Annotated in this window: 43 protein-coding genes and 1 pseudogene (1 of these 44 only partly in view); 26 read left to right on the top strand and 18 right to left on the bottom strand. The window is 68.3% G+C overall.

Going from position 1 to position 57,671, the window contains the following annotated elements:
- Positions 1-478 carry the 3' portion of a nicotinamide riboside transporter PnuC gene (pnuC, locus tag H3H36_RS11265; protein ID WP_182217448.1) on the top strand. The gene continues 134 nt to the left of window position 1, outside the view, so the window shows 478 of its 612 coding nt (coding positions 135-612); its start codon lies beyond the left edge, outside the window; the stop codon is at positions 476-478.
- Between the two features lie 21 nt (positions 479-499).
- On the opposite strand, the gene H3H36_RS11260 is transcribed toward pnuC, so the two are convergent.
- The gene (locus tag H3H36_RS11260) at positions 500-1,501 is read right to left on the bottom strand and encodes a zinc-dependent alcohol dehydrogenase family protein (RefSeq protein WP_182217446.1); all 1,002 of its coding nucleotides are present in this window, start codon (positions 1,499-1,501) and stop codon (positions 500-502) included.
- Between the two features lie 158 nt (positions 1,502-1,659).
- Between H3H36_RS11260 and H3H36_RS11255 the strand changes: the two genes are divergently transcribed.
- Positions 1,660-2,547: a LysR family transcriptional regulator gene (locus tag H3H36_RS11255; RefSeq protein WP_182217444.1), complete on the top strand. Its 888-nt coding sequence runs from the start codon at positions 1,660-1,662 to the stop codon at positions 2,545-2,547.
- A 15-nt stretch (positions 2,548-2,562) separates the two neighbouring features.
- On the opposite strand, the gene H3H36_RS11250 is transcribed toward H3H36_RS11255, so the two are convergent.
- Positions 2,563-2,925: a translation initiation factor Sui1 gene (locus H3H36_RS11250; RefSeq protein ID WP_182217442.1), complete on the bottom strand. Its 363-nt coding sequence runs from the start codon at positions 2,923-2,925 to the stop codon at positions 2,563-2,565.
- Between the two features lie 101 nt (positions 2,926-3,026).
- A complete protein-coding gene (locus H3H36_RS11245) occupies positions 3,027-3,827 on the bottom strand; it encodes a response regulator transcription factor (RefSeq protein ID WP_182217440.1) in 801 nt (266 codons plus the stop codon).
- A 213-nt stretch (positions 3,828-4,040) separates the two neighbouring features.
- On the opposite strand from H3H36_RS11245, the gene H3H36_RS11240 reads away from it, so the two are divergent.
- The gene (locus tag H3H36_RS11240) at positions 4,041-4,532 is read left to right on the top strand and encodes a winged helix-turn-helix transcriptional regulator (RefSeq protein ID WP_182217438.1); all 492 of its coding nucleotides are present in this window, start codon (positions 4,041-4,043) and stop codon (positions 4,530-4,532) included.
- A gap of 107 nt (positions 4,533-4,639) precedes the next feature.
- Here H3H36_RS11240 and H3H36_RS11235 read toward each other — a convergent pair whose 3' ends face one another.
- Genes H3H36_RS11235 through H3H36_RS11225 form a run of 3 tightly spaced genes read right to left on the bottom strand, consistent with a single transcriptional unit; the run spans position 4,640 to position 6,441 of the window.
- Entirely contained in the window at positions 4,640-5,563 is a 924-nt protein-coding gene (locus H3H36_RS11235; RefSeq protein WP_182217436.1) for an anti-sigma factor family protein, read from the bottom strand.
- Complete coding sequence (locus H3H36_RS11230; RefSeq protein ID WP_182217434.1) at positions 5,560-6,066, bottom strand: RNA polymerase sigma factor; 507 nt, start codon at positions 6,064-6,066, stop codon at positions 5,560-5,562. The genes H3H36_RS11235 and H3H36_RS11230 overlap by 4 nt, the downstream gene beginning before the upstream one ends.
- Positions 6,067-6,072: 6 nt before the next feature.
- Complete coding sequence (locus H3H36_RS11225) at positions 6,073-6,441, bottom strand: COG4315 family predicted lipoprotein (RefSeq protein WP_182217432.1); 369 nt, start codon at positions 6,439-6,441, stop codon at positions 6,073-6,075.
- Between the two features lie 165 nt (positions 6,442-6,606).
- Between H3H36_RS11225 and H3H36_RS11220 the strand changes: the two genes are divergently transcribed.
- The 9 genes from H3H36_RS11220 to H3H36_RS11180 all read left to right on the top strand — a co-directional run bounded on the left by H3H36_RS11220 (position 6,607) and on the right by H3H36_RS11180 (position 18,601).
- Positions 6,607-7,563 carry an AEC family transporter gene (locus H3H36_RS11220; RefSeq protein WP_182217429.1) on the top strand — a complete coding sequence of 319 codons (957 nt, stop codon included), beginning with the start codon at positions 6,607-6,609 and terminating at the stop codon, positions 7,561-7,563.
- 214 nt (positions 7,564-7,777) lie between these two features.
- On the top strand, positions 7,778-10,615 hold the full coding sequence (locus tag H3H36_RS11215) for a sensor domain-containing diguanylate cyclase (RefSeq protein WP_182217427.1): 2,838 nt from the start codon (positions 7,778-7,780) through the stop codon (positions 10,613-10,615).
- A 240-nt stretch (positions 10,616-10,855) separates the two neighbouring features.
- A complete protein-coding gene (locus H3H36_RS11210; protein WP_182217425.1) occupies positions 10,856-11,719 on the top strand; it encodes an amino acid ABC transporter substrate-binding protein in 864 nt (287 codons plus the stop codon).
- Positions 11,720-11,837: 118 nt separating this feature from the next.
- Positions 11,838-13,283, top strand: coding sequence for a phytoene desaturase family protein (locus tag H3H36_RS11205; RefSeq protein WP_182217423.1), 1,446 nt, complete (start codon positions 11,838-11,840; stop codon positions 13,281-13,283).
- 91 nt (positions 13,284-13,374) lie between these two features.
- Complete coding sequence (locus H3H36_RS11200; protein WP_182217421.1) at positions 13,375-13,938, top strand: DNA-3-methyladenine glycosylase I; 564 nt, start codon at positions 13,375-13,377, stop codon at positions 13,936-13,938.
- Positions 13,939-13,988: 50 nt separating this feature from the next.
- Positions 13,989-15,620 (top strand): FAD-dependent 5-carboxymethylaminomethyl-2-thiouridine(34) oxidoreductase MnmC1, encoded by a 1,632-nt coding sequence (gene mnmC1, locus H3H36_RS11195; RefSeq protein ID WP_229219862.1) that lies wholly within the window; start codon positions 13,989-13,991, stop codon positions 15,618-15,620.
- A gap of 175 nt (positions 15,621-15,795) precedes the next feature.
- Complete coding sequence (locus tag H3H36_RS11190; protein ID WP_182217662.1) at positions 15,796-16,536, top strand: sensor histidine kinase; 741 nt, start codon at positions 15,796-15,798, stop codon at positions 16,534-16,536.
- Positions 16,537-16,550: 14 nt separating this feature from the next.
- Positions 16,551-18,245, top strand: a complete 1,695-nt coding sequence (locus H3H36_RS11185) for a response regulator (RefSeq protein ID WP_182217416.1) — start codon at positions 16,551-16,553, stop codon at positions 18,243-18,245.
- A 140-nt stretch (positions 18,246-18,385) separates the two neighbouring features.
- Positions 18,386-18,601 carry a hypothetical protein gene (locus H3H36_RS11180; RefSeq protein WP_182217414.1) on the top strand — a complete coding sequence of 72 codons (216 nt, stop codon included), beginning with the start codon at positions 18,386-18,388 and terminating at the stop codon, positions 18,599-18,601.
- A 33-nt stretch (positions 18,602-18,634) separates the two neighbouring features.
- Here the strand turns inward: H3H36_RS11180 and H3H36_RS11175 are convergent, their stop codons facing one another.
- Positions 18,635-19,459: a PhaM family polyhydroxyalkanoate granule multifunctional regulatory protein gene (locus H3H36_RS11175; RefSeq protein ID WP_182217412.1), complete on the bottom strand. Its 825-nt coding sequence runs from the start codon at positions 19,457-19,459 to the stop codon at positions 18,635-18,637.
- 180 nt (positions 19,460-19,639) lie between these two features.
- Here H3H36_RS11175 and H3H36_RS11170 point away from each other — a divergent pair, with 180 nt between their 5' ends.
- From H3H36_RS11170 to H3H36_RS11150, 5 genes and pseudogenes are all read left to right on the top strand, one after another.
- Entirely contained in the window at positions 19,640-20,839 is a 1,200-nt protein-coding gene (locus H3H36_RS11170) for a DUF3108 domain-containing protein (RefSeq protein ID WP_182217410.1), read from the top strand.
- Positions 20,840-20,841: 2 nt separating this feature from the next.
- Positions 20,842-21,657: a DUF3108 domain-containing protein gene (locus H3H36_RS11165; protein WP_182217408.1), complete on the top strand. Its 816-nt coding sequence runs from the start codon at positions 20,842-20,844 to the stop codon at positions 21,655-21,657.
- Positions 21,658-21,766: 109 nt separating this feature from the next.
- Entirely contained in the window at positions 21,767-23,131 is a 1,365-nt protein-coding gene (locus H3H36_RS11160) for a hypothetical protein (RefSeq protein WP_182217406.1), read from the top strand.
- Positions 23,124-23,852 (top strand): annotated as a pseudogene (locus tag H3H36_RS11155) (hypothetical protein); the annotation flags it as partial. The gene H3H36_RS11160 and the pseudogene H3H36_RS11155, both read left to right, overlap by 8 nt.
- Positions 23,853-23,990: 138 nt before the next feature.
- Positions 23,991-26,819 (top strand): ATP-binding protein, encoded by a 2,829-nt coding sequence (locus tag H3H36_RS11150; RefSeq protein ID WP_182217404.1) that lies wholly within the window; start codon positions 23,991-23,993, stop codon positions 26,817-26,819.
- 77 nt (positions 26,820-26,896) lie between these two features.
- Here the strand turns inward: H3H36_RS11150 and H3H36_RS11145 are convergent, their stop codons facing one another.
- Entirely contained in the window at positions 26,897-27,493 is a 597-nt protein-coding gene (locus H3H36_RS11145; RefSeq protein WP_182217402.1) for a hypothetical protein, read from the bottom strand.
- A gap of 136 nt (positions 27,494-27,629) precedes the next feature.
- Entirely contained in the window at positions 27,630-28,163 is a 534-nt protein-coding gene (locus H3H36_RS11140) for a CcdC protein domain-containing protein (protein ID WP_182217400.1), read from the bottom strand.
- A gap of 134 nt (positions 28,164-28,297) precedes the next feature.
- Here H3H36_RS11140 and H3H36_RS11135 point away from each other — a divergent pair, with 134 nt between their 5' ends.
- Positions 28,298-30,745, top strand: coding sequence for a S9 family peptidase (locus tag H3H36_RS11135; RefSeq protein ID WP_182217397.1), 2,448 nt, complete (start codon positions 28,298-28,300; stop codon positions 30,743-30,745).
- Positions 30,746-30,861: 116 nt separating this feature from the next.
- Positions 30,862-31,014: a hypothetical protein gene (locus H3H36_RS11130; RefSeq protein WP_182217395.1), complete on the top strand. Its 153-nt coding sequence runs from the start codon at positions 30,862-30,864 to the stop codon at positions 31,012-31,014.
- A 33-nt stretch (positions 31,015-31,047) separates the two neighbouring features.
- Here the strand turns inward: H3H36_RS11130 and H3H36_RS11125 are convergent, their stop codons facing one another.
- Together H3H36_RS11125 and H3H36_RS11120 are read right to left on the bottom strand one after the other, a co-directional pair.
- Positions 31,048-35,577 carry a translocation/assembly module TamB domain-containing protein gene (locus H3H36_RS11125; protein ID WP_182217393.1) on the bottom strand — a complete coding sequence of 1,510 codons (4,530 nt, stop codon included), beginning with the start codon at positions 35,575-35,577 and terminating at the stop codon, positions 31,048-31,050.
- Positions 35,577-37,463, bottom strand: a complete 1,887-nt coding sequence (locus tag H3H36_RS11120; RefSeq protein WP_375539587.1) for an autotransporter assembly complex protein TamA — start codon at positions 37,461-37,463, stop codon at positions 35,577-35,579. The genes H3H36_RS11125 and H3H36_RS11120 overlap by 1 nt, the downstream gene beginning before the upstream one ends.
- Positions 37,464-37,614: 151 nt before the next feature.
- Between H3H36_RS11120 and queC the strand changes: the two genes are divergently transcribed.
- Both queC and H3H36_RS27530 read left to right on the top strand, forming a co-directional pair.
- Entirely contained in the window at positions 37,615-38,331 is a 717-nt protein-coding gene (gene queC / locus H3H36_RS11115; protein WP_182217391.1) for a 7-cyano-7-deazaguanine synthase QueC, read from the top strand.
- Positions 38,332-38,507: 176 nt separating this feature from the next.
- Positions 38,508-41,504: a CHASE domain-containing protein gene (locus tag H3H36_RS27530; RefSeq protein WP_182217388.1), complete on the top strand. Its 2,997-nt coding sequence runs from the start codon at positions 38,508-38,510 to the stop codon at positions 41,502-41,504.
- Between the two features lie 135 nt (positions 41,505-41,639).
- Here H3H36_RS27530 and H3H36_RS11105 read toward each other — a convergent pair whose 3' ends face one another.
- Positions 41,640-42,032 carry a hypothetical protein gene (locus H3H36_RS11105; RefSeq protein WP_182217386.1) on the bottom strand — a complete coding sequence of 131 codons (393 nt, stop codon included), beginning with the start codon at positions 42,030-42,032 and terminating at the stop codon, positions 41,640-41,642.
- A 705-nt stretch (positions 42,033-42,737) separates the two neighbouring features.
- On the opposite strand from H3H36_RS11105, the gene H3H36_RS11100 reads away from it, so the two are divergent.
- From H3H36_RS11100 to H3H36_RS11090, 3 genes are all read left to right on the top strand, one after another.
- A complete protein-coding gene (locus tag H3H36_RS11100; protein ID WP_182217384.1) occupies positions 42,738-43,232 on the top strand; it encodes a hypothetical protein in 495 nt (164 codons plus the stop codon).
- Positions 43,233-43,352: 120 nt separating this feature from the next.
- Positions 43,353-45,338, top strand: a complete 1,986-nt coding sequence (locus tag H3H36_RS11095) for a GAF domain-containing sensor histidine kinase (RefSeq protein ID WP_182217381.1) — start codon at positions 43,353-43,355, stop codon at positions 45,336-45,338.
- 261 nt (positions 45,339-45,599) lie between these two features.
- Complete coding sequence (locus H3H36_RS11090; RefSeq protein WP_182217378.1) at positions 45,600-46,175, top strand: nitrogen fixation protein NifQ; 576 nt, start codon at positions 45,600-45,602, stop codon at positions 46,173-46,175.
- A gap of 9 nt (positions 46,176-46,184) precedes the next feature.
- On the opposite strand, the gene H3H36_RS11085 is transcribed toward H3H36_RS11090, so the two are convergent.
- Together H3H36_RS11085 and H3H36_RS11080 are read right to left on the bottom strand one after the other, a co-directional pair.
- Positions 46,185-47,690, bottom strand: coding sequence for a DUF3369 domain-containing protein (locus H3H36_RS11085; RefSeq protein ID WP_182217375.1), 1,506 nt, complete (start codon positions 47,688-47,690; stop codon positions 46,185-46,187).
- Between the two features lie 409 nt (positions 47,691-48,099).
- Positions 48,100-50,064, bottom strand: a complete 1,965-nt coding sequence (locus H3H36_RS11080) for a PhoX family protein (RefSeq protein ID WP_182217373.1) — start codon at positions 50,062-50,064, stop codon at positions 48,100-48,102.
- A 239-nt stretch (positions 50,065-50,303) separates the two neighbouring features.
- On the opposite strand from H3H36_RS11080, the gene H3H36_RS11075 reads away from it, so the two are divergent.
- Positions 50,304-50,795, top strand: a complete 492-nt coding sequence (locus H3H36_RS11075) for a DUF3016 domain-containing protein (protein WP_182217372.1) — start codon at positions 50,304-50,306, stop codon at positions 50,793-50,795.
- Positions 50,796-50,816: 21 nt separating this feature from the next.
- Here the strand turns inward: H3H36_RS11075 and H3H36_RS11070 are convergent, their stop codons facing one another.
- From H3H36_RS11070 to H3H36_RS11055, 4 genes are all read right to left on the bottom strand, one after another.
- A complete protein-coding gene (locus tag H3H36_RS11070) occupies positions 50,817-51,260 on the bottom strand; it encodes a thioesterase family protein (RefSeq protein WP_182217369.1) in 444 nt (147 codons plus the stop codon).
- A gap of 23 nt (positions 51,261-51,283) precedes the next feature.
- Complete coding sequence (locus H3H36_RS11065; protein WP_182217367.1) at positions 51,284-51,982, bottom strand: dienelactone hydrolase family protein; 699 nt, start codon at positions 51,980-51,982, stop codon at positions 51,284-51,286.
- 54 nt (positions 51,983-52,036) lie between these two features.
- A complete protein-coding gene (locus H3H36_RS11060) occupies positions 52,037-54,904 on the bottom strand; it encodes a polymer-forming cytoskeletal protein (protein ID WP_182217365.1) in 2,868 nt (955 codons plus the stop codon).
- A 122-nt stretch (positions 54,905-55,026) separates the two neighbouring features.
- Entirely contained in the window at positions 55,027-56,658 is a 1,632-nt protein-coding gene (locus H3H36_RS11055; RefSeq protein ID WP_182217363.1) for a M28 family peptidase, read from the bottom strand.
- Between the two features lie 109 nt (positions 56,659-56,767).
- On the opposite strand from H3H36_RS11055, the gene H3H36_RS11050 reads away from it, so the two are divergent.
- Complete coding sequence (locus tag H3H36_RS11050) at positions 56,768-57,577, top strand: SDR family oxidoreductase (RefSeq protein ID WP_182217361.1); 810 nt, start codon at positions 56,768-56,770, stop codon at positions 57,575-57,577.
- The last annotated feature ends 94 nt before the right edge of the window (positions 57,578-57,671 follow it).

Below are 57,671 nucleotides of genomic sequence, written 5' to 3'. Positions count from 1 at the left end.
CAACCTGTACGCGGACGTGGCCTTGCAAGGGTTCTTCATCCTCACCTGCCTGGTCGGCTGGCTGCAGTGGCTGCGCGGCGGCGCGGGCGGCGCGCTGCCCATCACGCGCGTGCGCGCCGGCGCGCTGGGCGCCATGCTGCTGGCGGGCGTGGCGGCCACGGCCGGCTACGGCCTGCTGCTGCAGGCCTACACCAATGCCTACGCCCCGTTCATCGATTCGTCCGTGCTGGTGTTCAGCATCGTCGCCCAGCTGCTGCTGATGGGGCGGCGGCTGGAGAGCTGGCCGTTCTGGCTGCTGGTCAATACCATCTCCGTGCCCCTGTACGCCAGCCGCGGCCTGTACCTGACGGCCGTGCTGTATGCGGCCTACTGGATCAACGCGGTGGCCTCGTGGCTGTTCTGGCAGCGCCAGATGCGCCAGCACGCGGCGCTGGCGTTGGCCAGGCCCGCACCGGCGGCGCGGGCGGCCGGCTCCTGAGCGGCGCCCGCCCCATCGCGCCTACGCGATCTCCACCACCAGCTTGCCCCGTGCCGTGCCGTTCGCTGCCGCACGGTGGGCCTCGTTGACCGTCTCCAGCGTGTAGCGGGCCGGGTCCAGATGGACGGTGAGCTTGCCGGCCTCGATCAGTGCGGCTGCCTCGCGCAGGATGGCGCCGTGGTGGGCCCGCCCCTGGCCCGACAACAGCGGCAGCAAGGTGAATACGCCCGAATACGTCGCGGCGCGGAACGACAGTGGCGCCAGCGCATGGGTGCCCCAGCCCAGGCAGCTGACCACGTGGCCGTGGTACTGGCGCGCGGCGGCGAACGAGGCGTCCAGCGTGGCGCCGCCCACCGTGTCGTAGATGATGTCGAAGCCCGCGTCGTCGGTCAGCCGGGCCACGTATTGCGCCACCGTCTCGGCGCGATAGTCGATGGCGGTCGCGCCGTAGCTTTCGATGGCCTGACGCTGCTGCGCGCTGCCGGTGGCGACCACCCGCGCGCCCAGCGCGTGCGCGATTTGCACCGCGATATGGCCCACGCCGCCGGCGCCGCCATGCACCAGCACCGTCTGGCCGGCGCGGACCCGGGCCCGATCGACCAGCCCCTCCCACGCCGTGATGAAGACCAGCGGCAGGGCGGCCGCCTCGCGCATGGTGAGATTGCGGGGCTTGATGGCCAGCAGGCTGGCATCGACGGCCGCGTATTCGGCCAGCGAACCCTGGATGCCGCCCACGCCGCCCGTCATGCCAAACACTTCATCGCCGACGTTGAAGCCGTTGACGTTGGCGCCCACTGCCGCCACCACGCCGGCCAGGTCGATACCCAGCACGGCCGGTGGCGCCATGCGCGCATGGGCCGCCTGGCCGGCGGCGATCTTGAGGTCGAGCGGGTTGACGCCGCTGGCCTTGACTTGCACCAGCACCTGGCCGGGGCCGGCCTGCGGGCGCGCGATGTGTGTCAGCGTGAGTGGCTGGCCGTAGGTGTGCAGCACGGCCGCTTGCATCAGGGGGGAGGTGGACATGATGGGTTTCCTTTCCGGTGGTGGGATCGCCGGTTGGCTGATCGATAGGGCCAGTGTAGGCAAGCCCGGTTGCCGGAAAAACGGGGCGCGCCGCGTGACTGTATTGCGAAACCGTGGATAATCGTCGCCACGATCAGCGATCATGCGGAGGAGCAGGGATGGACAGGCTGGAGGCGCTCAGGGTGTTTTGCGCGGTGGTGGAGACGGGGGCGTTCGCGCGCGCCGCGCAGCGGCTGGGCGTGTCGACGTCCTCCGTCACCAACCAGGTGGCGGCGCTGGAAGCCCATTTCCAGGTGCGGCTGCTGAACCGCACCACGCGCAGCATGTCGCTCACGGACGAAGGGCGGCGCTGCTACGAGCATGCGTTGCGGCTGGTGGGCGACATGGGCGAGCTCGAAAGCAGCCTGCGCGAATCGGCGCAGACGCCCAGCGGCACGCTGCGCGTTGATATGGCGGGCATCCTGGCGCGCCTGTACCTGGCGCCGGCGTTGCCGCGTTTCCTGGCCGCGTATCCCGATCTGACGCTCAAGCTGACGGCGTCCGACCGCATGATCGACATGACCGAGGAAGGTGTCGATGTGCTGGTCAGGATAGGCACGCCGCAGGACACCGGCCTGGTGGCGAAAACAGTGGGCCGGACCGACTACGTGACCTGCGCCGCGCCGGAGTTCCTGCGCCGCCACGGCACGCCGTCCACGCCCGATGCACTGGCGGACTACGATTGCCTCAACTTCCTCTATCCGAAGTCGCGCCAGGTCCGTCCCTGGCTGTTCCAGCGCGAGGGCGCCGTGTTTCCCGCCACGCCATCGGGGCGGGTGGCGATGGACCACGTGGATACCCTGGTCGAGGCCGCGATGGCCGGCGCTGGCATCATCCAGCAGCTGTCCGTGTCGCTGCGCGAGCCGCTGCGCAGCGGTGCGCTGGTGCCGGTGCTGGCGCCATGGCAGGCGCCGGGGCCGGACATTTGCGTCATCTTCCCGCCGCGCCATTTGCGGGCCGCCAAGGTCAACGCGTTCGTGGCATTCGCGGCCCAGCTGTTCGGCTGACCGGCGCCGGTATTGCTAGCCGCCGGCGCGCTTGGGCTGGTGGCCGAGCTGGTGCAGCTTGGCCATGACCAGTTCGCAATGGTCGCCCTGGATTTCGATCACCCCATCCTTGACGGTGCCGCCGCTGCCGCAGGCCGTGCGCAATTGCTTGCCCAGCGCGGCGAGGGCGGCGGCGTCCAGCGCCACGCCCTTGACCAGGGTGACGCATTTGCCGCCGCGGCCCTTGGTCTGGCGCGACACGCGCACCACGCCGTCGCCCTGCGGCGCGGCGTGGGCGCTGGCCTGGCAGGTGCAGGCGGCCAGCGGTTGGCGGCAAGCGGGGCACATGCGGCCGCCGTCGGTGGAGTAGACCAGGCCACCGTTGGAACGTGATTTCATGGTGAGGACGCTTCGAATGGGTTGCGCAGGCCGGCAGGAAACCAGTCCTTCCGGCGCAGCGGAGTGGAGTGGAGTGGAATAAGGCAGACAGTATAGGCGCTTCAGGCGTCCGGCGCTTTTTTCTGCTGCATGGCCTGGCGATAGGCGCTGGGCGTGACGCCGTTGTGTTCGCGGAAGGCGGTGGCGAAATTGCCGGCGCTGTTGAAGCCAATTAACAACGCGATGTCCTGGACATCCATGTCGGACTCGCTCAACAGTTGCTGGCCGCGGCGCAAGCGTTGTTCGCGGATGTAGGCGAACACGGTCATGCCGGTCTGGGCGCGGAACGCTTGCGACAGTTTTTCACGGTAAGTGCCCACGGCGCGGGCGATCTCGGCCAGTGCCGGCACGTCGGCCAGGTTGTCGCCGATCAGGCGCTTGGCGGCCGCCACCAGCACGGCATCGGGATCGGACGGCGGCGCCGGCGCGGCGGTGGCCGGTTCGGGGGCGATCACCGGCGGATGGTTGCGCCGGGCCAGGTTCAGGTGGACCTGGATGCGCGCCGCCAGCTCGCCCGGCGAGAACGGCTTGGACACATAATCCACGCCGCCGATCGACAAGCCCATGATGCGTTCCTCGTCGGCGCCGGCGCCGCTGAGGAAGATGACGGGGATGTTGTGGGTGGCCGGATTGGCCTTGAGCAGGCGGCAGGCCGTGTAGCCATCCATATTGGGCATGCGCACGTCGAGCAGGATCAGGTCGGGCTGGTTGGCCAGCGCCAGTTGGTAGCCCTGCAAGCCGTTGAAGGCGACCGAGATCCGATAGGGCTGCTCGCTGAGCAAGTCCATCAGCATGCGCTGCTCGAACGCGGAATCATCCACGACGAGTATGTTGCGCATGGGCGGGGCGCTGGTCGGTTGCATGGGTGGTGGTCAGGTGCCTGTCGGGTGAGTAGCTAGCATGTGATGTTGCTTATTATGCCTATCTTTCTAAAAAATTTAATAGTTTTCTCCGCTTGCAAACGCGCAGTCGCTTGCAGCAAAAGCACGGTTTTTGTGAAAGGCCAATAATGGAATGGCGGCGCGGCACTGCGCCCTGTCATTCTCACCTGGACCGAAACTGCTACGGAGTCAATTATGAAACATACTGATTTTGGCCGCATGCCTTGCCCCATCGCCCGCAGCCTGGGCAAGGTCGGCGAGTGGTGGAGCATACTGATCCTGCGCGACGCGTTCTATGGCATGACGCGTTTCGATGAGTTCGAGAAGAGTCTGAAGATCGCCCCCAACATGCTCACGCGCCGCCTGGCCGGCCTGGTCGAAGGCGGCCTGATGGAGCGGCGCCAGTACAGCACCCGTCCCCCGCGCTACGAGTACGTGCTGACCAAGGCCGGGCGCGACTTCAAGCCCGTGCTGCTGGCCTTCATCGCCTGGGGCAACGACCACCTGGCGCCGGAAGGGGCCAGCCTGCTGGTGGTGAGCCGCGAAACGGGCAAGCCGGCCGACCAGGTGCTGGTGGACGCCAACAGCGGCCTGGCCATCAACGACGAGGACTACATGTTCGCGCCCGGCCCGGCCGCCAGCGAGGTGATGCGCTCGCGCCTGATCGAAGTGGGCAAGCACGCCTGACCCCGGCCTTGGGAAGCCGGTTCAACCTGACCATGGCGAGGCGTCACCACGAGGCCATGGGCTGATTGAAGCGACTTGCAGGGGGCAGCCCTTGTCGGGCCACTCCCTCAGCCGGGCGGCTCGAGCTGGGCGTAGACGGCGTCGGCCAGCCTGGCCAGCGCCGCCCGGTCCAGCGCGCCGGACAGGGCGTAGCCGTAGCGCCCGTCTATCCAGTAGAACACCCCGACCTGGCCTTCCTGCGCGAAGCGGAAGGCCGTGTCGCGGTTGTGGCGCTGTTCCGTTGACACATACAAGGTCAGGCGCCCGCCGCCAGCATTGTCATACATGAATTGCGCGACCGGGCCGCTCTGGCCCGGCAGCAAGCGTCCCCCCATCAATTCGTAGCCCAGCGCGCCCAGTTGCGGCGGATGCAGCGGTGCGCCCAGCCGCTTGGACAGCCACGTGACCAGGTGCTGCTGCTGGTCGGCGCCCACCTCCACCGGGTGGCGCAATTCGGGACTGTAGACGGCGTGCGCCACGGCCGCGCTGCGGGCCAGGGCCCGGCCTTCGGCCGTGGGCGGCACGTCCGCCGTCGCCAGCCGGGCGGCCGGGCTGGCGGCGACGCTGGCCGGACGGGCCGGCGCGGACGACGGCGCAGGTGCAGCGCGCCGCGCGCTGGCCAGCGCACTGGCGGGCGCCGCTCCCGGCGCGCCGCCCGGCGCCACGTCGTGCAGCCACCAGCCGGCCACGCCGCCGGCCAGGGTCAGGGCCAGCGTGGCCACGTGGCGCCAGGGGCCGTTGGCGGCCATGATGCCGCGCGCGGCGTGCCACAGCCGGCCATGCGGACGGGCCGCCAGCGCGGCCGGCACCGCTTCATCGAGCACCGGGTTGTAGCGCGCGCGCAGGGCCGCGTTGTGCTGGCGGTAGGCCTGCAGCCGGGCCGCCTCGTCCGGATGCAGGGCCAGGTAGGCGTCCACGGCCGCGCGGCGGGCGGGCGCCAGGCAGCCATCGACCCAGGCTTGCAGTTCGGCTTCGACGACGGGTGCGCTCATTTGATCACTTTCAGCGTGGCGGGCACGGGCTGGCCCTGCATTAACAGGCGCAGCCGTTCGCGCCCGCGCGACAGGCGCGACATCACCGTGCCCAGCGGGATGTCCAGCGTGGCCGCCGTTTCCTCGTAACTCAGTTCCTCCACCGCCACCAGGAGCAGCACGGCCCGCTGTTCGGGCGGCAGTTGTTGCAGGGCGGCGTCCAGGTCGCGCACGGCCAGGCGGTCGGAGGGCTGGGCCGGATCGGCCGGCTGCGGCACGTCCGGGTCCAGCGGCACGGTGGCCAGGCCGGGCTGGCGCAGGCGGTCCACATGCAGGTTGTGCATGATGGAAAACAGCCAGGCCCGCATGTCGCTGCCGCGGCGCCACGTGGCGAGCCGGTCCCAGCCGCGCGTGACCGTGTCCTGCACCAGGTCGTCGGCCGCGTCGCGCTCGCCCAGCAGCGCCCGCGCGTAGCGGCGCAGGCGCGGGATGCAGGCCACCAGGCGGGCGCCGTCGTCGTGCATGGGGGCTTAGTCCTTCACCACGTGCCAGATGGTCTTGAAGTTGTCGCCGTTGCGCTGGCCCGGCGCGTCCTTGCCGTACACGTACAACGGCTTGCCCTTATAGGCCAGCTGTTTGGCGCCGTCGTCGCGGGTGACGACGGAATACGGGGCGCTGACGCTGGCCGGCGCCGACACGGCCGGCCACAGCTCGGCGCAGGGGCCGTTGCAGACGCTCTTGCCGCTGTTGGCCACGTCCTTGTCGAAAGTGTAGACGGTCATGCCGGTGGCGGTGACGAGTACGCCATCCTTTTTCATCAGGACGTCGTCGGCCAGGGCGGCGCCCGACAGCAGCAGGGCGGCCACGGCGGCCAGGGTGGTGCGGGTGGTGGTGTGCATGATGGCTTCCTTGTTGTTGGTGAAGTGTGAGCGGACTTGCACTGACGTATACGAAGCGGCCCTGGCCTTTATTCCGGTCCATGGCAAATATATTGTAGCCGCCGTATCGCGCCTTGCCGGTTCCGTTTGCGTGGACGGGCCCGGCTGCGGCTACAATGGCGGGCCATGCTCGCCATCCTGTCCGTCACCTTTCCCTTTTTCGCGCTGGTGCTGTGCGGCTACCTGGCCGCCCGCCGCACGTTGCTGCCGCTGGCCGCCATTCCCGGCCTGAACGCCTTCGTGCTGTATTTCGCGCTGCCGTGCCTGCTGTTCCGCTTTGGCGCCGGCACCCCCATCGCCCGCCTGCTCGATGGCGGCGTGGCCGGCGTCTACCTGCTGGGGGCGCTGTTGATGGTGGGGCTGACCGTGGCCGTCACCCTGAGCCACCGCATCAGCTGGAACGACGCCGCCTTCGGCGCCCTGGTGGCGGCGTTTCCCAACACGGGCTTCATGGGCGTGCCGCTGCTGCTGGCGCTGCTGGGGCCGGCCTCGTCGGGGCCGGTGATCGTCACCATCGCCATCGACATGGTGATCACCAGTTCGCTGTGCATCGCCCTGTCGCGCGTGGGCAGCGGTCACGGCCGCGCTGCGTTGCGCAATGCGCTGCACGGCATGGTGCGCAACCCGCTGCCGTGGGCCATCGCGCTGGGGGCGCTGGCTTCGGCCGCCGGGCTGACCTTGCCGGGGCCGCTGATGCGCACCGTGGGCTTGCTGGCCGACGCGGCCTCGCCCGTGGCCCTGTTTACCATGGGCGCCGTGCTGGCCCGCTCCCAGATGAGCAGCGCGGCCGCCACCGACTGGCGCGACTACGTGCCGGTGGCGTTCAAGAAGCTGCTGCTGCATCCGCTGCTGATGCTGGGGCTGGGCCTGGGGGCGCGGGCGCTCGGCGTGCCGCTGGAACGGCAGGCGCTGGCCGTGATCGTGCTGGTGGCCTGCCTGCCCAGTGCCAGCAACGTGGCCATCCTGGCCGAGCGCTTCGGGGCCGACACGGGCCGCATCGCCCGCATCATCCTGGTCTCGACCGCGTTGTCATTCCTGTCATTCTCGGGGGCCGTGGCACTCGCGCGACACTGGCTGCAATAATTCTTAGAATAAATCTTCATTTCTTTCTGGAACTAAAATTGCCTTGCGAATCAATAGCTTGTGGCGTGGCCGCCATACGGGAGACGGCCAGGCCGCGGCGGGGCTGTCAAACTGTGGAATAATGCTGACGGACGTATACATGCGTTAGAGCAATAGCGCCGCGCCACCGGGACCCGGGGCGGGGCACGACAGGTGGGGGACGGAATTGGTGGACATGTTTGCGCTCGATCACGAGTTGGCGCAATGGGAAGCGGACTTGTCCGGCGCCCAGGGGCAGGTGCGGCTGGCGCTGCTGATGCGGCTGGCCTGGCACATGCGCCAGCGCGACCCCGTGCGCGCGGCCGCCTGGTCGGCTGAGGCGGCCGTCGGCCTGCACCAGCTGGCCGACGCCGAGCGCGCGCCGCTGGCCGCCCGCCTGCAACTGATCGATGCGGAAACCACCTGGCTGCGGGGCCAGCTGGACGGCGCCGAACGGCTGGCGCGCGCCGCGCTGGCCGCGCTGGAACAGGCGGCCGACCACGCGGGCCAGGCCGACGCGCTGTGGTTGCTGGCCTGGATCGCCACCGACCGTGGCGGCTCCGCGCAAGCCCGGACCTGCCTGGAGCAGGCCGCCGCCGCGGCCCGCGCCGGCGGCGACGCCACGCGCCTGGACGTGATCGAGGCGGCCACCGCCATCACCACCGTGTTCGCCGACTGGCAAAGCACCAGCGCCCGCTGGGCCGGCCGCTTCGACGGGGCGCTGGACGGCAAGCCGGTGGCGGCCGCCGGCTGGATCAACGATTATTTCGGCACCTGCGCCTACCAGGCCTGCGACTTCGGGCGCGCCATCGGCCACCTGATGCGGGCCTACGAGGCCACGCTGGCTACCGGCCAGCTGCGGCGCGCCATCATCGTGGCCACCAACATCGGCAACGCCTTCACCAGCCTGAACGCGCACGAGGCGGCGCTGGAATGGATGCAGCGCGGGCTGGACCTGGCCCGCCCCACGGGCTGGCCCATGAGCGTGGGCCTGTGCCTGATGCAGACCGGCGAGACGCTGCGCCACCTGGGCCAGCGCGAAGCGGCCCAGCATCTGCTGCGCGAGGCGCTGCACACGCTGGCGCCCTTGTCCGGTTCACGGGCCTACGCCGTGGCGCTCGAATACCAGGGCGACCTGGCGCTGGACCTGGGCAACTACCCGGCCGCGCTGGAGAGCTTTTCCCGGCTGGCCGAGCGCGGCGACGCGCTGTGCCAGTCCGACTTCCAGAGCAGCGCCCGGCGCGGCCAGGCGCACGCCCTGTCGCAGCTGGGCCGTCCGGCCGACGCCGTGGCCGCCGCCGACGCCGCGCTGGCACTGGCGCGCGAGCATGGCGACGCGTCCAACCAGATCGCCGCGCTCGACGTACTGGCCCGCATCCACGCGCGCCACGCGCTGCCCGACCCGCAACCGATGAACGCGGCCAACGCCGTGCTGCACTACCTGCAACTGGCGCTGGGCATCGCCGCCACCATCGATGGCTACATCGTGCCCGGCCCCTTGCTGGACGCGGCCGCGCGCGAGTACGCGGCCACCGGCGACCATGCGCGCGCCTACGAGATCGCGCTGCAGGCCAGCGCCGCGCGCGAGCGCATCCACAACCAGCAGGCCACCAACCGCGCCATCGCCATGCAGGTGCAGTACCAGACCGAGCGCGCCCAGACCGAGGGCGAGCATCATCGCCAGCTGGCGGCGGCCGAGGCGCAGCGGGCCGAGGTGCTGCAACAGACCAGCGCCACGCTGGAACACCTGAGCGCCATCGGCCAGGAGATCACGGCCCACCTGGACGCGGCGGCCGTGTTCGGGGCGCTGGACCGCCACGTCCATGGCCTGCTCGACGCCACCCACTTCTCCGTGTTCCTGCTGGAGCCGGACGGCCAGACGCTGAGCTGCGTGTTCGGCGTGGAGGCGGGCCAGCCGCTGCCGGCCATGCGGGTGCCGCTGTCGGAGCCGGGCGCCAATTCCGCGCGCTGCGTGCGCGAGCGGCGCGAGATCCTGGTCGAGATCGAGGATGCGCAAGCGACCCCCAACCTGATCCCCGGCACCTTGCCCACCTTGAGCCTGCTGTTCGCGCCGCTGCGCGTGGGCGAGCGCGTGCTGGGCGTGATGACGGTGCAGTCGCTGCAGGCGCACGCCTACGGCGAACGGGAACGGCTGATCTTCCGCACCTTGTGCGCCTATGGCGCCATCGCGCTCGACAACGCGGCGGCCTACCGCCAGGTGGCGGCCACGCTCAAGACCCTGAGCGCGACCCAGGAGCAGCTGCTGGAAAAGAACCTGGAACTGGAGCGGGCCTACAAGGCGCTCGAGGACGTGAGCCTGACGGACCAGCTGACGGGCTTGCGCAACCGCCGCTTCTTCCTGCAGAACGTGGACGCCGACGTGGCCATGAGCTTGCGCGGCTACGACCAGCCGGCGCACCGCGCGCCCACGGAATGCGAGCTGCTGGCGCCCAAGGACCTGGTGTTCTTCATGGTCGACCTGGATCATTTCAAGGAAGTAAACGACCAGTACGGCCATGCGGCCGGCGACGCGGTGCTGGTGCAGATGCAGGAGCGGCTGCGCGAAGTATTCCGCGAATCCGATTACCTGGTGCGCTGGGGCGGCGAGGAATTCCTCGTGCTGGCGCGCGCCACCCACCGCGACGAGGCCCGGGTGGTGGCCGAACGCATGCGCCGCGCCGTGGCCGAACGCGACTTCGAGCTGCCGGACGGCACCCGGCTGGCGCGCACCTGCTCGATCGGCTTCGCCTGCTATCCCTTCCTGCCATCGCAACCGCGGCTGCTGCCGTGGCCGCAGGTGGTGGAGCTGGCCGACCAGGGCCTGTACATCGCCAAGCGTTCCGGGCGCAACGCCTGGGCCGCGCTGTACAGCACGGAAGGATCGCGCCCGGACGGCCTGTTCCCGCGCCTGATGCACAACCTGGACCAGGCCGTGGCCGAGGGCGAGGTGCGCCTGTTGAGCAGCCTGGCCGGCCCGCTGGTACTGGGCGGCGAACGGCGCCGCGTGGGCTTGTCGAGCGACCTGGAATCCTGAGCGGGCGCCGGCCTGGTGCGGCTGCCGCAGATGCCATGCGCGGCACGCTATTCCAACTACTCATAGCCGCCGGCGCCGCATCGTCCAGTTTTTCAGACCGGCACGCTGTCCTTTTCGCCGCTGGCGAGATAATCCGTCGTAAAAACAAGGGCTTGTAAAATGGTGCCGGCCCGCCCGGCGCTGGCATGCCGCTTGCAGTCTCTGCGTGTTTCACGTCGCAATGACAAGAGGAGACGAACCATGCGAAGCGATAAAGTACGGGTGCTGGCGATTGCGCTGGCGGGCATGATGGCCAACGCGGTGGCGGCCGAAACGGGCGGGCAGCTCAAGCTGGCCAAGCCGGGCACGATCACGATAGGCTACCGGGACGCGTCCCAGCCGTTCTCGTTCGCCGGCGCCCAGCATCAGCCGGCCGGCTACACCATCGACCTGTGCGGCGCCGTCATCGACGCCATCCGCAAGGAACTGGGCCAGCCGGACTTGAAAGTGAGCTACGTGCCCGTGTCGTCCAGCGACCGGATCGCGAAAGTGAAGGAGGGCGCCATCGACCTGGAATGCGGCTCGACGTCGGTCACGGCGCAGCGGGCGACGGAAGTGGCGTTCTCCACGCCCATTTTCTACTCCGATACCAAGGTCATGGTGCGTGCCGATGCCGGCATCCGGAACATCGCCGACCTGAAAGACAAGCGCGTGATCGTCAACCAGGGGGCGTCTGGCGCGCCGGCGCTGGCCAAGGCTGACCTGGACCAGGGCTTGCACATCCAGTTCGTCAAGTCGCACGACAACGTGGAGTCGTTCGGCGCGCTGCAGCAAAAGAAGGTGGACGCCTTTGTCCACGACGATGTGCAGCTGGCGCAGCTGGCAGCCACCGCCAGCAATCCCAAAGGCTTCGTGCTGCTCAAGGAGTCGCTGGCCAGCGACCCGATCGCCATCATGCTGCGCAAGGATAACAAGCCGCTGCAACAGCTGGTCGATGCCACGTTGACCAAGCTGAGCGCCTCGGGCGAATTCACCAAGATCTACAGCAAGTGGTTCCTCACCCCCACCTTCAAATTCCCCATGAGCGACAGCTTGAAGCGGGAGCTGAAAAACCCGGGCAAATAAGACCGGCCAGGGCAGGCCGGCGCCGGCGGCCTGCAATGTTGTCAAAAAAGTGATAGATTGTGTGCCGCCACGGCCGATCTGATCTTTTCGCGCGGCCGGGCTGTTACCAGGAGCGCGCATGAAGACGAAAACGGTCGCCGTGATCGGCGCGGGCGTGGCCGGGCTGGCCGCCGGCATCCACCTGGCCCAACGCGGCCTCGAAGTGACCGTGTACGAGCGCGCCGAGCGCGCGGGCGGTTGCTGCACCACCACGGAGCTTGACGGCTACCAGTTCAACGACGGCGCCATGTACCTGGCCATCCCCGGCATCCTCGACGTGGGCTTCGCGCGGCTGGGCATGGACCGTGCCGCGCTGCTGCCGCTGCGCCAGATCGAGCGCATGCAGACCTCCACGTTCGACGACGGCAGCGCCATCACTTTTGGCGTTGGCGGCGCGCTGGCCACGCAAGGCCCCGGCCTCGATGGCCGCGCCGACGCGCTGCGGGCGGAGCTGGCGCAACTGGCGGCCCGCTGGCGCGAACTGTATGACGTGCTGACGGGTGAAATCATCGTGCGGCCGTTATCCGTGCCGCGCCTGCTGGCGGCCACCTGGCGCCATTTGCCCAAGCTGGCCGGCACCGTGGGCAAGGAACTGGGGCGTCACATCGCCGATCCCAAGCTGCGCGCCGCGTTGGCCAACGTCACCTTGTACACGGGGCTGGCGCCGGAGCGCACGCCGGCGTTCCAGATGGTGGGCACGATGGCCATGCTGCTCGACCAGTTCTACCTGCCGGTGGCCGGCATGGGCGCCATCCCGGCCGTGCTGGAACAGCGCCTGCTGGCGCTGGGCGGCAAGCTCGTTTGCGGCACGCAGGTGACATCCATCGACGTGGCGCATGGCCGCGCCGCCGCGTTGCAGGTGCAAGGCAGTGGCGCCGTACCGTACGACGCCATCGTTTCCACCGTCAGCGGCATGCACACTTTCGCTTCGCTGCTGAACCCGGCCGACGTGCCCGCCGCCATGCGCAGGAAGACGCAGCGCGCGCCGCTGTCGCAGCGGGCCGTGTCGGTGCAGTTCGGGCTGCGCAACCGCATCGATGGTGTCAGCCATTTCAATTACCGCACGCCGCTGATGGAGCAGCAGCACCGCTTCCTCGATGCCGGCGACATGGCCTGCCTGGCCTACACCGTGCCCACCGTCACCGCGCCCGGCCTGGCGTCCGGTGGCGGCAGCATCATCGAAGTGTACCCGTCCATCGACCAGTCGCTGGCGCCTGACGCGTGGACTGATGCGCGCAGCGAGCAAGTGGCGCAGGCCGCGCAGCAAGCCCTGGCGGCGCTGCATCCGCTGGACGTGGCCGTGCGCCGCGTGCGTTCGCCGCGCGACTTCCGCGACCAGATGTTCCTGTATGAGGGCGCGGTCTACGGTTTGTCGCCGGCCGCCGACAGCCGCGCCCAGTATCCGCACGCCACGCCCATTCCCGGCCTGTACCAGGCGGGCCAGACGTCGTATCCGGGCTTCGGCGTGAGCACGTCGCTGCTGTCGGGGATCTTCGCGGCCGAGCAGTTGCTGGCGCGCGCCTGAGCCATGATCCGGCGCCGGTACGGCATGGCCCAAATAATTTATACTGACCGCCCTTAGCGCCTGAGCGCCTGAAGCGCCTGAATTTGCCGCCATGACTGTTACCCGCTGCCGCTGGGCCAACCCGGCCAATCCCCGCTACCTCGATTACCACGACCATGAATGGGGCGTGCCTTGCCACGACGAGTTGCGCCTGTTCGAAATGCTGAACCTGGAAGGGGCGCAGGCGGGACTGAGCTGGGAAACCATCCTCAACAAGCGCGACAGCTACCGGGCCGCGTTCGACAACTGGGACGCGGAAAAGATCGCCGCCTACGACGAGGCCAAGGTTGCGCTGCTGCTGGCCGATCCCGGCATCGTGCGCAACCGCCTGAAGGTGGCCGCCGCCATCAGCAACGCGCGCGCCTACCTGCGCCTGCGCGCGGAGGGCGGCTCGCTTGACAGCCTGCTGTGGGATTACGTCGATGGCCAACCCATCGTCAACGCCGAGCAGCCACGGCCCAGCAAGACGGCCCTGTCCGACCGCATCTCCAAGGACCTGGCCAAGCGCGGCTTCAAGTTCGTCGGCTCGACCATCATCTACGCCTACATGCAAGGCATCGGCATGGTGGATGACCACGACCCAAGCTGCTTCCGCCACGCGGCGCACCATTCATGAGCGCGCGCCACGTCGTCCTCGCGACGGATTTTGGTGATGGCGCCCACTTCATGGCAACGTGGGCCGCCAGCATGGGCGAACTGCACTACCTCGCCATCGCGCCGTCCCCGCCGCAAGCATCGGACATCGCCGACCCGCAACTGCGCGCCTTGTGGCAGCTGCCCATGCCCGGCATGCACCGCATCGTGCTCGATGGCGGCCGCGTCACGCTCGATCTGATGGTAGGGACGGTGCAAGCCATGCTGCCGCAGATCGTGGCGCGGGTACACGCATTTCACCTGCCGGCCGCCGTTGGCGAGCAGCCGCCCGCGCGCACGCTGGCCCGTGCACTGGCCAGCCTGGCCGCACCGGGCGCCACGCTGCAGGCGCAGGCGCCCGATGAGGCGCTGGTGTGGGCGCTGACGGCGGCCGGTTTTTCCTGCAAGGTCGCAGCGGCGACGCGGGACCATGCCGTGCCCGATATTGAAGCGCGGTTCGCCAGCGGCCGTCCGCAGCCGCCGGCGCTGCCGGAACCCGTGCGGCGCGCCATCGTCATCGGTGCCGGCGTGGCCGGTTCGGCCGCCTGCCACCGCCTGTGCGCGCGCGGCTGGGAGGTGACGCTGATCGAACGCCACGATGGCCCGGCGCAGGAAGCGTCGGGCAACCATGCCGGCATCTTCATGCCACTGCTGTCGAAGGACGACAACATCCCCACCCGCCTGACCCGCACCGCCTACCTGTTCGCGCTGCGCGAATGGCAGCGCATGGGCGGCGTGGGACAGGTGTTCCGGGGCGCCAGCTGCGGCGTGCTGCAACTGGCGCGCGACGCCAACCACGCGCGCGTGCAGCGCGAGGTGGTGGAGCAGGGCGGCTATCCGCCGGAATTCGTGCGCTGGCTCGATGCGCCGGCCGCCAGCGCCTTGCTTGGTTCGGCCACGCCGCATGGCGGCTGGCTGTTCGGGCAGGGTGGCTGGGCGCGTCCCTCGTCGCTGTGCCAGGCCATGCTGGACGCTTGCGGTGAACGCTTGCATCGCGTGTTTCATGCCGAGGCGCTCACGCTGGCGCACGTGGATGGCGAATGGCAGGTGCGCGCGGCCGATGGCGCGCTGCTGGCGCAAGCGCCGACGCTGATCCTGGCCAATGGCACGGGCGCCACGCGGCTGGCGCAGGCGGCCGAGTTGCCGCTGTCGGCCTTGCGTGGCCAGGTCACGCACCTGGCGGCCGAGCGCGTGCCGCCGCAGTCGCTGGTGGTGTGCCGCGAAGCGTATGTGACGCCGCCGTCGGACGGCGTGGTGTGCGCCGGCGCCACCTACGGCACCGACGATGAGCGCGCGCTGCGTGCGTCCTGCCAGCAGGAGAACCTCACGCGGCTGGCCGAGATTCTCGACGGCGTGCGGGTGGACGACGCGCCGCTGGCGGGCCGGGTCGGCTTCCGCTGCGCCGCGCCGGACCGGCTGCCGCTGGCCGGCGCGCTGCCCGACTATGCATCGGCCGGCCGTCTCGAGCAGTTGAGCGACGTGCCGCGCCATCCGGGCCTGTACTGCCTGCTCGGCTACGCGTCGCGCGGCATCATCTGGGCGCCGCTGATGGCCGAGCTGCTGGTGTCGCAACTGGAGGGCACGCCGCTGCCGGTGGAAGCCACGCTGGCCGAGGCCATCGACCCGGGCCGCTTCCTGCTCAAGCAGCGCCGCCGCAGCCAGTAGTGCGAGCGCTGCACCGCCAGTCCTGCGCGCTGGCGCGGGCAAGCGTTGCATCCGCGCCAACTTGGCTATTGCTCCAGCGCAATTCCACGCGATTGCACTTGTCAGCAGGATATAATTCAACTCCAACGATGCGGGCACCAAGGGCGCCGCGTGGCCCCTTCTGGAGAGCTGAATGATGGATGACCAAGCGGGTGCGCCCGAGCTGTTTTTGTTCCTGGCCTCGACCGTGCACGACATGAAAAACTCGATCGGTGTGCTCAGCGGCACGCTGGAGCAGTTGCTGTCGGCCGGGCCTGCGCCCACCGCCGCCGTCGTCCCCGCGACGGACGCCGATCCCGCCGAACCCACGCCCTACAGCCAGATGGCGCACATGCTGTACCAGACGCGCCGCCTGAACGATAACCTGATCCAGCTGCTGGCCCTGTACAAGGAAGTGGGCAAGCCCGGTTACCCGTTCGACCCGGCGCCGCAGCAGATCAGCGAGCTGGTCGAACAGGTGGCGTCGCAGGCGCGCATCCTGCTCAAGTCGCGTGGCATCACGCTGGAACTCGATTACGCGCCCGAGCTGATCTGGAGCTTCGATGAAGACCTCGTGATCGGCGTGCTGGTGCACGCCATCAACAACGCCATCCGCTACACGCGCGACCGCGTGCGCCTGGCCATCCGCGTCGATGGCGACGAGCTGGAACTGCGGGTCGAGGACAACGGCGACGGCTTCCCGCCCGCCATGCTGGAGGCGGGCGCCGCGCCGATGGAACAAAGCCGCGTCAACTTCCTCACCAACAGCAGCGGCCTGGGGCTGTACTTCTCGCGCGAAGTGGCGCGCATGCACAAGCATCGCCAGCGCAGCGGCAGCATCGCGCTGTCGAACGGCGGCACGCTGGGCGGCGGCTGCTTCGTCCTGCGCTTGCCTTAGGAACCCCACATACCATGACCAGCGCCGCCCTCCATCCCGCCGCCATCGATGCCGTCGACTGGGCTGAAAAACGCTACCTGCTGGTGGACGACTTTGTCGGCATCCGCCAGCTGCTGCGCGAATCGCTGCGCAACCTGGGCGCCAAGCATATCGACCAGGCGGCCAGCGGCGGCGAGGCCATGGTGTTGCTGGCCAAGACCCGCTACGACGTGGTGCTGTGCGATTACAACCTCGGCGAGGGCAAGAACGGCCAGCAGGTGCTGGAGGAAGCCCGCATCAAGCACCTGATGCTGCCCAGCAGCGTGTGGCTGATGGTGTCGGCCGAGAAGAGCGTGGAGTCGGTGATGGGCGCGGCCGAGCACCAGCCGGACGCTTACATCATCAAGCCCATCACGGAAGGCGTGCTGCTGACCCGTCTGAACCGCGTGTGGCACAAGAAGCAGATCTTCCGCGACATCGACCAGGCTTTCGGCGACAAGGATTTCCTGCGCGCGGCCCGGCTGTGCGACCAGCAGATCGCCCACAACAAGCTGCACGAGATTGACCTGCTGCGCATGAAGGCCACGTTGCTGCTCAAGGCCGGCGAGCCGGAACAGGCGCGCGCCGTGTACGAGAAAGTGCTCGAAGGGCGCGAATATAACTGGGCCCGCACGGGGCTGGGCAAGATCCGCATGAACAACGGCGAGCTGGAAGCGGCGCGCCAGATGTTCCAGGGCGTGATCGCGGAAAACCGTTTCTACATCGACGCGTTCGACCAGCTGGCGCAAGCCTACCAGCGCATGGGCAAGACGGAGGAAGCGTGCGACGTGCTGGAAAAGGCGGCCAAGCTGTCACCCAATTCCGTGCCGCGCCAGCGCAGCCTGGGCGTGGCCGCGCTCAAGCTGGGCAACATTCCGCTGGCCGAGCGCGCGTTCCGCAAGTGCATCGAGATCGGCGAATATTCCATCCTCAAGACGGTGGACGCGTATTTCGGCCTGGCCCGCGTGTACGGCCAGAAGAACGATACCAAGGAGGCGCTGCGGCTGCTGAACTCCGCGCTGCAGCAGTTCTCGGGCGACCATGTGAACCTGCGCGCCAAGATCACGGAAGGCCTGGTCTATCACGAGAGCGGCGATTACCGGCGCGCCCGTAAATCCGGCGACGAACTGGAACAGATGCTGGTCGAGGAAAAGCTGCGCCCCGACGTGCCCACCTGCATGGAGATGGCCACCTTGCTGTTCGCAGTCGGCGTGAAGGAAGCGCCGGTGGACCTGCTGTGCTACGTGGCCCGCAACAACGACGACAATGAGCCGCTGCTGGACGATATTCAGAAAGTGTTCGACAAGGCGCGCATGGGCGAGGAGGGTGAGGCCCTCATCAAGTCCTCGCGCAAGGAAGCGGCCGACATGATGAACAAGGGCGTGATCCTGTGGAAGACGGGCAAGCTGGATGAAGCCGTCGAATGGATGCGCGAGGCGCGCCTGGCGCTGCCCAACAACATGCGTATCCTGTTCAATTCAGCCCAGATCATCATCTCCCACCTGCAGCAGAAGGGTTACTCGCACGAGCTGTCGGAGGAGGCTATCGGCGTGCTGATGCATGTCGATCACATCGCGCCGGGCCAGCAGCGTTTCGCCCAGCTGATGGAGCAACTGGCCCTGCTGGCGCCGGCCCCCGTGGCCGCGCTGGACGCCGTGGCCGAGGCCCTGGAGCAGACCTCATCCGAGTGATGGATGGACGCAACGGTGGCCACGCGCGCGCGCTTGTTTCCCACCGATCAAATGATTACACTGAAAATCCGGCGCGGCCCGCAGCCCCTGCGGCTGGTCCGCGCCCTATGATAAGCACCAGCCAAGAGAAGGGCACACCCATGCGCGATATCGCCAAAGAAGTTTATGACAAAATGAAAATCGGCGGTACGGCCTGGATCCGGCCCGTGACCGCCAAGGGCGACACGCTGGACAGCTTCCAAGGCGCGCTTGACAACGCGAAGCGGCTGGCCGAAGAAGGCTTGATCAATATCGAGAAAGTGCAGCGCCAGGCGGATGGCCTGATCGAAGCCATCCGCATCCTGCGCCTGTCCTGATAGCGGCGGCGCGCGCCGCCGGTGCACCAGACTTTATTCCGCCGACGATGGCTTGGCGGCCGGCTTGGCCTTGGCCGCGCGTGGTTTGGCGGCCGCCTTGGCCGGTGTCTTGGCCGATGCGGGCTTGGCCGCTTCCGCCGCAGATGCCGTTTTTGGTTTGGCGGCGGCCGTCGCTGCCGTGGCGGCATTGGCTGCCGATTTTGCCACCGAGGTGGCGGCCGCCGTGGCCGCCGCCGCCATCTTGCCGGCGCTCGTCATCGCCTCCGGCCCCAGCGTGCTGGAGACGGCCTGCTTGAACTGGTCCTGCAGCAGATTCCACCACACGGCCGGATTGGCCATTTGGGCGGCCGCGTCGGCGTTCGGGCTGGCGGCCGGCTTGGCGGTACTGCCCATGGTTGCCGCCGTGTTGGCTGATGCCGCGCTGGCAGCCGGCGCGGCCGGCGTTGGCGCAGCGGCGGGCGCTGGCGGGGTTTCCTTCACGGGCGCCTTGGCCGGCATCGCGGCCTGCGCCTGCTGGAAGAACACGGACGCATACGGCACCGTGTCGAGCAGTGACTTGGCGTCGCCGCCGCCCTGGTTGACGGCTGCCGCCATGCTGGCGCCCACCGACTTGAGCGTGGCGATGGTGCCGCGCTGCACTTCCAGCGCCTGGATACTGCCGCGCAGCATGCTCATGTTCAGGTTCAGCCACGTTTCCACGGCCTTCAAGTCATTGATTTTTTTGTCCAGTTCATCCACGGACAGGGTCGGCGCCGTCAGGCCCGGCACGCTCATGCTGCCCCACAGGTTCTTGACGAAATCGAGGGTGTCCGTCATGACTGCAGCACCGGGGATGTTGGGCATTTGAGGGTTCGACATGGCTGGTTTCTCCTGTGAGTGAACGTTTAGCGTAGCAGATATCGCAAGGGCGTTCAAAAGGTTTTGACAACATTCGCGCCCTGATTGACGCGCCGTCTTGACGCGCCGTCTTGACGCGCCGGCGCATGGCGCGCCGCGCGCTGTCAGCGGAGCAGGGCGCAGACACGTTAAACTAGCGCCATGACGATCGCCACCTTCCTCCGCCCACGCCGCCGCTGGTTGCTGCTGGGCGCCGCCACCGTGGCGCTGCACTACCTGACCATAGCCTGGGTCGGCACCCAGCTCGGCCAGCACGAAGCGCGCCGCCGGCCGCCGCCGTCGCTGGTCACGGCCCAGCTGCACCTGGCCTTGCCGCAGCATCGCGAGGCTGCGCCGTTGCCGGAATTGCAGCCGTTGAGCGCACCGGCCCCCAAGCCCGCGCCCAAGCCGGCCCGCCGGCCCGCGCCGCCGCCGCCGGCCCCGGAACCTGCGCCCGCACCTACTCCCGCACCTGCGCCCGAACCGGCGCCGCCCGTGGCCGACAGCAACGCCCTGTCCGCGTCCGCTGGCCAGGCCCAGGCCGGCGCCGACAGCGCGCCGGCCGCCACCCAGCCGCAAGCGGGCGCTGACCAGGCCACGCCGGGCGCGGCCCCGGCCCCCACGGCCCAGACCAGCGACGCGCCACCGGCCCCGCCCGTGCAGGCGCCGGGCCAGGGCATGCGCCGCTACAAGGTCAACCTGCCGCCATCGGCCGATTTCCTGCTCGACGTGCGCCGGGTGGACGCCAACGGCACCAAATGGACGGGCGAGGCGGCCATGAAGTGGCATACTGACGGCGGCAGCTACACCTTGTCGGTGGAAGCGGGCATCAGCATGCTGATCACCCGCCTCAATTTGCTGGTGTTGACCAGCACCGGCACCATCGACGATTTCGGCATCGCGCCCGTCACGGCGACCGAGAAGCGCAGCGGCCGCTCGCAAACGGCCACCCACTTCAACCGCGACGAGGGCACCATCACGTTCTCCGCGTCCGAACGCAGCTACCCGCTGCTGGTGGGGGCGCAGGACAAGGCCACGGTGCCGTTCCAGCTGGGCGCCATCGGCCGGGCCGACCCCAACCAGTTCGGCACCGATATCGACATCCTGGTGGGCGAGGACAAGGAAGCGAACATCTTCCGCTTCCAGCTGGTGGGCGAGGAGGAGCTGGAAACGGGGCTGGGCAAGCTGCAGACCTGGCACCTGACCCGCCCGCCCAAGCCAGGCACGTATTCATCGCGGCTGGACGTCTGGCTGGCGCCATCGCAGTACTGGTATCCGGTCCAGATCCGCAACACGGAAGCGAGCGGCGCGCTGACCACGCAGACCGTCTCCAGAATCACCATAACCAATTCGGGAAAATGACCATGACAACTTCGAACACCACGGCGGCGCTGCTGCTGGCGGCCGCCGTGCTGGCGGCGCCGCTGCCGGCGCCGGCCGCCCAGCGCCGGCAGGCCGCGGCCACCGGCGCGGACGCGACCAGCACCACGGCCGCCGCCGCCAGCGAGCACCCCAGCGTGCGCCGCGCCTTCAGTCTGCCGCCATCGGCCCAGCTGCGCTACACGATCCAGGCCCGCCAGCGCAGTCTGCCCATCTCGGGCGATGCCGTGGTGGCGTGGCAGACGGGCGAGGGCAAGTACAGCATCAGCACGGAAAGCCACGCTGTCATCTTCGGCAAGATCCTCGAGAATCGCAGCGAAGGGCTGGTGGACGGCTATGGCCTGGCGCCCGTCACGTTCTACCAGAAGCGCTTCCGCAAGGACCCCAGCACCACTACCTTCAAGCGCGACAGCAAGACCATCGTGTTCACCGAGGGCGACGACAGCTACCCGCTCAAGGGCGGGGAGCAGGACCGCACCAGCGCCCCGTGGCAGCTGCTGGCCCAGGCCAGGGCCAACCCGGAGCGCTTCAAGCCCGGTACGGAGTGGGCCTATTTCGTGGCCGGCTCGCACGACGCCGAACCGTGGGTGTTCAAGGTGGTCAACCAGGAAACCGTGCACACGGGCCAGGGCGACGTGAACGCGCTGCACCTGGTCAAGGCGCCGCCGCCGGACGCCCAGGGCCAGCAGGTGGACCTGTGGCTGGCGCCATCGCTGGAGTGGTATCCGGTGCGCATCCGCTTCGCCGACGCGGACGGCGACTTCGTCGATCAGACGCTGGACAAGATCAGCAGGAAATAGCCGCCGTGCCTGATATACTGACGCCCCCGCGATGACGATGACGGGCCCGCGAGGGTGGATTCTGTTGTCATCTTAATCATCATCGAGAAGACACAGAATGATAGAAATAATGGCAAATGCGGCCGCGGCCGCGGAAGCACCGGGCAGCGGCCAAGAGCACCAGGACACGCTGCAAGCCCATTTCCAGCCCAACGTATCGGCCGACGAGATCGAACAGGTCTACCACCTCAAGCGCGCGCAACCGCTGCTGCAGGTGTTCACGGCCCTGTTCCACGGCGGCTTCGACGGCGTGCTGGTGCGCCTTCTGGTGCTGCGCGAACTGGCGTCCGACACGGCCACGTCGGCGTTTTCGCGCGCCGACATCAACACCCGGCTGGCCTACCTGCTGCCCGAAAGCCTGGAAACGGTGCTGATGCGCCTGCGCTCGAACCAGCTCCTGGCCTGGGACGCCCAGCAAGCCGTGTACCGCGTCACGCCCATGGCCCGCAACGTGCTGTCGGCCATCGACGGCCTGCTGGCGCTGGGCCAGAACGAGGACGAGGCGGAAATGGGTTTCCTGCTGTCGCAGGTGGCCGGCGCCCAGGCCGTGGGCGGGGTCACCGTCGAGCAGCTCCAGCACCTGCTGGGCCGGCTGGTCGAACTGACCGAGGAATTCGCCGACGCCATCGCCTCCGGTTCCGAATTCCGCCTGCGCGCCTCGCAGGCCAAGTGGCACATGGCCTGCGACTGGGTCGAGAAGGGCTCCGAGATCCTGCGCGCCATCACGTCCGACGAGAACGCGGACAGCGCCACCCATAAAGCGGCGCAGGCCATCGGCCGCGCCCAGAGCGCGCTGCTCAACATGCAGGGCATGTTCTCGCGCGCCCTGAACCAGATCGAACGCCAGCGCGTGCACCTGGGCCAGTCCGGCCTGTCGACCACCGACATCAAGCGCTGGCTGCTGCAACATGAAGACCTGGCCTCGCTGGCCGACGGCGCCATCGACCAGCCGGTCGTGCCGCTGTTTATCACGCCGGCCGAAATGATCGACGTGGCCGAGACCGAGCTGCTGTCGGACCGCGTGTCCGGCACGGCGCCGGGCGGCCTGCCGGCCGGCCAGGATGCACCCACCACCATCAACGACACACCCGCCATGCAAAAAGAACTGGATGACTGGCTGGCGCGCCTGTCCGACTTCGCCGCGCTGGGCAATTTCCCCAGCATCGCGGAGGAAGCGCCGAAATCGATTCCGATCCAGGATTCGCTGCTGCCGGCCACCTTCGCCGTGGCCTCGTACCGCGCCTCGCTGCTGCCGCTGCTGGGCGACGCCTCCGAAGCCAGCCTGCAAGGCGCCACGGCCGAACTGGCCCGCCTGCCCGTGACCTTCACCCCGTCCGACGAAATGATCGAACTGCCCGACCTGCACGTGGCGGCCATGTCGCTGGCCACGCTGTCCCTCTCCCTCGATCCGCAAGGCGACAAGACCGATGAATGACGATGCACAAATCCTGATCGCGCGCCTGCTCACGCACCAGACCCTGCGCCGCGACGACAAGCTGGTCAAGCGCGTGCTGTCGGATGAATTGTTCCGCGCCGAAGTGGACGCGCGCCTGCTGGCCACCGGCCTCAAGCTGCTCGACAACGTGTACGCCGATCACGTCACGCTGGCCCTGACGCGCGCCATCGAGCCGAAGATCTTCGGCGCGCGCGACGTCTGGCAGAACAACAACTTCGGCCTGTCGCGCGACGGCGTGGCCTTGCTGGTGGTGCTGTGGGCGCAGATCATCCTGCCCAAGCGCGAGCGCCAGGAAACCCACCAGCACGCCGAGGACGACCAGAACGACATGTTCGGCGTGGAGAAGCCCTTGCCGCGCGCCGAGGATACATCGATCGGCATCGCCTACAAGGCGCTGCTGGCCGACTTCGGCGACAAGCTGGGCAAGAAGACCCGCCTCGACATGAACCTGGGCATCCTGGCCAAGCTGGGCTTCATCGAACGGCGCGGCGACGTGATCGTGGAAGGCCCGCTGCTGGACCTCTTGATGGACACCGACCTGCTCAAGGAACGCATCATCAACGGCGCGCTGGCCGACGTGTTCAAGCGCGCCCCGGCCCAGATCATCCCCGTGCCGCGCGCCACGCCGCCGCTGGCCGTGGACGAGGCGCCGGCCGCGCCGGCCGACGAGGAGCCGGAACCGGCCTTCGAGGTGCCCGCGTTCGAAGTGGCCGACGCCATCCACCGCGAGGCGCTGCCCGCCGGTGAGGCGATCCAGACCCACGCCGCCGATAGCGACGTCACCGCCGCCGAGAATGACGGCGCGCCGTCCGACGACACTCCAGCCAGGGACTAATCCATGTTTCACATCAAATCACTCGAACTGGTGCACTGGGACTACTGGCAGCGCATCAAGAACATTCCGCTCGACGCCAAGATCATCACCATCGCCGGCCAGAACGGCTCCGGCAAGACCACGCTGCTCGACGCGCTGCGCACCCTGTTCGGCCTCGATTGCTCGATGGGCCGCACCTACAAGCACTACGCGCGCCACTCGGGCCAGCAGACGGCTTGGCTGCGCGCCGTGGTCGACAACAAGAACGTCGGCAAGCAGTTGTCGAATCGCCCGTTCCGCAGCTCCGGCTTTTTCAGCGATGACGAAGTGACGCTGTTCTGCCAGATCCAGAAGAACGGCGGCGACTGGAAGCGCCAGTACCTGATGCGCCCCGGGAACGTGCAGATCGAGGAGATCACGGAAGCGAACGACTGGCTGGGCGTGGAGAACTACCGCAAGCGCCTGGCCAACGCCGGCCTGTCGCCGGCCATGGCCAAGGTGCTGGCGCTGGAGCAGGGCGAGACGGACAAGCTGTGCGAATATGCACCGCGCCAGTTGCTCGACCTGGTGTTCCAGGTGTTCGGCGACAAGGAAGTGCTGGACGCCTACGACGAGGCCAAGCGCCACCAGCGCGACACGGAGGAGGAACTGAAGCGCTTCGAAACGGAGCTGGAAGCGTCGAAGACCAACCTGGAAGGCTTGCGCCTGCGCGTGGCCAACTACCACCAGTGGGAAGACCTGAACAAGGAACGCCGCAATCTGCAGGAAGAAGTGCTGCCCACGCTGGAATACCACGAGGCCCGCGAGAAGCACGCCAACATCAGCCGCCAGTTGCGCGACGCGCGCAAGCCGCTGGCGCAGGCCGACCAGCAGTTGACGGACAAGCGCAACGCGCTGGCCGCGCAAGCGAAGGCGCTGACGGAAGCGCAGCAGCACGAAACGGTGCTGGAGCAGGAATCGACGGCGCTGCAAAGCCGCCTCAGTCAGATCAACGGCAAACTGAAACCGCTCGACAGCCTGCTGGAACAGAAGGCCCGCTTGCAGAAGCTGGCCGCCGATTCCGGCAACGACATCGCGGAAGTGGCGCAGCAGCTGGAGCAAAAGGAAGCGGAACTGGCGCGCCAGAAGCAGGCGCGCGAAGCGCTGTCGGCCCGCATCGCCGGCGAGCTGGCCACCATCGCCGCCCTGCAGGGCAAGACGGCCATGCCGGAACCGGAAGCCGTGCGCGGCATGCGCCGTGCGCTCAACGACGCCGGCATCGGCCACGCCATGCTGTCGGACATCGTGGAAGTGACGGACGCGCGCTGGCAAGGCGCCGTCGAGGGTGTGCTGGGTGGTTATGCCTCCGTGGTGCTGCTCGACAAAGCCAAGGATGCGCCGGCCGCCTACCGCCTGGCCGAGAAGGAACGCTATCGCCACTTCATCGTGCCGGAGCTGGTCACGGCGCCCTCAATCAAGGATGACAGCCTGCTGTCGGTGGTGAAGTTCTCGGCGCCGGTGCCGGCATGGCTGGTGGACCAGCTGTCGCGTATCGCCCGCGTGGACACGGTGGACGAAGGCTTCAAGCTGGGCAAGGACGAGGAATGGATCACGCCCGAGGCCTACCACCGCGAACGCCGCGGCGGCCGCTCGCTGTTCGTGGAAGCGTCGCGCTACCGCTTCGGTTCGGCCGGCCGCACCCAGCGCATGGAAGCGATCCAGAAGTCGCTGCCGGCGCTGGAGGCGCAGGAGGATGCGCTGACGCTGGCCATCAGCAAGCTGGCCTCGGAAGTGGGCGCGCTCAAGGCACGTATCGCCGGCGTGGACGCGGCCAAGGAACTGGCCGCGCGCCAGGCGGAATTCGACGAGGCGGCGCGCAATGCCGTGCCGCTGCGCGAGGAACGGCTGGAAGTGGGCACCCGCCTGGGCGAGCTGGCGGCGCTGATCAAGGACGCCACCGTGCAGCGCACCCGCACCGACACCGTGTGGCAGAACGCGCGCTTCGCGCTGTCCGAGGCGGAAGCGGGCCTGCGCCTGAACAACAAGCGCCAGATCGAACAGCGCGGCGATCACGCGCGCGCGCTGCTGGCGCTGCGCCGCGCGTGGCGTCATTTGCCCAAGAGCTGGCGCCGTCCGGCGCGCCGCGCACGTCTCGTGGCCGAGCACCAGAACTCGCACCAGGTGGCGCTGCGCATCCACAGCCTGGAAGCGAGCCTGGCCCGTAATGACTGGGAACTGGACGCCACAGTGATCGACCAGTACCAGCGCCTCAACGAGCAGCTGCACGGCCGCCAGACGGAAACGGAAGAGCGCCGCTACCAGAACAACCGCGCCATCGAGGCCACGGCCAACGCGCGCGGCGCCTACATCGAGCGGCTGCGTTACACGATCAAGACCTACAGCAAGAACATCAAGGAGCTGGGCGAGCTGGCCGGTATCGAAGTGCACGCCGACCCGGTGCGGCTGGAGAACGACGACACCCAGCTGGCCCAGGCCGGCCTGCATGTGCGCTTCAAGTTCGACGGCAAGGGCCCGATCGGCATGAACGACGGCGAAGCGTCCGGTGGCCAGCAGGTGATGAAGTCGCTGGTGCTGCTGATCGGCCTGTTGAAGTCCGAGGATGGCTCGGGCGGCTTCGTGTTCATCGACGAACCGTTCGCCCACCTGGACATCCGCAACATCCAGCTGGTGGGCGAGTTCCTCAAGAACACCGAGGCCCAATACCTGATGACGACGCCGCTGACGCACAACACGGACGTCTACGATCCTTCGGAACTGACGCTCATCACGAGCAAGAAGAAGAAGGACACGCTGTGGGCCCAGCCCATCTTCGTGCTGCAGCGCCGCGCCAGCGAAGCTCCCAAGGCCGCTTGACCCTGCACCAAAGAAAAATCGGGGACGTACCCCGATTTTTCCTTAAACCAAAATCGGGGTACGTCCCCGATTTTTCTTTAGCGCACCAGGTCGTCGTCGCTGCGCTCGCCCAGCAACTGGTCGAGCTGTTCGCCGAGGCGCTGCGCCAGTTCGCCGCCCTTGGCTTTCAACACGGCGTCCAGATAGGGGCGCCGCAAGTCGCGGAAGTCTTCCACGCAGGCCGCTTTCTCCACCTTCAGCTGCAAGGTGAAGCCGCGCAAGCCTATCGTGCTCTTGATGGTCTTGTTGTAGAAATCGTACAGCGCCTGGAATCGCTCGGCCTTGGTCAGCGTGGCCGGCGCAGCGGCGGCGGGAGCAGGGGGCGCTTGTGGCATGAGGGGCGCCGGCACCGGCGCGGCGGCAGTGGCCGGTGCGGCCATCACCTCGTCCGCTTCCACCAGCGGCGTGTCGATGGTGCTGTAGCTGGTCGACAGCACGATGAATTGCTGCGCCAGCAGTTCCTGCATGGCGTCGGCCGTCAGGCCCAGGCCGGCCACATTGCGCAACAGCTCATCTTCGGGCCGGTGGCCATCGACCATCACCAGCAGCGTGCGCAGGCGCGGCGCCAGCTGGTAGCGCCGGGTGGCGATCTCCTCGCGCCCCTTGGCGGTCTTGTCGTAGATGGACGTCTTCATCGACTGGCGTACATTTGCATGGTTTTCTTCAAGGAAAATAAAGTTGCCTCATGGATACGTGAAGCATACCATCAAATTACCGCTTTCCAGTGCCAATGATAGTCCCGCCAGCGCCAGAACGGGGCTGGTTTTCGCGTTACAGCAGGCGGTCCAGCGGGCCGCGCGGCACGGGTTGCTGGCCGCGCTGCCAGCGCGCCAGCAACAAATGGTAGCTGCCGAAGAAGCCCGCGAGCAGGCAGAACGGCAACACCGTCAGCGGGTTGCGGTGGAATTCCTCGGGCGGCAGCGGGGTGCCGTTGTGCATCTGCAGGTACAGCTCGAAGCCGCGGTACAGCAGGCGTGCGATGAACAGCATGGAGACCAGCACGCCCAGGCGCAGGTTAGGGGTGTAGAAATAGCCTTCGGGCGTGTTTTCCAGCCGGCTCAGCCGCATGTTGCGCAAGCCCAGCGCGATCCCGCCGGCCAGGCCCAGCACCAGCGCGCCCAGCGCCAGCGGGCTGTCGAGCACCTTGGCAGCCAGCCCGCCCACCAGCGCCGCCAGCAGCAGCACCACGGCGTAGTGGCGCCACAGGATGGACTGGCTGCGGCCCATGGCCGCCTTGAGGCGGGAGTAGATGCGCCACACCAGCAGGGGCACCAGCAACAGCAGGATGATCGTCGTAATTTCCATTTCAGCATTCCAGGGACAAGCGTGGCCAAGTGCCGCGCCCCGCGATTGTAAGCCAGAACGGTCGCGCATTGACTTTCGCTGGAGCTATCAGCAATATGGGGCGACCGCCGCACAGACAGGGACCGCAACCTTCCATGAGCACACTGATTCCTCCTTTGCCGCCCGGCATTGGCCTGATGGCCGCCTCGCCCAACAGCGGGCCGCAGGATGGCCGCTACCAGCAGCCCGCGCCCGCGCTGCAGGCCATCGTGGACGCGCCGCGTGCGCCGGCCCTGAGCCTGAGCCCGCGCCGCGACCTGGCCGCCATGGTGCAGACGCCGCCGCTGCCGGGCATCGAGGAAGTGTCGCAGCCGGAACTGAAGCTGGCCGGGCTGCGCATCAACCCCCGCACCTGCGCCGCCAGCCGCTACGCCTACGGCGCCGACCTGACCCTGCTTGACATCGCCAGCGGCAAGGAAAGCCGCATCCGTGGCTTGCCGCGCGCGCTGCGCGTGTCGGACCTGAGCTGGGCGCCCGACCAGCGCCACCTGGCCTTCAGCCACGTGGCCTACAAGGGCGAACGCGGTGAAGTGCAACTGTGGCTGGTCGACATCGCCGCCCGCCGCGCGCGCCGGCTGGTGAGCCAACCGTTGTCCGCCGTGTTGAGCCGGGGTTTCTCGTGGCTGCCCGACAGCAGCGGCCTGCTGCTGCAACTGCGCCCGGCCGGCATGAGCAAGCCGCCCGCCATCCATCCCGTGCCGACCGGCCCCGTGCAGCTCGACAGCGATGCCGAGGGCGCCGTGCGCCAGCTGCGCACTTACCAGGATCTGCTGCGCAGCGAGGACGATGCGCGCCTGTTCGAGCATTACGTCACCGTGCAACTGGCCCACACCGACCTGCAGGGCAGCGTGCGATTGCTGGGTGAACCGGACCTGTTTTCGCGCGTTTCCGTGGCGCCGGGCGGCCAGTACCTGCTCACCCAGAGCATCATGCGGCCCTACTCCTACCTGGTGCCCGTGTCCGGCTTCGGCGAGCGCATCGAAGTGCGCGACATGCACGCCAAATTACTGCACACGGTGGCCATGCTGCCGCTGGAGGAGGGCCTGCCGCCGGGGAACGACGCCGTGTCGGCCGGCGTGCGCCACGTGTCGTGGCGCGCCGACGCGCCGGCCTCGCTGCTGTGGGCCGAAGCCCAGGATGGCGGCGACCCGGCCCGCCACGTGGAGCACCGCGACGTGCTGTACCTGCACGCGGCCCCGTTCCACGGCGCGCCGCAGGTGCTGGCGCGGCTGGCCATGCGCTACGCCGGCATCGCCTGGGGCCGGGGCGACGTGGCCCTGCTCAACGAGCGCTGGCACAAGACGCGCGCCGTGCGCCAGTGGATGATCGCGCCCGACCATCCCACACTGGCGCCGGAACTGATCTACGAAGGTTCCTACGAGGACCGCTACAACAGCCCCGGCGCGCCCGTGCTGCGGGCCGACGCCAGCGGCTTCCCGCGCCTCGTGATCGGGCCCGACACGACGATTTTGCTCGATGGCGCCGGCGCCACCCCGGAAGGCGACCGCCCCTTCATCGACCGCCTGAGCCTGACCACGCGCAAGAAGGAGCGGCTGTTCCAGAGCGCGGCCCCGTATTTCGAGAACGCGGTGGCCGTGCTCAACGAGGAGGGCACGCTGCTGCTGACGACGCGTGAATCGCCCACCGAGCGCCCCAATTACTACGTGCGCGACTTGCGCCTGCCACCGGAGGCGCAACTGCGGGCCCTGACCAACTTCCCCCATCCCACGCCGCAGCTGCGCGAGGTGCAAAAGGAGCAGATCCGCTACCGCCGCAACGACGGCGTGGAGCTGACGGCCACGCTGATGCTGCCGCCCGGTTACGACGCCGCGCGCGATGGCCCCTTGCCGATGCTGATGTGGGCCTACCCGCAAGAATTCAAGTCGGCCAGCGCGGCCAGCCAGACCACAGGGTCGCCGTACCGCTTCAACGCCGTCAGCTACTGGGGGCCGGCCGCCTTCCTGGCCGTCGGCTACGCGGTGCTGGACAATCCCTCGTTTCCCATCATCGGCAGCGGCGACGCGGAACCGAACGACAGCTACCTGGCCCAATTGGTGGCCGACGCCGAGGCGGCCGTGGACGAGGTGGTGCGGCGCGGCGTGGCCGACCGGCGCCGCATCGCCGTCGGTGGCCATTCCTACGGCGCCTTCATGACGGCCAACCTGCTGGCCCACACGCGCCTGTTCCGGGCCGGCATCGCCCGCAGCGGCGCCTACAACCGCACGCTCACGCCGTTCGGTTTCCAGTCCGAAGAACGGCCGTTCTGGCAGGCGGCCCATGTGTACCAGGCCATGTCGCCGTTTAACCACGCGGACAGGATCAAGGACGCCATGCTGCTGATCCACGGCGAGCAGGACAGCAATCCCGGCACCTTCCCCATGCAAAGCGAGCGCATGTTCCAGGCCATCAAGGGCCTGGGCGGCACGGCGCGGCTGGTGATGCTGCCCAACGAGGCGCACGCCTACCGGGCCCGCGAATCGATCCTGCACATGCTGTACGAGACCCACCGCTGGCTCGACAAATACGTCAAGCATGCCGAGTGAGGCGCCGGGCAGGGGGCGGCAGCGGCAGTCAGATCAAATTGTAGGCAGATCGGGCGGAACGGGGGCCGCAGCGGCGTAGAATGGAAGCTCATCGCCAGTTACCCTGGAGGGAGATCATGCACAGTGCCGCCATCCACGCCCACCGCGCGCCGGACCCGGCCCCGGTCGACGACCCGGTGCCGGAACCGCCGCCGCACCAGCCCCACCCCGTGCCGCAGGACGACCCGGTGCCCGACCATAATCCGGCCGGCCAGCCAGAACGGGATTGATCCGGGGCGGGGCAGCCCGCCGCCCATTGCCGCCTAGTCGAAGGCCCAGGTGTAGAGCACGTCGAGCGCGTTGTTGGTGCCGGTCTGGAATTGCAGCGTGATGCGCGGGTTGAGCTTGTAGCGCAGCTTGACCAGGCTGGTGGCGGAACTGGCGCCCTGCTCGAAACTCAGGTAGGCGCGCGACGAGAGCCGCTTGCCCACCGTGACCACCGTCGTCTCCAGCCCCTTGGCCTGGCTCACGCCCAGTTCGTCCAGGCCCAGCGTGTTGGCCAGCCGCCCCTGGCCACCGCCGAACAGGGCGCCGGCGGCCGTGCTGAGCAGGGCCATGTCGTTGCCGGCCGTGCTGTCGATGCCGTGACCGAGCACCAGCCAGGCCAGCTTGTCGCTGTCCGAGACGGCTGGCGTGGAGACCAGCTTGGCCACCGGCGCCAGCGCCGTGCCGCGCACTTCCACCCCCGCTTCCACGTTGTTCTCGTTGAGCGCCTCGCCTTCGGGGCGCTTGCGCACGGCCAGGATGTTCAGGCCCGGATTGTCGTACGCGCCCGTGAAATTGATCACGCCTTTTTCGATCGCCAGCTTTTGCCCGTAGGCCGCGTAGGTGCCACTGGCCACGCGGATGCTGCCCGTCACGCGCGGCGGCCGGCGGTCGGCCACGCGGATGCGCACGGCGCCGGCCAGTTGCGCGTCCAGCCCCTTGCCCTTGAGCGTGAAGGCGTCACCGAGGTCGGCCTCGACGTCCACGCTGAGCGGCAGCGACTTGCTGTCCCTGACGGGCGCCGCGCCGCGCCCGAGGATCACCACGTCGCTGCTCATGGTGGGCGTGTCCTGGCTGGCCAGTTCGATGTTGGCGCGGTCGGCGCGGAACTTGCCATCGAGCTGGAAGCGCTGGCTGTCGCGCACCAGCGTGCTCTGGCCGCTGATGACGAGCGTGCGGTCGGGCCGGGCCAGCACTTCCAGCTGGTCGGCCGTCAGCTTGAGCTGCATGCTCGCTTGCGCGTTGGCGAAGCGGATCGCGCCCTCGGCCAGCGCGTGGCCTTCGGCGCCGTCGAACGCCAGTTTTTGCAGCAGCAGCTGGTCGCCCGTCAGGCGCGCCTGCAACTGGCCGTTGCGCAGGCGGATGCCTTGCTCGGCCCAGTTCAGCACCAGCTTGTCGCCCGTGATGTCGCCGTTCAGTTGCGGCGCGCCCCAGGTGCCGGCGCCGGACATGACCAGCTTGAGCGTGCCGTCCAGCTCCAGTCCCGGCTGGCCCGCCAGCGGCGCCAGCCAGGCCAGCGATCCCATGTTGGCGCTGCCGTTCACGGTCAAGGCGCTGGCGTCGGCCAGCTTGCCGTCGATCAGCTGGGCGCTGGCGTCGAACCGGGCCTGGCCGGCGCGGCTGCCGTCGAGCGCCAGTTGCAAGCGCAGCGCGCCATTGGCCGCGTCCACGCGCGCGTCCAGTTGTTTCAGGCCCAGCGGCAGCGGCACGTCGGCGCCCGTCACGGTCAGGTCGCCCTGTTCGCGGTACAGGTGCAGCATGCCGTCCACGGCCGGCGCGCCGCCGGGCAGCGCGGCCTGCACGGCCAGCGACCAGGCCGCGCCCACCGTCATGTCGCTCTTGATGTTGTCGCGCCAGGCGTCGGACAACTGGGCCAGGTAGTTGACGGGCACCCCGGCCGCCTGGCCCTTGCTGCGCCACTGCGGGCCAGTCTTTTCCACGCTGTCGATGCGGATGGAACCGGCCGGCAGCGCGATGGTGGTGGCGCCCAGCGCGAACTGCTCGGGGTGCAGCAGGCCGGCCACGCCGCTGCCGGACGGCGCGGCCAGCCGCAGCGGTGCCGGCGCCTGCAGGGTGAGCGCGTAGCGGCCCCGGTTTTGCAAGGTGTCGATGGCGCCGGTCCAGGCGTCGCCACGCCAGCCGCCCTTGAGGCGCACGGCCGCGTCGAAGTCGCGGTTGCCGCCGCTCAGTTGCAGCACGTGGGCCGCGCGCGTGCCGCTCGCTTGCAGGCGGGCGCGGTCCAGCGTGAGCGCGGGCGAGTCGTAGCCGGTGATGGCGAGGTCGGCCACCACGGGGTCGTCGCCGGCGTCGTTCGCGCGCGCGCCTGCCAGCGCGCGCACGCCGGCCAGCATGCGGGTGACGGGGTTGTCCGCTTTGTTGGCCGCGCTGGGCGTTATTGTGCCCGCAGCCGTGCCCGCGCCCGCGCCCGCGCTGGCCGCGGGGATTGCGCCCAGGCTGGCGCTGCCGCGCAGCGATTTGATTTGCTGCTGGCCGGGTGCGCGCAGGTTGGCGCCCTCCACGTTCAGTGTCAGCGCTGGCCGTTCGGCGCTGCCCGACAACGTTCCCGCCGCGCGCAACGTGCCGCCGAACGGCGGGCCGGCGCTGGCTAGTTGGGGCGCGTCGATCTTCCAGTCCAGCCGGTCGCGCGGGCTGCCGAACGCCCCTTGCGCCTGCAGGCTGTTGGGCCCCAGTTGCAGGTTGATGTCGGCGTTGCCGATGTGGCGCGGGTCGGCGGCCAGTTTCGCGTAACCCGACAGCGCGCTGCCCGACAGCGTCGACGGTTGCAGCCTGGCGTTGAGGGCGGTGCGCCAGTCGGCGCCCAGCGTCGCGTCCCCATTGAATTCAGCGTTGACGGCGCCGATTGGATAGGCGCCGAATGCGGCCGGGTTGATGCGCTGGGCGTTGCCCGCCACTTTCATTTCCACCTGGTGCGTCGCGCCGGCCAGCCATACCTCGCCGCTGGCGTGCAGCACGCTGTCGGGCACGGGATGGCGCGCGGCCGCCAGGCCCAGGCCGCGCAGCGTGGCGTCGAAGCTGGTGCGCGGCGCGGCCAGCGTGCCGCGCGCCGTGCCGCTGGCGGCCAGCGCACCGAGCAGCTTGCCGCCGGCCGTGTTCAGGTCGCGCGCGGCGATCTTCCAGTCCAGTTGCTGGTCCGGCGTGCCCAGGCCGCCGCGCACTTCGGCCGTGTTCTGGCCCAGCGCCAGGCGCGCCTCCACGCCGCTGATGCGCTGGGCGTCGGCCGTCAGCTTGCCGGCGCCGGACAGGGGCTGGCCCAGCAGCTTGCCCGGCTTGAGCGTGAAGTCGGCCGCCACCTGCCACGCGGGCGACACATGGCCGCTGGCGTTGATGTCGGCGTTGATATCGGCCGCCGGGTAGTTGCCGAAGGCGGACGGGTCGAAGTGTTCGGCGCTGATGCCGGCCTTGAACGCTTGCGCGTCGCGCAGGCTGGCCTGGCCGGTGGCGCTCACGCTGCCTTTGCGCAGTTGCAAGCGGGCCTGGCGCAGTTGCAGCAGCTCGTCGGCCAGCGTCGCCTGCAGGTCCAGCCGCAGGCCGTCCTGGCCCAGCGCGGCGCGCAGCGTTTGCTGCCTGCTGTCGCTGTCCACGGTCACGTCGCCGCCGATATTGGTGGCGTGCAGACTGCCGATCACGTGCTGCAAATTGAGGTGTTCGGCGCGCAGCGCGAGTCTGGCCTTGTCCACGCCGGCCTGCGGGCCGCCGCGCGCGATGCTGGCCGCGCCCGTGAACCGGCCGGCCGCGCCCAGGTCGATGGCGATGGACTCGATGGTGGCCGCCGTCAGCGTGCCGCCCAGTTTTGCGGTGGCGCCTTGCAACGGCAGCCGTTGCTGGTCCAGCGGGCCGGGCTGGCCTTCATTGCGCAGCGCCAGTTGGCCGGCCAGCGCTTGCTTGCCGTCGATGCGGGCCGCCAGTTGCACGGCCAGCCGCGCGTGCGGCCACGCGGCGCGGTAGCCGGAAGGGTCGATGCCGCTAGCCTTCAACTCCAGCGCATGCAGGATCACGGGATCGAACGGCGCCAGCGCCAGCGTGGCCGTGCCGCTGGCCGTGCCGGCCGTGCCGTCGGCGTCCAGCCGCAGCAGCGACAGGTCGCCATGCGCCCGCATGTTCAGCCGGGCGGGGTTGGGCGGCGCGCCTTCCGTTTGCGTCAGGCTGGCCTTGGCGGAGACGGCGAACGGGCGCTGGGCGCCCACGGCCAGTTGCGCCTGCAGGCGGCCGATGTCCGTCATGGCGTCGCCGTTGTCCAGCTGCCAGCCGTTGGCGTCGCCGGTCAGGCGCAGGCGGATCTGGCGCAGCTGCGTGCGGCTGCCGTGATCGAGCAGGGTGAACTGGCCCAGGCGGGCGTCGGCGATGTGCAGCCGGAATGGCGCGGCCAGCGAGGCGGGCAGCACGGGCGGCGTGGACGGGCCGCTGCTGTTGACGGTCAGCGCGCGTGCTTGCAGCTCGCTGATGGCCACGCCCTGCGAGAAGAACTGCAGCGGCGACCAGTTGATGTCCAGGTCGTCCAACGTGATCACCATGCCGGGGCTGCGGTGCACCAGCCGCGTGATGTGCATGCGGTGGTACAGCGAGCCGCTCACGCCTTGCACGTCGATCTGGCCGCCGCTGGCCGCGGCGATGCGGCGCATCAGCTGCTGCAAGGTGCTTTCGCGGCCCAGCAGCCAGACGGCGCCGCCCAGCACCACGCCCACCGCGCCCACGCCGATCAGGGTGCGGCGCAGCCAGCGGCGTGGAGGCCGCGGCGGCGGGGAGGGCGGCGTGCCGCCGCTTGCGGCTTGTTGGTCGGCGTCGGACATCAGAACGTGAATCCCAGTGAGAAGTGCAGCCGGTATTTTCGCACCGCGTGGCCGTAGGCGAGATCGACGTTGATGGGGCCGACGGGACTTTTCCACCGTCCACCCACGCCGTAGCCGGACTTGGGATGCAAGTCCTTGAGGGTGTCGGCCGCGCTGCCGGCGTCGTAGAACACGGCGGCGCCCCAGGCGGGCTTGAACCAATGCTGGAATTCGGCGCTGCCCGTGGCCAGGTAGCGCCCGCCCGTGATGGCCGTGCCTTCCTGGATGCCCAGTTGCTGGTAGGCGTAGCCGCGCACGGACTGGTCGCCGCCGGCACGGAACAGGTAGACGGCCGGCACGCCCTGTTTTTCGCGCGAGGCCAGCGCGCCCCCTTCGGCCCGCAGGATCACGTTGTTGTGCGCTCCCAGCGGGTGGTACAGCACGGCGCGCGCGTAGCCGCGCACGAACGCTTCATCGGTCAGGATGGGCAGCAGGGCGCCGCCCAGCTGGGCGTTGATCACGTAACCCTTGGTGGGGAACAGCAGGCTGTCCAGGTGGCGCCAGGTGGAGCCGTAGGTCAGCGGCAAGCTCTTGCTGCTGCCCGTCTCCACGTTGGCGATGGTCTTGGTCTCGCTGAGGAACTCCAGCGTCAGGCTGCGTTCGAGCAGCGGCGTGCCCCATGCGCGCTTGCCCGAGATGGCCGCCACGCTGGTGATCTCGCCCAGGATGTCGCTGCGTTCGAACGAGGCGCCGATGCTGTCACGGTAACCCTGCGCCGTGACGGGGTAGTAGAAGTCGCTGTGCGCGCTTTGCTTTTTCGTCTCCAGCGTCAGCGCGCTTTTCATGCGCAAGCCGAAGATGGACAGGTCGTCATACGTGAGCGAGGCCCGGTTGCCGGTGTTGGTGCTGTAACCGAGACCGGCGCTGACGTTCTTGCGCTTGTTCTCCGTCACCCGCACCAGCAGCGGCAGCGCCGGCATGGTCGGCGGCGCGGCAGCGGCGTCGGGCGCGTTCGCCGGGGCGTGCGCCTTGGCCTGGGTGGCTTCGGCCGCGGCCAGCTGCTCGCCGAGCACGGCGCTCATGTCGGCGCTCACTTCCACGGTGGCGAAGTAGCCGCTGTCCTGTAGCCGGCCCTGGAATGCCTGCAGCGCCGCTTCGCTGTAGTCATCGCCGGGCTTGATCTGGTTCAGGTTGGCCACGATGGATGGCGGATAGCGCTTCAAGCCTTCGATGCGCAACGCGCCGAAATGCAGCTCGGGGCCGCTGTCGAGCACCACGCGCAGCAGCGCCAGGTGGGTGTCGGGATCGACGGTGGCCTGGCTGTCGGTCAGCTGGGCGCGCGGGTAGCGGGTCTGCACCACCTGGCGCAGCAAGGCGCGTTTGGCCTGTTCCCAGTCCGCCTGGCGGAAGATGGCGCCGCGCGGCAGGCCCCAGCTGGCCAGCAGGGCGTCGCGGTCGTAGCGGCGGTCGGCCGGCTGGCCCGGCGGCGGTTCGAAGCCTTGTAGTTCCAGTTCCACGTCACCTACGCGCACCGGCTCGCCCGGCTGCACCTGGATCAGCACCTGCGGTTCTGCCGCCGCCTCGTCCAGCCGCACGCTCACTTCGGGCGAGTAATAGCCGTCCGTGGCCACCAGCGTGCGGATCTGGGCCGGCGCCACGCGCACCATGCGCTGCAACTGCTCGCGGTCGATGCGCGCGTTGCCGCGAAAGCGTTCCAGGTCCAGGTTCTGTTCCAGCAGCGTGGCCAGCGGGCGCGGGGCGTCGATGCGCACGCGGTAGCGCAGCCCCTCGGCCATGGCCGGGGCGCAGGTGAGCACGGCGGCCGCCAGCAATACAGCGGCGCGCGCCAGCGCGGGCAATACCGCCGGCGATACCGCTGGTGATACATTGGCGGCCAGTTGTGCCAAAATTCGTGATCCTGCCCCGGTGCGGGCGGGTGGTGCCGGAAACATGGGACTCCATCGGGATGTGCGCTATGCGCATGTTACCGGATTGCCTTAAGCGATGGCGTACTTATAATGTTGCACCTTCCACCGCAACCCCAACAGAAAGACCGCAATGCTACCTACCGATACCGCCCTGGTGCTCTTTAGCGGCGGGCAAGACTCCACCACTTGCCTGGCCTGGGCCCTGCATCACTACGCCCGGGTGGAAACCATCGGCTTCGACTACGGCCAGCGCCATGCCGTCGAGCTGACCGTGCGTCCCACCGTGCTGAGCAAGCTGCGCGCCCACAACCCGGCCTGGGATGCCAAACTGGGCGAGGACCACATGATCGACCTGTCGCTGATCTCGGCCATCTCGCAAACGGCCATGACGCACGACATCGCCATCGAAACCCAGGCCAACGGCTTGCCCAACACCTTCGTCCCCGGCCGCAACCTGCTGTTCATGACGGTGGCCGCCACCGTGGCCTACCGGCGCGGCCTGAGCGTGCTGGTGGGCGGCATGTGCGAGACGGATTTCTCCGGCTATCCCGACTGCCGCGATGACACCATGAAGGCGCTGCAAGTGGCGCTCAACCTGGGCATGGACAGCCGCTTCAAGCTGGAAACCCCGCTCATGTGGCGCGACAAGCGCCAGACCTGGGAGCTGGCCCACGAGCTGGGCGGGGCCGCCCTCGTGGACCTGATCCGCGACGAAACCCACACCTGCTACCTGGGCGAACGGGGCGCGTTGCACGACTGGGGCTATGGCTGCGGCACCTGCCCGGCCTGCGCGCTGCGCGCCCGTGGCTACCGCCAGTACGCCGGCACCGAGGCGCCGGCCGCCTGACCCCCCCGTCGCCGGGCGCAGCCCGCGCCGCGCCCGCGCGCTCCGCTGGTTGTTGCTGCCATGCAGCTAGTGCGTTGCATGGCGGCAGTCTCTCACGTACTATCGGTGACGGGGCGGTCGCGGCCGTCCCGTGCCGGCGTGCCGCTCCCGCTCCCAACCTTAGGCGACGATCGCAGATGACCTCCCTCGCTTCCCGACCTCCCGTCGTCCGGTGGCTGCAGGCCTTGCTGCGTCCGGCCGTGCTGGCCGGCGTGATCCTGGCCGGCGGACTGGTGCTCACGGCCGGCCTGTGGCGCGACGCCCGCGCCGACGCCGAGCGCGATGCCCAGATCGAATTCGATTTCCGCGTGCGTGAGCTGGTCAACAGCATCGCCCAGCGCATGGACGCTTACCTGCAGGTGCTGTACGGCGTGCAGGGCCTGTTCGCCAGTGCCGACTACGTGGACCGCGCCGAGTTCCACCGCTACCTGGAAGGGCAGGGCTTGAGCATGCACCTGCCCGGCATCCATGGCGTGGGTTACATGCGGCTGGTGGCCGGGGCCCAGCGCGCGGCCCATGTGGCGGCCGTGCGCAGCGAAGGCTACCCCGATTACGCCTTGTTCCCGCCCGGCGAGCGCGAACTGTACGCCCCCGTGGTGTACCTGGAGCCGTTCAGCGGCAACAACCTGCTGGCCTTCGGTTTCGATTCCTGGTCCGAGCCCGTGCGGCGCGCCACGCTGGTGCAGGCGCGCGACTCGGGCCAGCCGGCCATGAGCGGGCGCATCCGGCTGCTGCAGGAGGGCGCCGGCGGCGGCCAGTCCGGCTTCCTCATCATGTTGCCCGATTACCACAACCACCTGCCCCATGCGACGCCGGCCCAGCGCCGGGCCGCCATCCGTGGCTGGGTCTATGCGCCGTTCCGCATGGTCGAAGTGATGGCGGGGCTGGACCGGGGGCGCGGCCTGGGCCTGGACGTGGAGATCTACGATGGCGACGGGTACGACCCGGCCGCGCTGATGTACGACAGCGCGGCCGGCCACGGGACATGGACCCGCCACACGGTGCAGAGCATGCGGCTGGCCGGGCACCGCTGGACGCTGCGCATCGGCGCCACGCCGGCCGCCTCGGGTGGCGTGAGCAAGCCCGAGCTGGTGGGGGGCGGCGGCGTGGCGCTGTCGGTGCTGCTGGCCGGGCTGGCGTGGCTGCTGGCGCGCAGCCGGGCCCAGGCCAACATGGCGCTGGCCCAGGCGCACCGGCTGGCCAGCGAGCTGCGTGACGGGGAAGCGTCGCTCAAGCAGCTGGCCGAGCGGGCCCAGCGCAGCCAGGCCATGTTGCGCAGCATCCTGGACTCCACCGTGGACGGCATCCTCGTCGACAGCCCGGACGGCACCGTGTTCGATTCCAACCGCCGCTTCCGCGAGCTGTGGAACTTGCCCGAACAGTTGGACTGGCAGGCCGACGGCGCCGTGCTGCTGGCCCACATGGCGTCGCAGCTGGTGGGGGAGGCGCCGCTGCGCCACGCGGGCGCGTCCGCCGGCGGGCCGGTGGTGGAGCGGCGCGGCCCGCACAGCACGCTGCTGCACACCAAGGACGGGCGCGTGATCGAGCAGGTCACGCGCAGCCTCACGCTGGGCAGCGTGGTGGCGCGGCTGTGGTCGTTCCGCGACGTCACGGAGGCCACCCGCAACGCCCAGCGCGAACAGACCCGGCGCCAGGTGCTCGAATTGCTGGCCACGGGCGCGCCGCTGCAAACCATCCTCGAGAGCGTGGTGCTGGGCGTGGAGGCCGATCATCCGGGCATGATGTGCAGCATCCTGCTGCTCGACGAGGCCGGCGAGCACTTGCTGGTGGGCGCCGCGCCCAGCCTGCCGGCCTTCTTCAACGCGGCCGTGCACGGCATGTCCATCCACAGCGCGGAAGGCAGTTGCTGCCGCGCGGCCCAGACCGGCCAGCGCGTGATCGTCGAAGATATCGGCCACGACCCGGCCTGGGCCGGCAACGCGGCGCTGGCCGCGCGCGCCGGGCTCGGTTCGTGCTGGTCCGACCCGATCCTGGGCGCCAACGGCAAGGTGCTGGGCACGTTCGCCATCTACCACCGCGAACCGCACCGGCCCAGCCTGGCCAACATCGCCCTGATCGAGCAAGCCGCGCGGCTGGCCGGCATCGCCATCGAGCAGGCCCGCGCCGCGCAGGCGCTGCGCGCGGGCGAGGCCCGTTTCCGCAGCCTGTACGACAACGCGCCCGTGGCCTTGTGGGAGCAGGACTGGTCGGCCGTGCGGGCGGCGCTGTCGGAACTGGCCTTGCAAGGGGCGGAGGAGCCGGCGCGCTACCTGCAGGCCCACCCGGGCGAAGTGCGCCGGCTGGCCGGGCTGGTGCGCATCCTGGACGCCAACGGCGCCGCGCTGGCCCAGGTGGGGGCGGCGCCGGGCAGCAAGGACCTGGCGGCGCTGAGCCTGGCCCAGTTGTTCGACGCGGACGCCATGCCGGCGTTCGCGCGGGCCGTGGTGGCGCTGGCCGGCGGCCAGCAACTGTTCGCCTGCGAGGGCAGCTTCCAGCGCCTCGATGGCAAGTCGCGGCTGAACGAACTGACCTTGCTGGTGATGCCGGGCCACACGCTGAGCCTGGACTTCATCATCGTCTCGACGGTCGACATCACGGAGCGGCGCCGCATGAACGACGAATTGCTGGTGCTGGCCACGACGGACTTCCTGACGGGCTTGCCGAACCGGCGCGAATTCATGCGCCAGCTCGATGCCGAGCAAGCCCGCTTGCAGCGCGACGTGGGCGGCTGCGCGGCCGTGCTGATGCTGGACCTGGACTTGTTCAAGCACGTCAACGATGAATATGGCCACGCCACGGGCGACGCCGTGCTGCGCCACCTGGCCGGCCTGATGCGCGACAGCCAGCGCAAGATCGACATCCTGGGCCGCGTGGGCGGCGAGGAATTCGCCATCCTGCTGCCGGGCGCCGACCTGGACGCGGCCGGCGCCTTCGCCGAGCGCCTGCGCCAGCGTATCGCCGATACGCCGTTGCAGGTCCGTGGCCAGCCGTTGCCGGTGACGGTGAGCGTGGGCATCGCCGCCCTCAGCGCGGCCGACAGCAACGCGGACCAGGCCTTGATCCGGGCCGACCAGGCCCTGTACCGCGCCAAGCGGGGCGGGCGCAACCGGGTGGAGCGGATGCCGGCCGGCTGAGGCTGGCGCTGTTGGCCGCTATCGTGGCGGCCAGCCTGCCAGGCGGCCTCCAGTCCACCAGTCCGTCAGCCCGCCAGCCCGCCAGCCCGCCCGTCCGCTGGCCCGCGCGGCCGGCGGCCCGGCCGCGCCTGTGGTTCAGACGGCGTGTTCCAGCGATGGCGCCTGGCGCTGCTTGCGCTGGCGCGCCGCGTACCACCAGAACATGCCGACCGGGATCAACAGCGGCAGCAACAGCGGCGAGATGGCCGCCACCAGCAGCAGCGTCAGCAGGGCGAAGCCCACCACCATCAGCACGCCCAGGCTGGCGAACAGCAGGCTCACCAGCACGGCCACGCAGGTGAGGGCGATGGCGGCGATCACCATGCCCGCGCCGCCGAACAGCACGGCCAGCAGCGCGCCCAGCGGACCGTCGATCTCGTCGCCGTCCACGTTCACGTGCATGTCGCCGGTAGCGAGCGCGTACCAGACGGCCGCCGCCAGCAGGGCAAAGACGGTCAGGGGGATCAGTTTCTTGGCAGACAAGTTCATGGCGGTCCTCTTGTTGTGATGTGGTTGGCCTGGCGGGCGCAAAGCGCATCAGGCATGGTGGTACTGTAGGGTGGCGCGGCGGCGCACGCCACGCCATTGCGACGGAGCGCCGCTTTGGCGGGATGGACGGTAGGTTGGCGGCGCCCAACGGCCGCCGGCGGCGCTTGATCGTGGACAAGCCGGCGGCAAAGGACTCCGTCCAGGCGGCCTTTTCCCTTGAACTAAAGACATGCCTGCCTATACTGAAAGTCTGATCAGTCATACGGAGGGCAACATGGCATGGCTAGAGATTAGCGAGGGTCAATCGATATCCTCGATTTGCAACCGGGCAAGGCGCCAGCGTAGCGCACCGTACTGCTCCAACGGGCCCAAGGGGCCGCCTTCGGCGCCACCCACGATACCGCCCATTATCATCAATCCATTCGTCTACCAGATGCCCGAACCGGCCATCGATCCGCGTGTGACGCCATTGCGCCCGCCGATCACGCCGCCGCCCCGGCCCGCGCTGTCGTGCGCGGGCAGGCGCCAACGCGGCTGAGCTGGTACACCCATCCATCGCCTGGTGGCGCGACAGGATCAGGCCGTCCGGCCTGGTTCCTGTTGTGCGCGTGCGCGCGTGGCGTGGCCGGTGGCCGGCCGGAGGCAACAGCCAGGGCCGATTTCGACTATCATGACGGCCCCGTCCTTTTTCACGAGCCGCCCGCCATGCCTACCGACGCCCCAGATTTCGAGCAACCCGATGACGCCCTCGTGCAAGAGGACCGCGTGTGGCAAGGCAATGGCTGGACCGCCCGCGTGATCAAGAACGAGGAGGACGAGGGCTGGGCCGTGGCCATGATCAAGGATGGCGAACCGGAACCGGCGCTGGTGGGCCCGTGGACCATGGGCCGCGACAAGAAGAACCCCAAGCCGCTGGACGTGAACGCGTTCAACACGCTGGTCAAAACGGCCAACGAAGTGTTGCGCCGCCACGAACAGCAATTGCACGCGCAATTGCACAAGAGCGTGTTCGTCAGCACGGAGACGGGCCAGCTCAAGGTCAACCTGGACATCGTGCCGGACGAGGACGATCCCTACGCCACCCTGAGCGCGTGGGACAGTTATGGCGAGCAGCTGGCCAGCGTCCGCGTGGCGCCCACCTTCAAGCTGACCGTGGCCAGCGCCGAGGCGTGGGTCGCGAACGACTACCGCCGGCCATAAGACGGGGCCGGCGGGCTGCCGCGCCGCGCTGGCCCAGCCGGGGCCGCAAAGATTGCTGGCATGATGCGCCGGCGACCTGCTAGTATTTCCTGTGTGCATCTGCAAACATAGGAAAAACCGATGGAAAGTCGCCTCACCCGCCTGGAAGCCGTGCAAACCATGCTGCTCGAGATCGGGCGGCTGTCGAGCCGTTGTACCAATGTCACGGAATTCCTCGAAGGGGTGCACACGGCGCTGGGCCGCATCATGTACGCCGCCAACTTCTTCGTCGCGCTGACGGACCAGGGCCGCGATGAGGACAACAAGGTGCGCTTCGTCTATTTCGTCGACGAGGCCGACGCGGCGCCCGACCGCGACACCTGGTTCAAGCTGGCCTCGCCCGAACAGTCGCCCACGGCGTGGGTGATCTTGCACCGGGTGCCGCTGGTGATGACGGCCGAGCAAGCCATCTCCAAATCGTTCGCCGGCAGCACCTGGGGCGTGGGCACCACGGCCGAGCACTGGATGGGCTGCCCGCTGCTGGACCAGAACCACGTGGCGCTGGGCGCCATCGTGATCCAGAGCTACGACAAGGAACACACCTTCAGCGCCGAAGACCAGGCATTGTTCGAACTGATCGCCGGCAGCGTGTCGGGCGCGCTGCAAGGCTTGCAGAGCGTGGACCGGCTGGAGCGGGCCGTGCGCGAGCGCACCGCCCTGCTGGCGCACGAGGTGGCCGAGCGGCGCCGCGCCGAGAGCATCCAGCACGCGCTGTACCAGCTGGCCGATTTGTCGGCCACCACGGTCGATGGCGCCACGCTGAACCGCCGGCTGCACGACATCATCGGCGAACTGGTGCCAGCCCGTAATTTCCTGATGGCGCTGTATCACCCGGACCGGCATGAGATGACCGTTCCGTATTTCGTTGACGAAAAGGACGCCCAGGCGCCCGTCAAGCGTTTCGCCTACGGGCAGGGCATGAGCTCCTACGTGCTGCAAAAGCGCCAGGCCGTGTTGCTCGATGGCCCCGGCTACGCGGCCCTGGTGGCCAGCGGCGAGCTGAACGAACCGATGGGCAATGTCGATATCGCCAGCTGGATGGGCGCGCCCATGCTGCTGGGCGAGAAGATCTATGGCGTGATCATCGTGCAAAGCTACGATCAGGGCGTGCGCTACACCCAGGCCGACCTCGACATCCTCGCCTTCATGGCCAACCACGTGGCCGTGGCCATCGCCCGCATGCAGGCCGACCGCGCCATCCGCAAGGCCAAGGAAGCGCTGGAGGAACAGAACGCGGCCCTGAACTCGGCCCTGACGGCCTTGCAGGAAGCCCAGTCGGAACTGGTGCGCCAGGAAAAGCTGGCCTCGCTGGGCCGGCTGGTGGCCGGCGTGGCGCACGAGATCAACACCCCGCTGGGCATCTGCGTGACGGCCACCAGCCACCTGGTGCAGGAACTCAAGCTCACGCGCGAAGACCTGGCGGCCGGCACGCTGGACGAGGAGGGCTTGAACAGCTTCTTCGACATCGTCGACCAGTCGCTGCGCATCATGACCACCAACACCCAGCGCGCGGCGGCCCTGGTGCGCAGCTTCAAGCAGGTGGCCGTGGACCAGTCGTCCGACGAGATCCGCGCCTTCAACCTGCGCAAGTACCTCGATGAAGTGCTGCTGTCCTTGCAGCCCAAGCTCAAGGGCAAGCAGGTGGCCGTGGAGATCGATTGCGCGCCCGACATCCACATGGAAAGCTTCCCCGGCGCCGTGTCGCAGATCGTCACCAACATGGTGGTCAATTCGCTGGTGCACGGCTACGGCGAAGGGCAGGAAGGCAAGATCCGCATCACGGGCAAGCTCGATGGCGACCATGTGCTGTTCGACTACAGCGACGATGGCATCGGCATGGACAACACCACGCTGGCCCAGTTGTTCGATCCGTTCTTCACCACCAAGCGCGGTTCCGGCGGCAGCGGGCTGGGCGCGCACATCCTGTACAACCTGGTGACGGGGCCGCTGGGCGGCACGGTCAAGGTGGTGAGTGCGCCGGGCATGGGCTTGCATTACAAGCTGCGCTTCCCCCGCACCCGCCGCAAGCAGGGACCGGAGGAGGTGGCGCAGGCGGAACCGGCATGACGCCTGCCGGCCTGACGTGGAGCCGGTCCGGCCCCGCGTGGGCTGACATGGCCGCGCGCATATAGCGCACGCCGGGATGGCCGGCCGTGGCGGTGTTGTTTATTTGATTGTGTTCACAATTGCAAGCTTCACGTTTCACACGAAATGTGTAGCAAGTATATTAAGATTGTGAAACGCCTCTGATACGCGTTCGCGTATATGGAGCGACCACAATAAAGGAGACGCCATGACCTCACGCGCTAGCGCGCAGCGTGCCGCGCCATGACAGGGAACATTCCCTTCGTGGCGGCCGTGCTGTTGCCCACTGTCGACCTTGCCGATCCCGCCGACCCCGCCGCAGCCACCGCCACGCTCAAGCCGGAACCACTGGTGCTGGCCGCGCTGGCCGGCGTGCTGCGCAGCGCCCAGGAGGGCGAATTGCCGCTGTTCGTGCGCACGCTGGGTATGTCCCAGTCGGCGCTGTTGCGGATGGCCGGTTGCTGTTTTCCCGCGCTCGACTACCACGAGCCCATCCCCGAGCGCAAATACGCGGCGCTGCTGGCGTGCGCCCCGCCCGAGTTTCACAAACTGCACGCGCTGCTGATGGCGCAGCGCGGCGCGGGCGCCGACCCCTGCCACGTGGATTGGCTGGCGCGCGCGCTGGCGGCCGCCTGCCTGGGCCAGCGCTTCCTGTGGCAAGACCTGGGATTGACGGGGCGCGAGGAACTGGAAGCGCTGCTGCGGGGCTATTTCGGCCCGCTGCACGTGCGTAACGGCGGGCGCGGCCAGTGGAAGCAATTTCTGATGCAGGAACTGGGCGCGGCGCCGGCCGCCCGGCTGGGCGCCGGCCTGGTGTGAGGCGGTCCGCTAGTCGGGGAAGCGTTCGTTGATGGCCAGCGCCTTGTCGATGTTCTTGCACAGCAGTTCGACATAGACCGGGTCCAGGTGCTGGCCGGCCACGTCGCGCAAGTGGGCCACCACCTGCTCCACCGGCCACGCTTCCTTGTAGCAGCGCTTGTGCATGAGCGCATCGAACACGTCGGCCACGGCCACGATGCGCGCGTACAGGTGGATGTCCTCGCCCTTCAAACCTTGCGGGTAGCCGCTGCCGTCGTATTTCTCGTGGTGCTGGTGGGCGATCACGGCGGCCGCCTTGAGGATGGGGCGTTGCGAGCCGTCCAGGATGGACAGGCCCACGGCCGGGTGCTGTTTCATGATTTCCCATTCGGCCGCGTCGAGCTTGCCCGGCTTGAGCAGCACGGCGTCCGGGGTGGCGATCTTGCCGATGTCGTGCATGGGCGCGGCGTGGCGCAGCACGGCCGTCTCGTCCTCGGACATGCCAGCCGCCGTGGCCAGCAAATGGCAGATTTCGGACATGCGTCGCACATGGTTGCCGGCCTCGTTCGAGCGCGACTCCACCACGTCGCCCAGGCGCAGGATCAGCTCGGCCTGGGTGTCCGTGATTTCCTGGGTGAGCAGGATGTTGTCGAAGGCGATTGCCACGCCCGAGCAGAACACTTCCAATAGCTTGGCGTCGATCTCGGAGATTTCCTCCACGCCTTTTAACACCAGCAGCGAGGCCTTGCCGCTGGCATTGGGGAAGTAGCCGACGTAGATATCGCCCTGGATGCGCGAGATCTTGTTGCTTTCGGCCTCGTCGAGCTGGGCCAGCAGCTCCGGGCTCAGGATGGAATCGTCGTCATCGCCGATCTGGGCCAGGATTTCATATTCATGTTCGCCGCTGATGGCGGTGGCGCCGCGCAGGCGCAGCAGCATGCTGTTTTCCAGCCGCAGCAGGGCCACCACTTGCTGCAGCAAGCCGTTGGCGAAATCCTTCAGATTGCGCTGCTGGAAGATGTGGGCCGAGGCGGCGATCACCCGTTCCAGTCCTTCGCGGTAGTTGAGCTGGGCGCGGCGCGCCTCCTCCACCTTCATGATGTCGCGGTAGGCGCGCAGGGCGGCGAAGGTGGTGGTGAACAGCTTGGTGCGGTCGAGCTCGGTCTTTTCCTTGTAGTCGTTGATGTCGTAGTTGACGATCACCCGTTCCTCGGGCGCCTGGCCAGGCTGGCCCGTGCGCAGCACGATGCGGGTGAACTGGTTGTCCAGGTCTTCGCGCATCCAGCGCGCCACTTCCAGGCCGGAATCCTCGCGCTCCATCACCACGTCCAGGAACACCAGCGCGATGTCGCTCTCGCGCGCCAGCACTTGCTTGGCCTCGGCGCCGCTGTAGGCGTGCACGAAGGTCAGGCCGCGGCCTTCGAGCCGGAAGCGGGACAGGGTCAGCTTGGTGATGTCATGGATATCGGGCTCGTCGTCCACCAGCAGGATTTTCCACGGAGGTAGCTTCGGCGACGCTGTAGACAAAAAAGACATAAGAACGAGTTCCGCAAAAGGGCACAACTGACTCAATACTAAAGGCGCAGCCTATAGGGCATTTCACTCCAGGCAAAACTTCGCGGTGTGCGTTTTTCAGGCACACTTTTTCGATTGTAGTCCCAAGCCGTCGTCATTAACAACAAGCAATAATGTTTCCTGCTGCCCAAACAACATCCCCCGTCGGGCGCAGGGATTTTCCTGCCATTCCAGACTCCGCCCTGGCGCACTATGCAAACCAGAATTTACTTCATTCTTGACAATATTGCTATCTCCAAGCAAATATTTTTTGACGGCAAAATCGGGGACGTACCCCCATTTATCCGTGCGGCAATGAAAACGGGGACGTTGCACCAGTGAAAAATGGTGTTACGTCCCCGATTTTGCTTCCCCGCAAGCGGGGCTGGGTTTAGGACAGCACAGGCAGGCCCGTCAGGTAGCCGACGGCCGCGCCAAAGCGGTCGCGGTAGTTGGCGCGGATCAGCGGGTCCAGCGTGGGCATCACCTTGGCATGCAGGCCCGTCAGGTTGCCGGCCGCGTCCTTGCCCACTTCCCAGTCACCGGGGTGCTGGAAGTTGCTCATGATGTAGGCGAAGCCGTTGATGTCGTCCACCGCGTGCAAGCCCGTCGATTCGGCGCCGGCCGGCGTGGACAGCAGCCGCGTCAGCGCTTTGGTATCGACGTTGTAGGCCCACAGGAAGTTGTTCACGTGCAGGCCGCTATCCTCGCCGATGAACAAGGTGCGCAGCTTTTCCGAGAACTTGATGTTGTCCGGGTTGGCCACCTTGTCCGGGTTGGCCAGGTTGCCCAGCGCGTCCGGCGTGGCCAGGTCCTCGCCCACCAGAGCCGGCACGGCCGCCATGTCGACCGGCACCCAGTCGCTGTTGATGGCCGCGCCGCTGGTATCCTGCTGGCCGCCCTTGAGGTTGAGGCCGTACACGATGCCGGCGCTGGGGCCGGCGACCTTGACGCCGCCCGAGCCATCCTTCATGGCGCCGTTGATGTAGCTCATGGCCGAATAGGCGATCTTGTCCTTGGCGTTGACGGTCGTGCCTTCCATCTTGGTGAAGCCCATGCTGCCGCCCTTGAGCGCGGCGTAGCGGTGGGTTTCCAGGAACGCGGCCGCCTTCTCCATGCCGGGCATCAGCTTGACCCAGTTCTTCTTGCCGCTGAACGGGATCTGGGTGTAGCTGGCGTCGGCCGGGTCGGCCGTCTTGACGGACACAATGTCGGCCGCCTTGAGCGTGTCGGCCAGGGCCTTGATCTCGGCGCTCGTGGCGCTACCGAGCTTGATCCAGGTGAGGTCGGCCGAACCGCCGTTGTCGGACGTCTTTTGCGCCCACTTGGCCACGTACAGCGTGCCCGAGGACAGGTCGCGCGCGCGGTCGGCCACGAACATGAACAGGCCGCCGTTGGTGGCGTCGTCGCCCATCAGCGCGGTGCGTTCGTCGGGCATCACTTGCACCAGCTCGTGCGACAGCCGGCCCATGCAGTAGTGCTTCTTGATGCTGGCCGTGCCGTCCGGGTTGACCGTCACTTCCGGCAGATGGCCGTAGTGGTAGGGATTGGCCTTGGTGGCGTCGCCGAACAGGTTGGTGCTGAACGCGGCGAACTGGCTGTTGCTGGCGATGGTGGTGGCGTCCGGCTCGTATTCCTCGCTGGACAAATGGGTGTTCCAGGGCGAGCGGCTGGCGCCGCACGTGATCCACAGGCCGTTCACGGCGCTGGTGTCGACGTTGTGGTACTTCACCAGCGACAGCGCGCCCGTGGTCTTGTCCTGGTCCAGCGTCAGCACGGCGATCGGCGAGGGCAGCATGCCGTACATGGAGGTGCCAGCGACGTTGCGCGTCGTGTATTCGAACTGCACCACGGCGAACACGGTGTTGCCTTTCACGCCGGGCACGGTGGGCGCATCCAGCTTGAGCAGCGAAGTGCCGTCCGGGCAGTCGGAGAAGAACTGGCGCTGGCCGGCGTCCGTCTTGTCGACGATGGGCTGGTTGTGGATGTCGTAGTAGCCGCCGGCCAGGATGGTGCCGCCGCTGCCGTTGGGCACCATGGCGCCCGTGATGAAGAAGGTCTGGTACTGCAGCGTGTAGCTGCGCTTGCTGCCATCGCTGTAGCTGGCCTGCAGGGCCGAGCCGACCGTGGTGGTGGCCATCTTGGCCGCGTCGGCCAGGACCGGGGCCGGCATGCCGGAGAAGGTGACGGCACTGAGGGTGGCGGTGGGCGGCACCGCGGCCGCGGCGCTGGCGGAGGAACCGCCGCAGGCCGACAGCAGCAGGGAGGCGCTGCCCGCGCCAGCGAGCGGCAGCAGCGGCGCGCTGGACAGGAATTGCAGCAGACGGCGGCGGGACAGATCGGGGGACTCGTGCATGAAGAACATCCTGTAGTGGTGACAAACCGGGGTTAAGCCGTTTCACGTGCCGCGCGCGCGGCGCCGGCGGCATCATGCGAGGCGGTGGCGCACCTCAATAAGCGGCATCTTAGTTTTTTGATATGACGGGCGCGTGACATTGGTAACAATGTGATGCAATGCGTATTGGCCGCCATCAAACGCGCTATAGTGAAAATATGCGGCCCGTCCGCCTATTCCGTGTGAAAGGAAGAACGATCATGCTTACCCGTTACCGTATCCTGGCCGCCGCGGTGCTGGCGCTGGCGACCGGCGCCGCGCTGGCCGAGGTGACCGTCACCTACGTCAAGCCGGAACAGTTCAGTGATGTGCCCTACGGTGTGCGCGAACGCGAGCAGGTGATGAAGGAGCTGACGGCCCATTTCACCGACCTGGGCAAGCGTTTGCCGGCGGGGCAAAGCCTGAAGGTGGAAGTGCTGGACGTGGACCTGGCGGGCTGGGTCTATCCGCGCCGCTGGGGGCCGGACGATATTCGCGTGCTGCGCGGCGGCGCCGACTGGCCGCATATGCACCTGCGCTTTACGCTGGAGCAGGACGGCAAGGTGCTGCGCAGCGGTGACCGCGAACTGGCCAACATGATGTACCAGGACCGCATGAACCGCTATCCGAGCGACGATACGCTGCGCTATGAGAAGCAGATGCTCGACGACTGGTTCCAGAAGGAGTTCGCACCGGATCACAAGGCTGGCTAGGCGGCCTGCGCGGCCATACCGTCACGGCAGCCGGTTCACCTGCGGGAAGCGGGCCGCGAACGCCTCCGGCATGGGCACCACCTTGCTGGCCGGGTAGTTGAAGAACACGAAGCCGTACTTGGCCATGGCCACCAGCGCCGCGTCGCGCAGGCGCGTGACGCGGAAGATGATGTCGCCGCCGTACTTGTTAAAGTCCATCACCCCCACTTCGAACAGCAGCTGGTCGCGCGCGTGCGCCTCGGCCCGGTAGGTGGTGGCCAGGTCGGTGACGATGATGCCGGTGCCGTCCGGCTGCACTTCGGGCACGCCAGCGTCGTACAGGAAGCGGGCGCGCGCTTCGGACAGCATCGAGATCATGGAGTCGTTGCCCAGGTGGTTGGCGCCGTTGATGTCGGTCACGCGCACGGTGAGCTGGGTCGAATAGCAGAACAGGTGGTCGGGAAAGTCGAGGACGAGGCGGGCCATGGCGGTTCCGGTTGCGGGTTGTGTTACAGGTGTTCGCTCAGGAACACGAGCGTATTGCCGTGCGCCTGGGCCGCCGCGCGCTGCTGGTAGCTGGCGCGGTGGTTGCAGTTGAAGCCGTGCTGGGCCTGGTCGTAGACATGGACTTCCACCGCGTCGTTGTCGTCGAAGGCGGTGGCGATGCGGGCTACGGCGTCGGCCGGGATGTGGGCGTCGAGCGCGCCGAAATGCAGTTGCAGCGGAATGCGCACTTGCGCGGCGCGCGCCAGCTGGTGCTGGATGCCGCCGCCGTAGTAGGCCACGGCCACGTCCACCTGGCCGTTGGCGGCTGTGTGGTAGGCGAGCAGGCCGCCGAAGCAGAAGCCGATCGCGCCGACCTTGCCTTGCACGCCCGGTTGTGCCCGCAGCGCGTGCACGGCGTGGCCGATATCCTGCTGGGCCAGTTCGACGTCGGTGGCGTTCTTCAGCTCGACGGCGCGCCGCCAGTCGGCGTCGTCATAACCGAGTTCGATGCGCGGGCCGTGGCGCCAGAACAGGTCGGGCGCCAGCACCACGTAGCCGTCGGCCGCGTACTGGTCGGCCACGTTGCGGATGTGGCCATTGACGCCGAAGATCTCCTGCAGCAGCACGATGCCCGGCCCCTTGCCGCCGCGCGGCAGCGCCAGGTAGGCGCCGAACTGGCCGTCGGCGGCCGGTATGTTGATCCAGCTGGAAGTGGTGTCCATGGCGGCTCCCGTGAGGTGCAAAGGCGCCATGCTACCGCAGATCGGCGCGCACCGTCAGTACACTTCGCGCAGGTAGACCACGGGGCCGGCCCGGTACACGCCGAACGTGGCGCGCCCCGTCGTGCTGGGCAGGTAGGGAATCGCTTGCGTGCCACCCTTGCTCAGCGTGATGTCGACGGCGCCGCTCCTGCCGGGCGCGGCCACCGTGAACTTGCCGGTGCCGCCCGCGAACGTGAGCTTGTCGTTGGCCAGCGTGAACGTGACGGCGCAGGTGTTGGTGCCGCTGTTGGCCAGGTTCTTCTGGCAGTTGCTGAACGTGACCAATCCCGTCAGCGCCACGGCCGTGCCATTGCTGTAGGCCGGATTGTTGACCCAGCCCGTGCCGCTCCAGTACTGGGCTTGTACGCCCACCGGCATGGGCAGCGCTTCCGAACCGTAGCTGTTAGCCACCAGCAGGCGGCCGCTGACCACGCTCACCAGCGCCTCGTTGGTACTGGTCCCGCGCAGCGAGGTGGCGCCATCCGTATCGGTGGCGCGCAGCCAGATGTTGGTCGGCGGCGCCAGCTGGGCGGAGGTGGCCGGGTAGCCGTAGGCGAACTGGTAGGCCGGCAGGCTGGCCGGATCGGCCGTGGCCGCGCCCTTGGCGAAGCGTGCGGCGGCCACGGTGGCCGGATTAAGGCTGTTGCCTGCCGGTGCGGCGGGTGGATTCTGGTTGGCCGCGCCGCTGCCGCCCACGCCGTTGTAGGCGGCCAGTGTGACCGCCTTGGCATACAGGCCCTCGTAGTTCTGCGTAATGGCGCCGCTCTTGTTGTAGGCCTTCACGCTCAGGTCGAACGGCTCGGCCGCGTACACGAACTTACCGCCTGCGTTGGGCGTGGGGCACGGCGTGCCGAATGCCGGATTGACGGGGCAGGCCATGGGCACGGTGCCGTTCAGGGCCGTGTCGAAATGGTCGGGGATGAAGCGGCCGATGTTGACGTTGCCCGTCACGCCCATGCCGGAATTAAGATAGCCGTTGGCGTTGGCCAGCGCGGCGGCGAAGTTGATGATGCCCACCTCGTCCCAGCTCATGGTCGCTTGTGGCGTGGCGCCGTTGACCATGGCGGCCAGGCTGCCGCCCACGGCCACCATGCGCCCGCCCGCCGGCGCCACCAGCGACTGGGCCAGCGTGTAGCTTTCGGCCGGCGACTCGTTGCCGAAGTTGGCCGTCACGGCGTTGACGGCATTGATCGCTTCCAGCTTGGCCTGGAACGGCTGGCCGGCGCCGATGAAGACCGGGCCCGTGTCATTGGTGGCGGCCGGATTGGCCGCGCCATTGTTGGTGACGGTGAAGCGGAAGCTGGTGGGCGCGGCCACGAAGGTGCTGGCGCCCTTGAGCACCAGGCCCGTGTACGGCCCGCTGGGCGGAATCAGCTGGGCGCTCAGCGTCACGCGGCCTGCGTCCGCGTATTGCAGCGTGGCGCTGGCGGTGCCGCTGGCGTCGAACGGCAGCGCCACCACGGCGCCGCCGGCGCTGCAACTGGACGTTGCGCCGGCCGCCAGCGGCACGCCGCTCACCCGTGCCGGCACGGTGCCGCTGGCCGGGTTGTTGTAGGCGCAACTGAAGTTGACGTTGTGGGTGACATTGGCCAGCAAGGGCACGCACACGTTGCCGCCGCTGCCGGCCTTGAGCGCGCGCAGCGTGAAGCTTTGCACCTGTTCGGCGCGGTGGTCGGGGATGGTGAAGCTGAAGCCGGCGTCGGCAAACACCATGGTGCAGCTGCTGCTGCCGGTCACCGTGTTGTAGCAGGTGTTGGCATTGTTGGCCTCCGTCGCGCTGGCCGACAGCGTGGCCGAACCGGCCGTACTTTGCTGCACGGTGCCGCTGCCGCTGCCGCTGCCGCCCGTGACGGTGAAGGTTGCGCCGCCCGGCGACAGTGTCACGTCCACCGGGTCGGTGTAGTAGGCCGAGCAGGTCGCGTCGGCGCAGGCCGTGATGGTGACGGTTTGCGGCTCGCACGTGAGGGCCGTGCCCGGGTGGCTGATCAGGATGTGATCGAGGTCGCTGACGGTGCCGCCGCCACTGCGGCTGCAGGCGTTGGGATTGCCGTGACTCTTGCTGGTGACGCAGCTGCTGCCGCTGGCGCCAGGCCCGGTGCAGGTGATGGTCTGGCCGACCAAACCCTGGGCGCCGATGTTAATCGCGTTGACGGCCGCGTTACCGCTGATGTAGGCGCAGGCGTTTTTCAGCACCACGTTATATCCCGTCAGGTTGCCGTAGACGGAAGCGTGGTTATCGATGGTCACGTCACCGCTGGCGTTGACGTTGCCCGACAGGCTAGACTGCTTGCCCACGTACAGCGTGCCGGTCCGCACGCTGGCCACCACGTCCGTGTGCATGTCGATGCTGATGCTGTTGGCCGTCACCAGCCCTGTCACCCGCATGCTGGACTGGAACGCAAGGTCGCCGGCGCTGGTGACGGTGCCGTGAATGACGGCGCCGTTGCTGTTGTTGATGGCGATGGTGCCGGCGCTGATGGCGATGGTGGGGCTGGCCGCGCCGATGCTCAGCGCCAGGCTGCCGCCCACGGACAGGCTGCCCCCGCTCAGCGCCAGCTTGCTGGTGACCAGGCTCAGGGAGCCGGCGATCTGCAGCGCGGCGGCGCCGCTCATGGTCAGGGTCTGGCCCGACGTGATGCTGGCCGAGTTGTTGACAATGACCGTGTAGCCATCGGCGATGCTGATGTCGTTGGTGTTAGACAGGGCGCCGCAGGTGTAGGTCGTGCTGCCGTCGTCATAACTGCAGCCGGCCACGGGGCTGCCGTCGTAGGTGTCGGTGGCGGCATGGGCGGCGCCGGCTAGCGTCAACGCGGCCAGCAGCAGTGCCGGGCGCAGCGCGCGGCTCAGCGCGCGCAACGCGGCGCGGGGCAGGAGAGAGGGCATGTTGGGATCGGGTGGACTGGCCTGCCCAGATTATAGGCCGATTCCATCCGTTGCCCTGTGGCATTTACAACACGGCCGGCGCGGGCGGGCGCGCCCCGTTGCCGTGCTCGTACCCGTGCGCGCTAGCGCTTGACCTTGCCGAACGCGTCGCCCGCCTTCCAGGTCGGCATGGTGCTGCCGTTGGCCAGCGCGTAGCCCAGGTTGAGCGTGAACTGGGCTTGCTGCACCATGCCCGACAAATCCCAGTCCGCATGGTATTCGTCGCTGACCTGGTGGTAGTCCTTCTTGAACGCCACCATTTTCGCGCTCGACGCCTGCTGGTCGCGCGCGAACTCGAAATAGCCGTCGCCCGAGAACACGGCCGATCCCACGTTAAACGCGGGCACGCCGGCCTTGGCGAAATTGAAATGGTCGGCCCGGAAGTAGGCGCCCGACAGGTCGGGTACGGACGGCGCCAGCTTGAGCCCCATCTTGCGCGCCACCTGCGCGGCCGTGTCGATCAAGGTGCTGCGCTCGGCGCCGGCCACGCCGATGTCGCGCGTGGGACCGACGAAGTTCATGCTGTCCAGGTTGAGGTCGGCCAGCGTCTGGTTCAATGGCCACAGCGGCTGCTGCACATAGGCCGCGCTGCCCAGCAAGCCCTGTTCCTCGGCCGCCGGCCACAGGAACACCTGGCTGCGGCGGGCCGGATGCCTGACCGCTTCGGCCGCCATGGCCAGCAGCGCCGCGCTGCCGGAGGCGTTGTCGATGGCGCCGTTCCAGATATGGTCGGTCGGATCGTCGCGCCGTGCCCCTTCATCCATGCCCAGGTGATCCCAGTGGGCCGAATAGACCACGGCTTCGGCCTTGAGCTTCGGATCGGTGCCCGGCACCACGCCGGCCACGTTGAATTGCTCCACTTGGCGGATGGCGCTATGCACTTCCGCATGCACTTTGATGTGCAGGTCCACGGGCGCGAAGGCCCGCGTTTCGGCCCGCGCGCGCAGCGCGTCCAGGTCCTGCCCGGCGGCCGCGAACAGGGCGCGCGCCGTGTCCTCCTGCAGCCAGCCTTCGACCGGATTGCCGGCGCCGGCCAGGTGGAAGCGCTCGTGGCTGAAGCCATTGGCCGGCACGCTCCAAGGGTAGGAGGCCGATTGCGTGGTGTGGATCAGCAGCACGCCGGCCGCGCCCTGGCGCACAGCTTCCTCGTACTTGTACAGCCAGCGGCCGTAGTAGGTGTAGGCCTTGCCGGCGAAGCGGTTCGGCTCCTCGGCCGTTGGCTGCGGATCGTTGACCATCATGACCAGCACCTTGCCTTTGAGGTCGGCGCCCTTGTAGTCGTCCCAGTGTTCTTCTTCCGCGCGCACGCCGTAACCGACGAACACCAGCGGCGCATCGAACTGCACTTCGCTCTTGCCGCTGGCCGTGCCGAACACGATCTCGGTGCCGATGGCTGGCGTGATCACCTGCAGCCCCGTGTCGAAGCGCAGCGCGCTGCCTTCCAGCAGCTTGCTGCCTTCGATGCGCACCGGCTGGCGGTAGCCGGCGCCCGCCAGCGGCTTGAGGCCGATGATGGCCGCCTGCGTTTCCAGGTAGCGCACCGCCAGCTCGCCGCCGCGCTGGCCCGTGCCGCGCCCTTCGAGCAGGTCGTCAGCCAGAAACGCCAGGTGGGCGCGCAGCGGCGCTTCGCTGACTACCGGCTGCTGCGGTTGGGCGTGGATGGCGGACGATGCCAGGACAAGTCCGGCGGCGATGGCGAACGGGGTAAGGCGCATGGCGGCTCCAACGTGTAGTGGATATGGGCTGCCATCTTACTGCATAGTCCAGTGCCCGGCGCGGCCGGATTCAGTTAGCATCACGCGATAACAAACCAAAAGGGGCCCCATGAAAGTCATCATCATCACCGGCAGCTCTGACGGCATCGGAGCGGAAATGGCGCGCCAGCTGGCCGCCGCGTACAAAAAGAACGTGGCGCTGGTGCTGGCCGCCCGCAATCGGGCGCTGCTCGAACAGGTGGCCGGCCAGTGCGACGCGCTGGGCGCCTGCACGCTGGTGGTGCCGACGGACGTGTCGGTGCAGGCCCAATGCCAGGCGCTGATCGCGGCGGCCGTGGCGCGCTTTGGCCGCATCGACGCGCTGGTCAACAACGCCGGCCGCTCGGCCCACGCGCTGTTCGAGCAAGTGCAGGACCTGGGCTGGTACGAGGAACTGATGCGCATTAATTTGTGGGGCAGCGTGTGGTGCACGCACGCGGCGCTGCCTTACCTGAAGCAATCGCGCGGCAGCATCGTGGCCGTGTCGTCGCTGGCGGGCCTGATCGGCGTGCCGGGACGCACGGCCTACAACGCCACCAAGTTCGCCATGGGCGGCTTTTTCGAAGGGCTGCGGGCCGAACTCAAACCGGCCGGGGTGAGCGTGACGATCGCCTATCCGGGCGTGGTGGCCACGCAGATCCGCCATCGCGGCTTCAACGCGGCCGGTTCGGAGCTGGGCCACAGCAGCCTGAAAGACGACGACGCCATGCCGGTCGAGGAGTGCGCGCGCCTGATCATCGTTGGCATGGAGCGCCGCAAGCGGGAGGTCGTCATGTCGGCCAAGGGCAAGCTGGGACGCTGGCTCAAGCTGATCGCGCCGGGCATGGTGGAGAACATGGCGCTGGCCGCGCTCAAGGACGAAAGCAAGCCGCACGGCTGACAGGGCAGGTTGTAAGCGATTGTAAGACTCGGTAAGCGCTTGTAAAGCCCGTCAACTGGACCGTTGCGGGCGCCGTTTTCTGCTCAGTGACACG

Source organism: Rugamonas fusca (assembly GCF_014042365.1).
In the GTDB taxonomy this organism is placed as follows: Bacteria; Pseudomonadota; Gammaproteobacteria; order Burkholderiales; family Burkholderiaceae_D; genus Rugamonas; species Rugamonas fusca.
The sequence above is the reverse complement of the archived record's forward strand: the minus strand, read 5'-3'. Positions and strand labels throughout refer to the sequence as shown.

Excerpts from the sequence above, each read along its gene's own strand:
- H3H36_RS11215 (WP_182217427.1), top strand. The coding sequence starts at position 7,778 with ATGTTTGCGCTCGATCACGAGTTGGCGCAATGGGAAGCGGACTTGTCC.
- H3H36_RS11240 (WP_182217438.1), top strand. The coding sequence starts at position 4,041 with ATGAAACATACTGATTTTGGCCGCATGCCTTGCCCCATCGCCCGCAGC.
- H3H36_RS11055 (WP_182217363.1), bottom strand. The coding sequence starts at position 56,658 with ATGCGCCTTACCCCGTTCGCCATCGCCGCCGGACTTGTCCTGGCATCG.
- H3H36_RS11165 (WP_182217408.1), top strand. The coding sequence starts at position 20,842 with ATGACAACTTCGAACACCACGGCGGCGCTGCTGCTGGCGGCCGCCGTG.
- H3H36_RS11075 (WP_182217372.1), top strand. The coding sequence starts at position 50,304 with ATGCTTACCCGTTACCGTATCCTGGCCGCCGCGGTGCTGGCGCTGGCG.
- H3H36_RS11145 (WP_182217402.1), bottom strand. The coding sequence starts at position 27,493 with ATGAAGACGTCCATCTACGACAAGACCGCCAAGGGGCGCGAGGAGATC.
- H3H36_RS11080 (WP_182217373.1), bottom strand. The coding sequence starts at position 50,064 with ATGCACGAGTCCCCCGATCTGTCCCGCCGCCGTCTGCTGCAATTCCTG.
- H3H36_RS11160 (WP_182217406.1), top strand. The coding sequence starts at position 21,767 with ATGGCAAATGCGGCCGCGGCCGCGGAAGCACCGGGCAGCGGCCAAGAG.
- H3H36_RS11175 (WP_182217412.1), bottom strand. The coding sequence starts at position 19,459 with ATGTCGAACCCTCAAATGCCCAACATCCCCGGTGCTGCAGTCATGACG.
- H3H36_RS11180 (WP_182217414.1), top strand. The coding sequence starts at position 18,386 with ATGCGCGATATCGCCAAAGAAGTTTATGACAAAATGAAAATCGGCGGT.
- queC (WP_182217391.1), top strand. The coding sequence starts at position 37,615 with ATGCTACCTACCGATACCGCCCTGGTGCTCTTTAGCGGCGGGCAAGAC.
- H3H36_RS11140 (WP_182217400.1), bottom strand. The coding sequence starts at position 28,163 with ATGGAAATTACGACGATCATCCTGCTGTTGCTGGTGCCCCTGCTGGTG.
- H3H36_RS11100 (WP_182217384.1), top strand. The coding sequence starts at position 42,738 with ATGCCTACCGACGCCCCAGATTTCGAGCAACCCGATGACGCCCTCGTG.
- H3H36_RS11230 (WP_182217434.1), bottom strand. The coding sequence starts at position 6,066 with ATGCACGACGACGGCGCCCGCCTGGTGGCCTGCATCCCGCGCCTGCGC.
- H3H36_RS11125 (WP_182217393.1), bottom strand. The coding sequence starts at position 35,577 with ATGTCCGACGCCGACCAACAAGCCGCAAGCGGCGGCACGCCGCCCTCC.
- H3H36_RS11185 (WP_182217416.1), top strand. The coding sequence starts at position 16,551 with ATGACCAGCGCCGCCCTCCATCCCGCCGCCATCGATGCCGTCGACTGG.
- H3H36_RS11050 (WP_182217361.1), top strand. The coding sequence starts at position 56,768 with ATGAAAGTCATCATCATCACCGGCAGCTCTGACGGCATCGGAGCGGAA.
- H3H36_RS27530 (WP_182217388.1), top strand. The coding sequence starts at position 38,508 with ATGACCTCCCTCGCTTCCCGACCTCCCGTCGTCCGGTGGCTGCAGGCC.
- H3H36_RS11105 (WP_182217386.1), bottom strand. The coding sequence starts at position 42,032 with ATGAACTTGTCTGCCAAGAAACTGATCCCCCTGACCGTCTTTGCCCTG.
- H3H36_RS11245 (WP_182217440.1), bottom strand. The coding sequence starts at position 3,827 with ATGCAACCGACCAGCGCCCCGCCCATGCGCAACATACTCGTCGTGGAT.
- H3H36_RS11135 (WP_182217397.1), top strand. The coding sequence starts at position 28,298 with ATGAGCACACTGATTCCTCCTTTGCCGCCCGGCATTGGCCTGATGGCC.
- H3H36_RS11235 (WP_182217436.1), bottom strand. The coding sequence starts at position 5,563 with ATGAGCGCACCCGTCGTCGAAGCCGAACTGCAAGCCTGGGTCGATGGC.
- H3H36_RS11130 (WP_182217395.1), top strand. The coding sequence starts at position 30,862 with ATGCACAGTGCCGCCATCCACGCCCACCGCGCGCCGGACCCGGCCCCG.
- H3H36_RS11170 (WP_182217410.1), top strand. The coding sequence starts at position 19,640 with ATGACGATCGCCACCTTCCTCCGCCCACGCCGCCGCTGGTTGCTGCTG.
- H3H36_RS11205 (WP_182217423.1), top strand. The coding sequence starts at position 11,838 with ATGAAGACGAAAACGGTCGCCGTGATCGGCGCGGGCGTGGCCGGGCTG.
- H3H36_RS11070 (WP_182217369.1), bottom strand. The coding sequence starts at position 51,260 with ATGGCCCGCCTCGTCCTCGACTTTCCCGACCACCTGTTCTGCTATTCG.
- H3H36_RS11085 (WP_182217375.1), bottom strand. The coding sequence starts at position 47,690 with ATGTCTTTTTTGTCTACAGCGTCGCCGAAGCTACCTCCGTGGAAAATC.
- H3H36_RS11225 (WP_182217432.1), bottom strand. The coding sequence starts at position 6,441 with ATGCACACCACCACCCGCACCACCCTGGCCGCCGTGGCCGCCCTGCTG.
- H3H36_RS11065 (WP_182217367.1), bottom strand. The coding sequence starts at position 51,982 with ATGGACACCACTTCCAGCTGGATCAACATACCGGCCGCCGACGGCCAG.
- H3H36_RS11260 (WP_182217446.1), bottom strand. The coding sequence starts at position 1,501 with ATGTCCACCTCCCCCCTGATGCAAGCGGCCGTGCTGCACACCTACGGC.
- H3H36_RS11210 (WP_182217425.1), top strand. The coding sequence starts at position 10,856 with ATGCGAAGCGATAAAGTACGGGTGCTGGCGATTGCGCTGGCGGGCATG.
- H3H36_RS11095 (WP_182217381.1), top strand. The coding sequence starts at position 43,353 with ATGGAAAGTCGCCTCACCCGCCTGGAAGCCGTGCAAACCATGCTGCTC.
- H3H36_RS11250 (WP_182217442.1), bottom strand. The coding sequence starts at position 2,925 with ATGAAATCACGTTCCAACGGTGGCCTGGTCTACTCCACCGACGGCGGC.
- mnmC1 (WP_229219862.1), top strand. The coding sequence starts at position 13,989 with ATGGCAACGTGGGCCGCCAGCATGGGCGAACTGCACTACCTCGCCATC.
- H3H36_RS11190 (WP_182217662.1), top strand. The coding sequence starts at position 15,796 with ATGGATGACCAAGCGGGTGCGCCCGAGCTGTTTTTGTTCCTGGCCTCG.
- H3H36_RS11090 (WP_182217378.1), top strand. The coding sequence starts at position 45,600 with ATGACAGGGAACATTCCCTTCGTGGCGGCCGTGCTGTTGCCCACTGTC.
- H3H36_RS11150 (WP_182217404.1), top strand. The coding sequence starts at position 23,991 with ATGTTTCACATCAAATCACTCGAACTGGTGCACTGGGACTACTGGCAG.
- H3H36_RS11220 (WP_182217429.1), top strand. The coding sequence starts at position 6,607 with ATGCTCGCCATCCTGTCCGTCACCTTTCCCTTTTTCGCGCTGGTGCTG.
- H3H36_RS11255 (WP_182217444.1), top strand. The coding sequence starts at position 1,660 with ATGGACAGGCTGGAGGCGCTCAGGGTGTTTTGCGCGGTGGTGGAGACG.
- H3H36_RS11060 (WP_182217365.1), bottom strand. The coding sequence starts at position 54,904 with ATGCCCTCTCTCCTGCCCCGCGCCGCGTTGCGCGCGCTGAGCCGCGCG.
- H3H36_RS11200 (WP_182217421.1), top strand. The coding sequence starts at position 13,375 with ATGACTGTTACCCGCTGCCGCTGGGCCAACCCGGCCAATCCCCGCTAC.